Source organism: Candidatus Methylacidiphilales bacterium (assembly GCA_030054035.1).
Classification (GTDB): Bacteria; Pseudomonadota; Gammaproteobacteria; order JASGCS01; family JASGCS01; genus JASGCS01.
This window is the reverse complement of record JASGCS010000006.1, coordinates 1-57,671: the sequence shown is the minus strand read 5'-3', so window position 1 is coordinate 57,671 and position 57,671 is coordinate 1. Positions and strand designations below refer to the sequence as shown.

46 protein-coding genes (1 of these 46 running past the window's edge) are annotated in these 57,671 nt (G+C 38.0%); 37 read left to right on the top strand and 9 right to left on the bottom strand.

Translation table 11 applies throughout. The features are described from left to right. On the bottom strand, positions 1 to 1,348 hold the 5' portion of the coding sequence (gene gyrB, locus QM538_05380) for a DNA topoisomerase (ATP-hydrolyzing) subunit B (protein ID MDI9347917.1). Its footprint begins 1,067 nt before the window's first position; 1,348 of the gene's 2,415 nt are visible here — the first part of the coding sequence; the start codon lies at positions 1,346 to 1,348; the stop codon falls past the left edge of the window. Between the two features lie 221 nt (positions 1,349 to 1,569). Between gyrB and QM538_05375 the strand changes: the two genes are divergently transcribed. The 3 genes from QM538_05375 (at position 1,570) to QM538_05365 (ending at position 4,150) form a co-directional block, all read left to right on the top strand. Next, positions 1,570 to 1,794 (top strand): hypothetical protein, encoded by a 225-nt coding sequence (locus QM538_05375; GenBank protein MDI9347916.1) that lies wholly within the window; start codon positions 1,570 to 1,572, stop codon positions 1,792 to 1,794. A gap of 344 nt (positions 1,795 to 2,138) precedes the next feature. Next, the gene (locus QM538_05370) at positions 2,139 to 3,119 is read left to right on the top strand and encodes a DpnII family type II restriction endonuclease (protein MDI9347915.1); all 981 of its coding nucleotides are present in this window, start codon (positions 2,139 to 2,141) and stop codon (positions 3,117 to 3,119) included. Between the two features lie 11 nt (positions 3,120 to 3,130). Beyond that, the gene (locus QM538_05365; protein MDI9347914.1) at positions 3,131 to 4,150 is read left to right on the top strand and encodes a DNA methyltransferase; all 1,020 of its coding nucleotides are present in this window, start codon (positions 3,131 to 3,133) and stop codon (positions 4,148 to 4,150) included. Between the two features lie 364 nt (positions 4,151 to 4,514). Here the strand turns inward: QM538_05365 and QM538_05360 are convergent, their stop codons facing one another. From QM538_05360 to rsmG, 3 genes are read right to left on the bottom strand one after another with little or no spacing between them, the layout of a single operon-like run. Further along, positions 4,515 to 5,441 carry a ParB/RepB/Spo0J family partition protein gene (locus QM538_05360; GenBank protein MDI9347913.1) on the bottom strand — a complete coding sequence of 309 codons (927 nt, stop codon included), beginning with the start codon at positions 5,439 to 5,441 and terminating at the stop codon, positions 4,515 to 4,517. Continuing rightward, positions 5,438 to 6,235, bottom strand: coding sequence for a ParA family protein (locus QM538_05355; GenBank protein MDI9347912.1), 798 nt, complete (start codon positions 6,233 to 6,235; stop codon positions 5,438 to 5,440). Before QM538_05355 ends, QM538_05360 begins: the two co-directional genes overlap by 4 nt. Position 6,236: 1 nt before the next feature. Then, positions 6,237 to 6,821 carry a 16S rRNA (guanine(527)-N(7))-methyltransferase RsmG gene (gene rsmG, locus QM538_05350; GenBank protein ID MDI9347911.1) on the bottom strand — a complete coding sequence of 195 codons (585 nt, stop codon included), beginning with the start codon at positions 6,819 to 6,821 and terminating at the stop codon, positions 6,237 to 6,239. 22 nt (positions 6,822 to 6,843) lie between these two features. On the opposite strand from rsmG, the gene pyrF reads away from it, so the two are divergent. The 5 genes from pyrF to QM538_05325 all read left to right on the top strand — a co-directional run bounded on the left by pyrF (position 6,844) and on the right by QM538_05325 (position 11,921). After that, complete coding sequence (gene pyrF, locus QM538_05345) at positions 6,844 to 7,509, top strand: orotidine-5'-phosphate decarboxylase (GenBank protein MDI9347910.1); 666 nt, start codon at positions 6,844 to 6,846, stop codon at positions 7,507 to 7,509. Positions 7,510 to 7,519: 10 nt separating this feature from the next. Continuing rightward, positions 7,520 to 8,533, top strand: a complete 1,014-nt coding sequence (locus tag QM538_05340) for a hypothetical protein (GenBank protein ID MDI9347909.1) — start codon at positions 7,520 to 7,522, stop codon at positions 8,531 to 8,533. Positions 8,534 to 8,565: 32 nt separating this feature from the next. Beyond that, a complete protein-coding gene (locus tag QM538_05335; GenBank protein ID MDI9347908.1) occupies positions 8,566 to 9,582 on the top strand; it encodes a hypothetical protein in 1,017 nt (338 codons plus the stop codon). Between the two features lie 45 nt (positions 9,583 to 9,627). Further along, entirely contained in the window at positions 9,628 to 10,857 is a 1,230-nt protein-coding gene (locus tag QM538_05330) for an HTH domain-containing protein (GenBank protein ID MDI9347907.1), read from the top strand. Between the two features lie 71 nt (positions 10,858 to 10,928). Then, positions 10,929 to 11,921, top strand: coding sequence for a hypothetical protein (locus tag QM538_05325; protein ID MDI9347906.1), 993 nt, complete (start codon positions 10,929 to 10,931; stop codon positions 11,919 to 11,921). On the opposite strand, the gene QM538_05320 is transcribed toward QM538_05325, so the two are convergent. Together QM538_05320 and QM538_05315 are read right to left on the bottom strand one after the other, a co-directional pair. Next, positions 11,918 to 12,670, bottom strand: coding sequence for an ABC transporter permease (locus QM538_05320; GenBank protein MDI9347905.1), 753 nt, complete (start codon positions 12,668 to 12,670; stop codon positions 11,918 to 11,920). The genes QM538_05325 and QM538_05320 overlap by 4 nt on opposite strands. After that, positions 12,670 to 13,440, bottom strand: a complete 771-nt coding sequence (locus QM538_05315; GenBank protein ID MDI9347904.1) for an ABC transporter permease — start codon at positions 13,438 to 13,440, stop codon at positions 12,670 to 12,672. The genes QM538_05320 and QM538_05315 overlap by 1 nt, the downstream gene beginning before the upstream one ends. A gap of 229 nt (positions 13,441 to 13,669) precedes the next feature. Here QM538_05315 and QM538_05310 point away from each other — a divergent pair, with 229 nt between their 5' ends. The 17 genes from QM538_05310 to QM538_05230 all read left to right on the top strand — a co-directional run bounded on the left by QM538_05310 (position 13,670) and on the right by QM538_05230 (position 28,626). Further along, a complete protein-coding gene (locus QM538_05310) occupies positions 13,670 to 14,938 on the top strand; it encodes an aminotransferase class III-fold pyridoxal phosphate-dependent enzyme (protein ID MDI9347903.1) in 1,269 nt (422 codons plus the stop codon). Between the two features lies 1 nt (position 14,939). Next, the gene (locus tag QM538_05305) at positions 14,940 to 16,553 is read left to right on the top strand and encodes an aldehyde dehydrogenase family protein (GenBank protein MDI9347902.1); all 1,614 of its coding nucleotides are present in this window, start codon (positions 14,940 to 14,942) and stop codon (positions 16,551 to 16,553) included. Next, the gene (locus tag QM538_05300) at positions 16,550 to 17,170 is read left to right on the top strand and encodes a BMC domain-containing protein (GenBank protein ID MDI9347901.1); all 621 of its coding nucleotides are present in this window, start codon (positions 16,550 to 16,552) and stop codon (positions 17,168 to 17,170) included. Before QM538_05305 ends, QM538_05300 begins: the two co-directional genes overlap by 4 nt. Further along, complete coding sequence (locus QM538_05295; GenBank protein ID MDI9347900.1) at positions 17,170 to 17,595, top strand: hypothetical protein; 426 nt, start codon at positions 17,170 to 17,172, stop codon at positions 17,593 to 17,595. Before QM538_05300 ends, QM538_05295 begins: the two co-directional genes overlap by 1 nt. Positions 17,596 to 17,605: 10 nt before the next feature. Continuing rightward, a complete protein-coding gene (locus QM538_05290) occupies positions 17,606 to 17,863 on the top strand; it encodes a EutN/CcmL family microcompartment protein (GenBank protein ID MDI9347899.1) in 258 nt (85 codons plus the stop codon). A gap of 68 nt (positions 17,864 to 17,931) precedes the next feature. Beyond that, positions 17,932 to 18,216: a BMC domain-containing protein gene (locus tag QM538_05285; GenBank protein MDI9347898.1), complete on the top strand. Its 285-nt coding sequence runs from the start codon at positions 17,932 to 17,934 to the stop codon at positions 18,214 to 18,216. A gap of 11 nt (positions 18,217 to 18,227) precedes the next feature. Further along, positions 18,228 to 18,833 carry a hypothetical protein gene (locus QM538_05280; protein ID MDI9347897.1) on the top strand — a complete coding sequence of 202 codons (606 nt, stop codon included), beginning with the start codon at positions 18,228 to 18,230 and terminating at the stop codon, positions 18,831 to 18,833. Positions 18,834 to 18,866: 33 nt separating this feature from the next. After that, positions 18,867 to 20,024: a PotD/PotF family extracellular solute-binding protein gene (locus tag QM538_05275; GenBank protein ID MDI9347896.1), complete on the top strand. Its 1,158-nt coding sequence runs from the start codon at positions 18,867 to 18,869 to the stop codon at positions 20,022 to 20,024. A 69-nt stretch (positions 20,025 to 20,093) separates the two neighbouring features. Next, positions 20,094 to 21,083, top strand: a complete 990-nt coding sequence (locus tag QM538_05270) for an ABC transporter ATP-binding protein (protein MDI9347895.1) — start codon at positions 20,094 to 20,096, stop codon at positions 21,081 to 21,083. 14 nt (positions 21,084 to 21,097) lie between these two features. Then, positions 21,098 to 21,943 (top strand): ABC transporter permease, encoded by an 846-nt coding sequence (locus QM538_05265; protein MDI9347894.1) that lies wholly within the window; start codon positions 21,098 to 21,100, stop codon positions 21,941 to 21,943. After that, a complete protein-coding gene (locus tag QM538_05260) occupies positions 21,940 to 22,761 on the top strand; it encodes an ABC transporter permease (protein MDI9347893.1) in 822 nt (273 codons plus the stop codon). The genes QM538_05265 and QM538_05260 overlap by 4 nt, the downstream gene beginning before the upstream one ends. Before the next feature lie 28 nt (positions 22,762 to 22,789). After that, complete coding sequence (gene fabG, locus QM538_05255) at positions 22,790 to 23,572, top strand: 3-oxoacyl-ACP reductase FabG (protein MDI9347892.1); 783 nt, start codon at positions 22,790 to 22,792, stop codon at positions 23,570 to 23,572. Further along, the gene (locus QM538_05250) at positions 23,573 to 24,571 is read left to right on the top strand and encodes a phosphotransferase (protein MDI9347891.1); all 999 of its coding nucleotides are present in this window, start codon (positions 23,573 to 23,575) and stop codon (positions 24,569 to 24,571) included. It abuts the gene before it with no gap. Between the two features lie 23 nt (positions 24,572 to 24,594). Next, positions 24,595 to 25,293: a DUF484 family protein gene (locus QM538_05245; GenBank protein ID MDI9347890.1), complete on the top strand. Its 699-nt coding sequence runs from the start codon at positions 24,595 to 24,597 to the stop codon at positions 25,291 to 25,293. A 13-nt stretch (positions 25,294 to 25,306) separates the two neighbouring features. Beyond that, positions 25,307 to 26,203 carry a tyrosine recombinase XerC gene (locus tag QM538_05240; protein MDI9347889.1) on the top strand — a complete coding sequence of 299 codons (897 nt, stop codon included), beginning with the start codon at positions 25,307 to 25,309 and terminating at the stop codon, positions 26,201 to 26,203. A 12-nt stretch (positions 26,204 to 26,215) separates the two neighbouring features. Continuing rightward, positions 26,216 to 26,608 (top strand): Rid family detoxifying hydrolase, encoded by a 393-nt coding sequence (locus QM538_05235; protein ID MDI9347888.1) that lies wholly within the window; start codon positions 26,216 to 26,218, stop codon positions 26,606 to 26,608. Continuing rightward, positions 26,593 to 28,626, top strand: a complete 2,034-nt coding sequence (locus QM538_05230) for an ATP-dependent DNA helicase RecG (protein MDI9347887.1) — start codon at positions 26,593 to 26,595, stop codon at positions 28,624 to 28,626. The genes QM538_05235 and QM538_05230 overlap by 16 nt, the downstream gene beginning before the upstream one ends. 6 nt (positions 28,627 to 28,632) lie before the next feature. Here QM538_05230 and QM538_05225 read toward each other — a convergent pair whose 3' ends face one another. Both QM538_05225 and QM538_05220 read right to left on the bottom strand, forming a co-directional pair. Then, positions 28,633 to 28,911, bottom strand: a complete 279-nt coding sequence (locus QM538_05225) for an oxidative damage protection protein (protein ID MDI9347886.1) — start codon at positions 28,909 to 28,911, stop codon at positions 28,633 to 28,635. Next, on the bottom strand, positions 28,908 to 30,299 hold the full coding sequence (locus QM538_05220) for a trypsin-like peptidase domain-containing protein (GenBank protein MDI9347885.1): 1,392 nt from the start codon (positions 30,297 to 30,299) through the stop codon (positions 28,908 to 28,910). Before QM538_05220 ends, QM538_05225 begins: the two co-directional genes overlap by 4 nt. 23 nt (positions 30,300 to 30,322) lie before the next feature. On the opposite strand from QM538_05220, the gene hemW reads away from it, so the two are divergent. Genes hemW through QM538_05205 form a run of 3 tightly spaced genes read left to right on the top strand, consistent with a single transcriptional unit; the run spans position 30,323 to position 33,476 of the window. Further along, positions 30,323 to 31,483, top strand: a complete 1,161-nt coding sequence (gene hemW / locus QM538_05215) for a radical SAM family heme chaperone HemW (protein ID MDI9347884.1) — start codon at positions 30,323 to 30,325, stop codon at positions 31,481 to 31,483. Then, entirely contained in the window at positions 31,474 to 32,238 is a 765-nt protein-coding gene (locus QM538_05210) for a thermonuclease family protein (protein ID MDI9347883.1), read from the top strand. Before hemW ends, QM538_05210 begins: the two co-directional genes overlap by 10 nt. An 11-nt stretch (positions 32,239 to 32,249) precedes the next feature. After that, positions 32,250 to 33,476 carry a multidrug effflux MFS transporter gene (locus QM538_05205; GenBank protein MDI9347882.1) on the top strand — a complete coding sequence of 409 codons (1,227 nt, stop codon included), beginning with the start codon at positions 32,250 to 32,252 and terminating at the stop codon, positions 33,474 to 33,476. On the opposite strand, the gene QM538_05200 is transcribed toward QM538_05205, so the two are convergent. Further along, positions 33,473 to 33,736: a hypothetical protein gene (locus QM538_05200; GenBank protein ID MDI9347881.1), complete on the bottom strand. Its 264-nt coding sequence runs from the start codon at positions 33,734 to 33,736 to the stop codon at positions 33,473 to 33,475. The two genes, QM538_05205 and QM538_05200, sit on opposite strands and share 4 nt — an antisense overlap. A gap of 174 nt (positions 33,737 to 33,910) precedes the next feature. Between QM538_05200 and QM538_05195 the strand changes: the two genes are divergently transcribed. The 9 genes from QM538_05195 to QM538_05155 all read left to right on the top strand — a co-directional run. Further along, positions 33,911 to 35,944, top strand: a complete 2,034-nt coding sequence (locus tag QM538_05195; GenBank protein MDI9347880.1) for a site-specific DNA-methyltransferase — start codon at positions 33,911 to 33,913, stop codon at positions 35,942 to 35,944. Between the two features lie 3 nt (positions 35,945 to 35,947). Then, on the top strand, positions 35,948 to 36,796 hold the full coding sequence (dinD, locus tag QM538_05190) for a DNA damage-inducible protein D (GenBank protein MDI9347879.1): 849 nt from the start codon (positions 35,948 to 35,950) through the stop codon (positions 36,794 to 36,796). 6 nt (positions 36,797 to 36,802) lie between these two features. After that, positions 36,803 to 39,676: a type III restriction-modification system endonuclease gene (locus QM538_05185; GenBank protein ID MDI9347878.1), complete on the top strand. Its 2,874-nt coding sequence runs from the start codon at positions 36,803 to 36,805 to the stop codon at positions 39,674 to 39,676. A gap of 165 nt (positions 39,677 to 39,841) precedes the next feature. Beyond that, the gene (locus QM538_05180; protein MDI9347877.1) at positions 39,842 to 40,528 is read left to right on the top strand and encodes a prepilin-type N-terminal cleavage/methylation domain-containing protein; all 687 of its coding nucleotides are present in this window, start codon (positions 39,842 to 39,844) and stop codon (positions 40,526 to 40,528) included. Next, entirely contained in the window at positions 40,521 to 40,985 is a 465-nt protein-coding gene (locus QM538_05175; GenBank protein MDI9347876.1) for a prepilin-type N-terminal cleavage/methylation domain-containing protein, read from the top strand. Before QM538_05180 ends, QM538_05175 begins: the two co-directional genes overlap by 8 nt. Beyond that, entirely contained in the window at positions 40,985 to 42,199 is a 1,215-nt protein-coding gene (locus QM538_05170) for a prepilin-type N-terminal cleavage/methylation domain-containing protein (GenBank protein ID MDI9347875.1), read from the top strand. The genes QM538_05175 and QM538_05170 overlap by 1 nt, the downstream gene beginning before the upstream one ends. After that, the gene (locus QM538_05165) at positions 42,199 to 42,876 is read left to right on the top strand and encodes a hypothetical protein (protein MDI9347874.1); all 678 of its coding nucleotides are present in this window, start codon (positions 42,199 to 42,201) and stop codon (positions 42,874 to 42,876) included. Before QM538_05170 ends, QM538_05165 begins: the two co-directional genes overlap by 1 nt. 50 nt (positions 42,877 to 42,926) lie before the next feature. Beyond that, on the top strand, positions 42,927 to 50,234 hold the full coding sequence (locus tag QM538_05160) for a hypothetical protein (protein MDI9347873.1): 7,308 nt from the start codon (positions 42,927 to 42,929) through the stop codon (positions 50,232 to 50,234). Next, a partial coding sequence (locus tag QM538_05155) for a filamentous hemagglutinin N-terminal domain-containing protein (protein MDI9347872.1) occupies positions 50,224 to 57,671 on the top strand: 7,448 nt, incomplete at its 3' end. The genes QM538_05160 and QM538_05155, both read left to right, overlap by 11 nt.

The following is a 57,671-nucleotide window of genomic DNA, read 5'->3' as shown; positions in this document are numbered from 1 at the left end:
TTAGGGGAAGTACCGCTTGGGTTTTTCTATCTCTCCCCTGTTTTGCGCTACCGCCTGCAGAATCTCCCTCAACTAAAAATAACTCAGAGAGTGCGGGGTTTTTTTCCTGACAGTCCGCAAGCTTACCCGGCAATCCAGCAATATCTAATGCGTTCTTGCGTTTAGTTGATTCTTTAAATTTTCTAATCTCTTCTCGAGCTTGAGCGTTAGAGATAATTTTCTTTATGATCAGTTTAGCGTCGTCTTGATGTTCAACCAAGTAGTCATTAAATTGTTCTACGATAACAGACTCAACAAACCCTTTAATATCTAATGACACTAATTTATCTTTTGTTTGTGAGGAAAAACTTGGATTGGGCATCTTTACCGAAAGTACACAGGTCAGACCTTCACGCATATCTTCACCAGTAACTTCTAATTTTTCTTTTTTGAGATTCTCTCTTTCAATAAATTGATTTACACATCTTGTGATTCCAGCTCGGAAGCCGGCAAGGTGGGAACCTCCATCTCGTTGTGGAATATTGTTGGTGAAGCAAAGCATTTCCTCGCCCTCTCCTTCATGCCACTGGATTGCTAGCTCAACGGTTTTTTTATCCTTTTTACGAAGCAGATGAACTGGCTTGTCATGTACTACCGTTCGTTTTTTGTTTAATAATGCAACAAACTCCCTTAACCCACCTTCAGCATGGTAGGCTACTTTTTTGTTTGAGCGTTCATCATTTAGAACGATAGTGATATTAGAGTTTAGATAGGTTAAATCTCTAAATCGTGCAGATAGCGTATCAAAGCTAAAGTTAATATTTTTAAAATACTGATCGGAAGGCGTAAAAGAAATTTGTGTTCCGGTAATGCTACTAGCTCCACTAGCACGGATGGCGGCTACAGGAACACTATCAACATATTCTTGCTCCCAACATTTACCGTCCCTGTTAATAGTCAGCTGTAATTTTTTGCTGAGTGCGTTAACTACCGATACCCCTACCCCATGTAATCCACCAGATACTTCATAGGAATCATTATCAAACTTACCGCCAGAGTGTAGCACAGTCATAATAACCTCAGCCGCAGATCGGCCCTCTTCTTTCATTATGTCAACTGGAATGCCTCTGCCATTATCCTTAACCGTCACCGAATTGCCTTTATGAATGGTTACTTCAATGGTGTCACAGTGCCCCGCAAATGCCTCATCCATGCAGTTATCTACTACTTCATAAACCATATGATGTAGGCCAGTGCCATCTTCTACATCACCGATATACATGCCAGGCCTTAATTTGACAGCCTCAAGTCCCTTAAGGACTTTGATCTTAGATGAGTCGTATTTTTGTTTTTGACTTGGGTTATCCATGGTCTTTTTTTGTGCTTTAGCTCTAATAATTAGGCTATAATAAGAATGTTGAACTTGCGCATCTGAAACTCAGGAGGTTAAGCGTCAGATGCGCCCCTATTATACCACACTCGCCCATAACTTTCAAGAATAGACCAAATGCGTCTTCTGATATTGCGTAAATCAGAATAATCAAAGAGAAAATCAAAACCAACAGAGTATTTTGTTATAAAATTAATTTTATGCATGAAGCTAGTCCCCGAAACTATCTCTGGGTGCCACAAGATGAGCTACTAAGTGAGTTTGATGAGTATATTAAAGATCGCAAAAGAATACTGTTCTCGGGCAGATTTGGAATAGGTAAATCAACATTTGTCCAAGATTATTTTAAGAACGAGAAGTATAAAGCCAACTACTTTGTAGTTTGGATTAATCCCAATATATTTTTATTTTGCATTGATCCATAAATATACCAATCAGAATAATTAATCAAAAGTACTCAATTATTGATCCATAATCCAGGCAAAGGTATAATATAAAATTAAATAATCGCATTAACCCTAGTATATGAATTATATGTATAAATGAATCGTTGTTATTGAAGTGAAATGAAATAGTGCCTTTAAAGTTTTTGTTGTGAGAAATGCTGACTGTGGCTTGAGGTTCGTTTTTGATGGCGTTTTGTATTTTGTTAGAAACATCAGCGAAGATTTGACACTGTTTTAAGAGTAAGGTCTTCTATATACTATAATGCTATAGAATTATGAAAGAAATAATTAGATGTTCAAATTGATGATTTAATTTAATAAATATGGCAAATAAACCCACAACTAATTTAAAATTTAAAACCGTAATTAATAAGAATACTTTTTATTTTTTTAATCAAGATTATGAACAAAAATATGAAGGCTATCTAAACTCATTAAAAGAAATATTATTGATGTTGAAAAACGAAATTGATACAAAAGGATTAAAAAAGAAATATTTTGAAGCTTTGTTAATTGATAAAGAAAATGGGTTGAGGGCGTTACTCGCACTCACAGGTTTTTCAAATGAAACATTAAAAAGATTGACAACTATTATTCGTGTTGTTAATGATCCAGAATTGAGTAAATTAGTTTACAAAGATAAATGGTTTCAAAATGATGATATTGATAATTTAACAGAATGGTCAGATGAAAAGATTACGAAACTTATAAAAGAAAATAAATATTTTAGAAAAGGAATAATCAATATTTTTTTTGAAGGTTCAAGCATTCCATTTCTAACAAAAACAGTTCCTTTGTTTGAATTGAAAAAATTAAGCATTTCAAAATTAAAATTTGAATTGCCTGAAATGATTGATACCTTAATTAGATATAAGGAAAAAGGAAGTTACTCTGGTATGAGAGAAAACAACCCAGAATTATTAATAGAGAAAATACTTATTAACCTTGACATTCCATTCGAGAAAGGCGATTTAAGCAAGTTAAAAAATAGTGCACCAGATAATAAAAGAACAATGGATTTTATTGTCCCCAACCAGAGAAAACCGCTAATTATCGTAGAAAGTTCGTTTCTAGCAACAACAAGTTCCGGACAAGGGGACAAATCAAAAACGGAAATATCCATAGAAAAACTTATTAAGTCGCACTATCCAAAAGCTAGATTTATTGGCTTCGTTGATGGTGTCGGCTGGTATGTTAGAAAAGGAGATCTAAAAAGAATGGTATCAGCTTATGATGATGTTTTTACTTTTCATAAAGATGAATTGAGAAGATTCGAAAAATTACTTATTAAAATATTTCTTTAATTATAGGCCGAATGTCAAATAAATACTTAAATAAAATAATACAGGGTGATTGTCTAAAATTATTAAAAGATATTCCGGGTAACTCTGTGGACATGACATTTGCTGACCCGCCATTCAATCTAAAGAAAAAATATAACGGGTATAAAGATAGTCTAGAGTTTAAAGAATATATTGATTGGTGCGATAAGTGGATTAGTGAGATGGTAAGGGTTACAAAACCCACCGGATCAATTTTTGTTCACAATATACCAAAATGGCTAACTTTTTATGTGAAGTTATTAAACGAGCACGCGAATTTTAAACACTGGATTGCTTGGAATGCCCCTACTTCACCAATGGGAAAAAGCTTGCAACCAGGTCATTATGGAATTTTGTTCTATGTAAAAGAGCCCAAGCAAACAAAGATTAACGAAATCAGAATGCCTCACGAAAGAGAGAGGAAGTCCGCATATTTAAAAAAGGATTATGGTGGGAAAAAGGCAGGACTTCATCCGTTTGGTCCTTTGGTTTCAGATGTTTGGTTTGATATTCACAGAATTAAACATAACAAGTATAGAGACGCACACCCTTGCCAGCTTCCGGTTCATTTACTTGAAAGACTAATTTTAATGACTACCGATGAAGGCGATATTGTTTTGGACCCATTCAGCGGAACTGGCACAACAGCAATAGCTGCAAAAAAACTAGGTAGAAATTATATTGGTTTTGATTTAGACAAAAAATACACTCAGATTAGCGAAGCTAATTTGGAAAAAGTGAAAGCTGATTCTAAAATTGATAAGGTTTGGGTTAGTTTCTATCTCGATGAAATAAGAACCTTGAGAGATAAAGATTGGGATTCATTATCAAAACACTTTGAAATTCCTGAAAATCCGAAAGATATTGATTTTACAAAGATTAAGTTAAAACGAGAAGCAAGGAAGAACAAAGAAGTAATGTGGCGGGACAGTTTTCAAGTGGCACTAAATTCGGAAACAAAAAAGAAAAGATTAAAAAATGCACCCGCATTCCTCCCCAGATCCCTCTTTTGAGCAGGAAACCAACTGAGGCAGGTGACTCCCTTTCCCTCAGACAAATTGTATCGCTCTGACGAGTCCAGATAAGTGTTTTTAATTATTCGTATTTTCTCGAAACAGTTTCAAGCTTTCTCTAACCAAATTCTATAAAATTCACATTTTATGAAGGAAATCGTAAGGAATTTCCCGACCTCGTTTACTACACACCCGCTTGATGGGGGAAGGTCAGTGAGCTAACATTGGAAGATTACCTAAACGACAAAGTTACAATCAAACTATTGAAAGATCGGAGACAATACATTAGTGAATTAGGCGAAATTATTGATTTATTTGAACAGTATAAAAAGCCACTTGATAATCTAGGTATTTAAAGTTTAGATTACAAAAATCGCTTTAGCCCTAGTTTATGCAGTATATGTATAAATGAATCGTTGTTGTTGAAGTGAAAAGAAATAGTGCCCTTAAAGTTTTTGTTGTGAGAGATGCTGACTTTGGCTTGAAGTTCATTGCTGATGGCGTTTTCTAATTTGCTACTGTCGGAAGAGAGTATGAAATTTTTTGTTGTTGGTTTAGTTTTGGCTTCTGTTTGTTTGAGAAGGCCTTGTGCTAACTTCTCAGCTTGGCGAACGCTTAGTTTGTGTTTTATTATCTCTGAGGCAACTTGAAGTTGTTGCTTTTCATTAAGAGGGACTAATGTGCGGGCATGGCCTTGATCAAGTAGTTTTTCAGATAGAAATGTTTTTACTTCTTTGGTGAGGGTGAGTAGTCTAAGACTGTTCGTTACTGCAGATCTGCTTCTTCCAATCATTGATGCGATATCTTCGTGAGTCGCGCCATGTTCTTTGATAAGGCTATTAAGTGCAAACGCCTCTTCAATTGGATTAAGCTCTTCTCGTTGAATATTTTCTATAACCGCATACATTGCAGAGTCACGATCGCTTACCTGGCGCACAATAGCAGGAATGGTGTTTATGCCTGCCAGAGCGGCAGCCCTCCACCTTCTTTCCCCTGCGACGATTTGGAAGCCATCTTTGTTGTTTTTTCTGACAATGATTGGTTGAAGAATGCCCTTTGCTAAGATTGATTCTGAAAGCGCCTTGATTGTATCTGCTGGAAATTGTTTTCTCGGTTGATATGGATTTGGTTCTATTGACGAGATATCTATTTTTAATAATTCAGAATCCCCATAGCGAGTATCTCGCTTTTCTATACTTTTGATAAATGCAGTCATGCCACCTGTTCGGGCAAGTCGATCTCCAGTACCTTTACCTAAACTTCCTTTACCTAAACCTCTTTGTTTGTTCAAGCGAGCGCTCCTTGTTTTGTTTGATTGGCAATGTTCAATATTTCTGAGGCAAGTGCTAAATATGCTAAAGTTCCCCTAGATCCTTTATCATAATACATACAAGGTTTTCCGTGACTTGGGGCTTCTGCCAATCTCACATTTCTTGGGATTAATGTATCAAATACTTTTGTGCCAAATTCTTGTTTTAATCTTTCAGCAACTTCAATGGCTAGTGTCATTCTGGCATCGTACATAGTTCTTAGCACTCCTTCAATAGTTAATTGCGGGTTTAACGATTCTCGTAAAGTAGTTATGGTATCCACAAGTCTGGCAATACCCTCCAGTGAAAAAAATTCACACTGCATCGGTATGAGAACGCTTGTGGATGCGATCAGCGCATTTAAGGTTAATAAATTTATTGCAGGTGGACAGTCAATTAGTATGTAAGCGTAGGTATCTTTGATTTCCTGCAGTGATTTTTTAAGACGGTGTTCGCGCGAATCAATCGAGAGCAGGTCAATTTCAGCTGCAGTTAACATCGCTTGAGATGGGATTAAGTCAAAACCAAAAGCAGGAAGTCGTATTGTGGCTTGAGCGGCACTTAAATGGCCATGGAGAATTTGATACGATCCTGGTAGAGTAGACAGGTCTTGGGTTTCTTCAATGCCTGATACGCAAGATATCGTTGCGTTGGCTTGAGGGTCTAGATCTATCAATAGAACTTTTTGACCAAGGCTAGCAAGACTGGATGCTAGGTTTACTGATGTAGTAGTTTTACCTACCCCACCCTTTTGATTGGCGATTGAAATAATCACATTATTTTGAATTGCTTAGACTAATAAAAAATCTTGTTGATGAGTTTGGGTGCGGAGTGGTTTCTAAATTGACATGTTTATATTTTGAGTTTAATCGTTTGATTTCTCCATCAACCCCTTCGCCTTTAACTGTAACTATTTTGCCATTTTCAGAAAGTTGGTCTTTTAAAAGGTGATACAACTGTCTTAGCTCACCAAATGCACGAGCCACTACAGTAGTAAATCCATTGGGAATTATTTTCTCAGAAGTTGGAGTTACAGTGCTGTTGAGTACGGTGACATTTGTTAATTGTAATGCTTGCACCGTCTCTCTTAAAAACCAAGCCCGCTTTTCTCTACTTTCAATAAGATAAAAATGCACCTCGCTCAATTGAATAGCTAATGGAATACCTGGCAACCCAGCTCCACTTCCTAAGTCTAGCACTGCATTTCCTTGAATATGATCAGTGTACAATAATGACTCTACGATATGCTTCTCCCAGAAATCTACCATACTGTTCCTGCTCACGAGGTTTATTTTTTCATTCCACTCAGACACCAATTGTTGGTAGGATCTGAGTATGGGCTCCTTAAGAACTATTTTCATTATATATATTATAATTAGTTGCATGAAGAATAGTACAAAGACTACCCAATTAATTGTTGCCCTGGATGTTGACACTTGGGAAGAGGCCAGACAAATCATTTTAGAACTCGGAAACTCTTGTAATTTTTATAAAATTGGATACCAGCTATTCTTTAGAGAAGGTATGGGCTGTGTCAATAAAATACTGGAAAGTAATAAAAAAATATTTTTAGACCTTAAATTAGGAGATATTCCTAGGACAATTGCTTCGGCAGTTCAAGCAATCCCAAAAGGAGTCTCAATGATAAGTATTCAAGGCGATCCAACCAGCGTATCAGTTGCTAGACAAGAAAGACCTGATCTAGAGGTGTTTTATTTACGCAGCCTCTCTAGCAGTCGATCCATAGAAGAAATGGATGAATCATTAGTGGCTCAAAGTTGGTATGAAGCTCTGGATGCGGGCGCTCAGGGGCTCATCGTTTCTGGCGATTATCTGCGATTATTTTTACAATTACAGCAAACGGTTAAATCTTTAGCCTCAGTTAAAATAATTTCACCTGGGATACGATTAGAAACTCAAGAAAACAATGACCATCTGGCTACTATCACCCCCCAGCAAGCTAGACAAATGATGATTGATTATATTGTCGTGGGCAGACCAATTGTGCATGCAAGCAATAGATTAAAAGAAATAGAAAAGTTTATTTAACCCGCATTTCATGGCAATACTTTACTTTGTGGCTAGAAATGTTTTCATAAGAGCCATTGAAGTCATTATCATTACGAAGCGCAAGATAGTTGGTAAATCCCGATTACTATTATGTCGACCTACGGGCGGTCTTACTGACTCCCTTGGTGTAATGTATAAGTGTATTCAATACGCAAAGAAGTATAATCGATTATTAATAATTGACACGACATTGTCAGGCCTGCATGACTCGTTGGCTAATTATTTCACATTGCAAAAGCCTATACCTGGTTTGCTGGGGCTGGAGTTGACTCCTGTGCTTACTGAGCAGATCATTGCGATGAGCACCACTCAGCCGTTTCAAAAAAATAGAAATGGAATAGAAATGTTACAGTATCAAACAGAAATTAATGCTCATACTAAAAATTGTATTGAGCCCCTTTCAGGAGAGCCAACTTCATTTGATTTGACTAGGGATTACAATTCAGATTTTCTAATCTACCATTATTTTGGAGGAGGCGCGCATAATGCTATAAAGGTACTACCGTATCTGAAATTGAGACCTGAAGTCTCCCAGAAAATTGTACAGCGCACAAATTCATTTAGCGCTCTAAAATATGACGCAACGCATATTAGATGTACCGATTATAGTATTGACTATCAAGTTTTCCTCCAGAAGCTCCAAAGTAAGTTAAAAACAAAAACATTATTACTATGTTCTGATAATCAAGAGGTTATAGAATACGCAAAAAATAATTTACATTCTATTGAATTACTATTTACCAATTCATTCGCGAGTCTTGACGGTACCCCACTTCATGCTGAGGAAAGTAGCTATTACACATTATCTCAATCGAAGCGATACAATTTAAATATTGACCTATTAACTGATTTATATGGACTTAGTGGATCTGTGCGATTTCACCCAGCCATATTACTGCCTAGTAAAGCCCAAACTGTTAAATATTCAGGATTTACTATCTTAGCAATGCATTTACAAAAACACCAGACAATCAGAAATAAAATCTTTGTTAATAATGATTAATAGTTTGGTAAAAATAATTAGGTAGCACTGTTGTGATTATTCTAAAGATTATATTTACACCTTTATTGTTTTTTATAAAAGAAAAATATTATTATTTTGCTTTTCGAGAAGTGCGAGTTGTTTTCTGTCGTAGTATGGGGGGGTTTACTGATACGATGGCAAGCATACATCGCTGTTTACAATATGCAATAACTAATAACAGAATGTTAGTGATTGACACATCATATTCTGGTCTACATGACGCCTTTGCAAAATATTTTGTCCTACAAAAAAATTTACCAATTCGTGTTGAGCTTGAGTTAACTGAAGCGTTGAAGCAAAAAATATTTGCACTACCTTCAACGCAACCATTTTTATTACATAAGACTACAGAACAAAAAATGAACTATAATTTTGGTTTTGATAATTCAGGTCTTATACTTGGTTATATAAATCCCGATTCAAAGCAACCAACCTTCTTTGATTTGACCAAACCCTACGATTCGCAACTATTGATTTATCAGAATTCCGTTGGGTTTCAAGATCTACAAGAAATAAAATCTTTAGGAGTTTTTACATGGTTTAGAGTAAAACCAACAATTAGCAACCAAATAATTTCTAGATTAGAACACTTCAATGGGAAAATGTATGAATCAATTCATGTGAGATGCACTGATTACTTTTCAGATTATAAAACATTTTTTGAGAAAATAAAACCTGAAATAACCTCCACATATCTCTTAATTTGTTCGGATCGACAGGAAGTGATTGAATATGGTATGCAGTATTTTACTGGCCAGATAGTTTTATCGACTAATTCATTTTCAAGCGAAGATAATGCCCCCTTACATGATAGATGGGCGAGATATAGTAAAATTTCTAAGCAGGAAAGATTTAAGTTAAATATTGATTTATTGGTAGATTTATGTGCGTTAAGCGGGGCGTCAAAATACCATCGTATACCTATAACTAAAACTAAAGGATTCACGCCACAGTATTCTGGATTTTCTAATGCTGCGTTTTATCTCCATCATAATCAACATGAGCGAAAGAATTTTTTTGGAATATAAGATCGACCCATTTCCCTAATGCATTTTAATAAAATAAAAAAGCAATTGTACGGAGCAAAAAATCCTTCATGCTTATTAATTAAAATACAGATCAACCCACTACTCATTGAGCATTACGACTTGATTAGAGATACAGTCGTAGCTATATTAGAGGAGTTGAATTCGGGAACGCTACGCAAAGTTCATATTCCGGTACAAGAAATTCTGCTCTACCAACAAAATAAAATTAATTCTCTTTTTCAAAACCTAGCACCAAAGAGCAATATTATAGATTGTGGCGTCTGCTATGGGAATCCCATAGAGATTTCTACCTTAGAACAATCTCTTGTAACAGTGCTTAACAATCGCAAAGAAGGAATTGGAATTATGGGAGTTATTGGTACGAACGCAACAATGAAAAAACCTTTATACGATATTGAGACTGTTAGTGTGTCAGTACCAGCACTTACATTTTCAGATTATGTACAAATAGTGAGAGGTAAAAAGATTCCTGATCGATTGAGATTGCAAATCTACAATGCGTTAATAGAATCAAATAATCCTCGTGAGGTTTTAACCAAATTACAATTACTAAAACCAAATATTCGCTCCCAGTGGGCAGGTTTACATAACCAAAGCATTGCGAACTACTTTCAATATGTACCGCAAGGAATCAGTTCATTTGAAAAAGCAATATTTCAAATTATCCCGCCACTGGTATCAGTAGAACACGCTTCGGTTTTGATTATTCCAAAACTCGTTGCAATACTTGCCAAGTCCCCAGCACTGAGTGGCTACGAATTAGCCAGTCAATTGCAATGTAATAGAGCTACAATCAGAGAATTACTTCAAGCGCTCTCTAATTCTGGCATTTGTAATTCATTACCACCTGTATCTATTGATCGAGAGCCATTAAGTAGCTCTTCTAAAAAGCCTTATTTGCAACTATTTAGTTTGCCTGGACTTCGGGCAATCATTGCTAAAAGCGCTCATATTTCACAAGAACTGTATCAACAATATGTTCCCCTTGATGCGCTTGGAGCAATGTTACATACCACTATCTCGCAAGAGACTAGCATGTATTCTGAAGGTCTCCATGGCATATTGATTAAGAAAAAAAATAATGAAACAATATTATTTAGTTGTAGTTCTACAGACACGATAAGCGCCTTGGCGGCGAGAATTAAAAAAAGAAATGCACAAATTGGATTTTTTGTAACCGAGAAATCCGAACTCAAAATCCATCCTTTAGATAAAATTATCCAACTACCAATGCAATATTGTTATCTTTTATGATAGCGCTGTGTTCACTCATTAGGATTATATATCGGTGGTATTATGTAATTAAGTATTGTAATTTTACAATTATGATTTCCTTCTGGCGAAGAAAAACCCAAGCGCCATGTTTACTTCATTGGAACCATAAAAATCCTAGCGTTTTACTTTGCAGGCCAATTGGTGGGTTTGCTGATATACTTTTTTTGATTCACACTTGTTTGCAGTATGCTAAAACATACCATAGAACGCTGATCATTGATACTGAGTTATCGGGATTTAAAGATAGTTTCAGTTACTATTTTGAATTACAGCACCCATTACCTACTGCAGTATTGACTAAGTTCCCAAAGGAGTTACTACCAATCTTAGCAACATATCATTCTTTACAACCATCTCTAAAAAATAAAATAGGGTTTGATAAATTTAACTATAACACTGTATATGATGAATCGTCAAAAACTTATTTAGAGGCTGATTCACTTTTGCCCATTCGATTTGATCTGAATCAAGATAATAATTCTGAGCTTCTTATCTACCATCATTCAGATGGCTTTTGTGCTGAAGATATTACTACACTCGGTATGTTTTCTTACTTTAATGTGCTACCAGAAATAAGTAATATTATTTATCATAGAATCAAGCATATAGTCTCAGGCAATGAGTATGAGGCAATTCACATACGATCTACTGACTATAAAACTGATTATAAAGAATTTTATAAAAAAATTAAACCACAAATTAGTAAACCAATAATTCTGATTTGTTCGGATAATCTGAATGCAATTAACGATGCTCGAAAATATTTCAAGGAACATACTGTGCTTACTACTGGCTCTTATGCAAGTTTAGATAACACTAAACTCCATGGAATTAAGACCCTAAAAGTAATAAACTATCATCGCAATGTTGAAATGCTGACAGATCTTTTTGCTTTAAGTGGTGCTTCAAAATTATATGTATCGGAAGTGGTAACTCTAAAATATGAAAAGATTGAACCAAGGTTAACAGGATTTTCAAAGATTGCGTACCACCTACAAAAACACCAAGGTCAGAGAGCGGCTTTTTTTAAAGTAAAAAATTAAAATATTCTTTTACGCAAAAACACAAAAGATACCAGTAAACTTATTCCTACCAATCCTGCTAGTGAGAACAGGCCGATTCCAGAGATTGTTTGTCCACTCGCAATCTCTCTAATCAAACAAAAAAGATAGTACACTGGGTTGTATAACAGTATCCATTGAAAATTCGGATCTATGCTTTGCAACTCATAAAAAACACCTGAACAGTAGATTAAGGGTAGCAGCATTAAACTAAATTTTGCACTAATTGAATCCCAATCTTGTGAATAGCAAGCTGCCACGATTCCCAGCAATGCAAAACTGAATGCTAGGATACTGCAGATCGCAATTACTTCAAGCATGGGCAATATCCCGGGAAGTTTCATGCCAAACAAAAACAACACACCGCCTATGCATATTGAAGATAGCAGAGCGCTAATCGTAGCAGTCATTATCAGAGCCAAATACACCACTTCTTTCCCTAGTGGGGGCATAATAAAATCTACAATATAATTTTCCATTTTTGCATGGACTAGTCCAAAAGCAGTTGAAGCAAAGCTATTGGTTATCACTGAGGTTGTGACCAACCCAAGTCCAATAAAAGTCATGAAATCAAAATTTTGAATGATGAGATCAGATGGTATCGGAGCAGTTTTTATGATAATACCAAAAACCACAATCATACCTAATTCAGGAAGTAAACTAAAATGTTTTGAAGACCATTCGCGAATTAATTCTTTCTTGACTAAGGTAATAAACGAAATACCAAGCATCACTGTTTTAAATTGTATCCACTTTTAGTCAGCCGCATCGCGCCATACCCTAACGATATATTGATTAGCACTAAAACAAAAAATGAAATCATAAAGCTAGATTCATTGATGCCCAATAAACTCCCACGCACCCCATCCATAAAGTAAAACACTGGATTGCCATGTGCCAATTGACGAATAGTCTCTGGTAAGGTGGCCTGTAAATAAAATCCCCCAGATAAAAATGTCAGGGGAGTAATGACAAAGGTCATCATTGCAGACAAATGTTCAAATCGTTTTGCCACGATACCGGCGATATAACCAATCTGAGCAAATAATAACGAACCTAAAAATGAAAATAAAATAAAGTAGAAAAAATTATTAGCATTGAACTGGGTAACCAAGCTTAGACTTAGCCAGACTGCAGCGCCAGTTAACATTCCCCTCGTTGTCGCCGCTAAAACATACGCACTGTAAAATTCAAATGAAGACAAAGGTGCCATAATAATACTTGGCAGGTTTCTTTGTAATTTTGATAATAATAATGAAAATGAAGGGTTAGAAAAAGCAGACATAGCCATCGCCATGGCGCATAATCCAGGCACTAAAAAATGGGTATAGGGGAAATTATTTACCGTCAAGGCTAACTTTGCTACAGTTAAATGCGCAATTCCTAAAAACAAAAACGCACTAATTACTGGAGTTAAAAAGGTTTGAATATAGACGGAGAGAAAGCGAATAATTTCTTTACGATATAACGCATACCATCCAATGTGATTTTCAATTACCATGACTTTTTAAACAACTAACATTAATTCTGTTTGTAAATAATATAGTCATTATACACCTCATTATAACTTGTAATAAATACATATTAAATAAAAATAAATCCCTATATTATTAAGTATAACAATAACTACTAGAGCACTGTAGTAATCTAATAAATTTCAAAATATTAACATTGTAAAATAAATTAAGGTATACGAGTAGTTTTTAAGATTTATCTATTAGAATATTGATATGAAACAGAGCGCTCAAAAAAGAGACTTTATTGAAAGGTCAATTGCTTTTTGGAATCCTGGTAAGACACAGTCTTGGCAGGATATGGGCGTTGACTTAGTTATTGACAGAAGAGAGGGTTACTTCCTATATGATTACGATGGCAAAAGACTGATTGATATACATTTGAATGGCGGCACTTACAATATTGGTCATCGCCATCCTGAAGTGGTAGAAGTAATGAAGGCAGCTACTACGAGGTTTGATATTGGTAATCACCATTTTCCTGCCATTGCGAGAACTGCATTAGCTGAGACATTGTGTGCTTTAACGCCTGGTAATTTGAAATATACATTGTACGCGTCTGCAGGGGGAGAGGCAATTGATTTAGCGCTCAAAACTGCAAGGTCTGCAATGGGCAAGAAAAAAATAGTTTCAATTATCAATGCGTATCATGGGCATACAGGGTTAGCGGTAAAAGCTGGCGCTCCTCGGTTTAGTGAGTTGTTCTTGGCTGAAGATACAGAAGGAGAATTTGTCCAAGTGCTTTTTAATGATCTAAATGCGATGGAAGAAGCATTGCGAAGACGAGATGTGGCCGCAGTTATCATGGAAAGCATTCCTGCTACCTATGGATTTCCTATGCCTGCAAAAGGCTATCTATCGGGAGTAAAAAAATTATGCGAACGCTACGATGCTTTATACATAGCTGACGAAGTACAAACTGGGCTAATGAGATCTGGTTCTTTATGGGCAATTAGCAACTACGATGTTGAGCCAGATATTCTAGTAACTGGGAAGGGAATTTCAGGAGGCATGTATCCAATTGCATGTGTCGTGGTCTCTGAACGATGTGGGGCATGGATGAAAAAAGATGGGTTTGGACATATGGCTACTTTTGGAGGTGCCGAGATAGGCTGTGTGGTGGCAATGAAGGTACTCGAAATTTGCACTCGTCCTGCGGTAGTATCCATGGTGGGTTACATAGCAAGCTACATGAGAGAAGGGTTAGATGCGATACGAGAAAAGTACGGCGATTTTTTTATTGGCATACGACAACATGGAGTAATTTTGGGATTAGAGTTTGATCACCCCATTGGCGCCAAGATTGTCATGAAACATTTATATCAAAATGGAATCTGGGCAATTTTTTCTTCACTAGATCCTACCGTCTTACAGTTTAAGCTTGGCATCTTAAAAAATCTTGAATTATGTCAAGAAATACTCTACCGATTTGAAAAATCACTAGCTTCTGCAAGTGAGGAAGCGCAAGAGGTGCCAAGAAAATAAAATGCCTACGCTAGATAATCAAAATATAGATCCAGTCGCATTTAGATTACTCGTTGACATTAGTCAAAGTGATGCAAGTCTAACATCTCATGCTACGCAAATCCTTGAGCATGCCCAATGGGCAAGCGAAGTATTTAGACGCTATAGTCACAGCAAAGTTCATGAGATAGTTTCTAGTGTTGCAGAAGTAGCTTATCAACATGCAGCAAAATTTGCCCAACTCGCAGTGGATGAAACTGGGTTTGGTGTCGTTGATGATAAAACAATTAAAAATCAATTAACAAGTAGAGAGCTCTATTCACATTATAAAAATCACGATTATATTTCTCCAAGGATTTCTGCAGATGGAACTTGCGTTGAAATTCCAAGACCAGCCGGAGTTATCTTTGCGCTCATCCCTTCTACCAATCCAATCGCAACCATTAACTTTAAAACCATTATTTCTCTGCTTACTAAAAATGCCATTGTGTTATGTCCGCATCCATTGGCAAAGCAATGCAGCGCCCAAGCCGCTGACTTGTTAATTGCCGCCGCTGAAAAAGCTGGCGCTCCATCTGGAATTATTCAAGTGATTCGGGAGCCAAAATTACCATTTATTCAAAAATGTATGCAGTCAAATAAAACTAATTTGATTTTAGCGACCGGCGGTCCTCAAATGGTACGCGCCGCCTATTCTTCTTCAAATCCTGCAATTGGAGTAGGTCCGGGCAACGCACCAGTTTTTATTGATAGTACGGTTAACTTTTCAGAGGCCGTCAAACATTTAGTCTCAAGCAAATCATTTGATAACTCAGTACTATGTACTAATGAATCGGTGCTGATTAGTTTAGAATCAGATTATAAAAAACTTGAAACAGAACTAGGCCGGGCTGGCGCTTATGTTTGTTCAGATGAGGAAGTAAATAAATTACGAAAATTGTTATTTTCTGAAGTCGGTTTTAATGTTGAGGTGATTGGAAAACATGCGAGTTGGATTGCCACACTGGCTGGCATGCGAGTTCCAGCCAACACTAAAGTACTAGTTTGCCCAATCCACACTATAGGAGTAGAAGAGCCACTGAGTAAAGAAAAACTATGTCCAGTGCTGGCTTGGAAAAGAGTTGCTACTCGAGAGCAAGCCTATTACTCTGCGAGACAAGTATTAAATCTCAGTGGAGCTGGGCATTCTGCCGCGGTGCATAGCGATGACGGACAAGTAGTTATGGATTTTGCACTCCATGTTCCGGTCTATAGAGTAGTGGTTAATGCTCCATGTAGCCAGGGTGCAGCAGGGTTTGGTACTGGGCTCTCCCCATCCTTTACCATTGGCACAGGGTTTTTTGGGAGAAGTTCAGTGGGTGATAATATTGGGCCCCAACACCTCGTGCATTGGGTCCATGTTGCCCCACATAAAAGTAATACTAAATCACTACAAGAATATTTAGATGCTCAAATTGATTTTCCCGGTGAATTGATTAAGATTCCACAAGATGGTGTGGGGATAGAACAAAAAGTTTTTCAAACCCTCGCTACCCAAGTTACCCAAGGTCTAAAAACAAAAAATATTGACGCGCAACTTAAAGCTGAAATTAGAAAATTAATTCAGGAAGAAATGACTAGAGCTAAAAAGCGATGAGCGAATTACGATCATTTATTTGTATTGACAAGTTACAACCGCAAACTATGTCATATATGGCAACTTGGATTAGCGGAAGTCTGCCGAGGATGAATGTCGCAGCCCAAATCATTGAAATCGCTCCAGGGCAAGATATAGAATATATTACTGATATTGCTTTGAAGTATGGAAGGGTGCAGGCTGGAATTCTTATTGTTGAGCGGCAGTTTGGTTATCTAGAGTTTCATTCTGAATCTATAGCTGAAGTGAGAGCCGCAGCTCAAGCAGTGCTTGATACTCTAAATTTGGATATTAACTCTGTCATTAAGCCGCAGATTTTTGGCTCTAAGATTATCACCAATATTGACGAACAGCATGCCTACCTTATAAACAGAAATAGAAAGGGTTCGTTATTGTTAAAAGGTGAATCGGTATTCTTAATGGAAGTGCAGCCAGCATCGTATGCTATTCTGGCTTGCAATGAAGCAGAAAAACAGGCGCAGGTTAAAGTCATTGATTACCGCATGATTGGAGCAAATGGCAGAGTCTATTTAGCTGGCACTGAAGCCGAGATGCAAAACGCACGGCAGGCTGCAGAAAATGCCCTAGCTCAAATTGCTAAAGGAATTAATTCATAATGGATGTAAATTTAAAACAAACCATTCAGTCTGTGATCCGAGAAGTGCTTCAAGAAGAGTTTAGACAGCAGCCTGACCATAACCGTGCTTTTGCTGGGCAAACTCAATTGGTTAGTATTGCTAGTGACGCAGACCTAAATAAATTCGCCATCACCATTGCTAAGCTATGCAACAGCCAAGAGATTGTCTCACAACTTGAACGCGGTGCCGTGCAATTTACTTTATCTAAAAATAATCAAACTACTCCGAGTTTTGCTCGTGGGAACACCGTGCATCTCGTCGAGGGTCTAATCACTGAAAAGAAGATCAGAAGCCTACCTAGCACTACTGATAAAATAGTGGTAAGTGCTGGTTGTATTATTAGTCCAATGGCATTAGATATAATTCGTTCTAGAAAAATTAAAATTGAACGATCTAAACAATGAGGCGTTAAAAATGGTAAGAGGAAAAGTAACAGGTTCAATATGGTCAACGCGAAGAATTGATACTTTGCCAAAAGGGGCATTGTTGGAAGTCATGCTTGCTAATGGTACTATGGTAGTTGCCTATGACCCAATCGGTTGCGCAACCAATCAAGAAGTGCTTATCACACAAGGTTCCGTGGCAGCAAGTTTTTTTCCTTCAAGTAAAAACCCAATTGACGCAATCATTGTAGGTATTATTGATAGCCAACCAGAAATCAAAAATAAATAAAATATATGACAAACGAAAAAAAACAAAAAGTAGCAAATAAACCAACAACTGAAGTAGGAGATACAAATATGAGTACACAACAAGCAATAGGTATGATAGAAACAAAAGGGTATGTGGCAGCACTTGCCGCAGCCGACGCAATGGTAAAAGCAGCAAATGTGACTACGGTTGCCCGAGTAGAAGTGGGTGATGGGTTAGTGGCAGTGATTATTAGAGGAGATGTTGGCGCAGTCAAAGCAGCTACTGAAGCGGGTTCAGAAGTGGCCGCCCAAGTTGGCCAACTCGTCTCCGTTCATGTTATCCCTCGACCTCATCAAGATTTGGAAAAACATTTTGATATTGGTGAAAAATAAACTAAGCGTACATGTATAAATTACGGGTGTACATGACCGTGCCATATTTGCAACCTCAATTTGTTGCATGGCTCAGTTCGCCGACACGGGCCAGAGGGTATCCACCTTCAGAAGGTGATCATAGTCTTTTTATTGAAATTGAGCCGGCATTGGCAATTCATAAAATTGCAGACATTGCGATTAAGTCTAGCCCAACCTTAGAATTTGGCATGTTATATACCGAACGGCAGTTTGGACTCCTAGAACTACATGCCAAAGACAAGCAGTTGCTCGAGGTGGCTGGCGACAATATTCTTACTTATTTAAATGTTGAGAAGGGGCAATTAACCCCTCCGAAAGTCCTTTATTCCGATATTGTTGAGAATATTAATGATCAGCACGCCATCATACTTAATAGAACTAGAGAGGCTTCCATGATAATTCCAGGGGAATCGCTCTTAGTCTATGAGCTAACCCCAGCACTCTATGCAGGATTAGCGGCAAATGAAGCGCTAAAATTCGCTGAAGTTAAACTGATTCATGTAGATCTAATCGGTGCAAGTGGTAGAATATTTATGTCTGGTAGTTTCCAGCAATTAAAAAAGGCGCAAATTCAAATGGATAATGTGTTACAATAAAAAACAGTATTACACTCAAAGGAGACCTATATTATGAATAATACAAGAAGAAAATTTTTACAATCAACTGGACTAGTTGCAACTTTAGCAAGTATGGGAGTTGGATCTAGCATTCTATCAGCTTGCAGCGGAACTAAATCTAGAAATGATCACCTTAATATTTTATGTTGGGAAGGTTATAACTCAGAACGCGTACTCGGACCGTTTAGAGCCAAAAATCTTGGAGCAAAAGTTCGTGCCGAGAGTGGAACAAATGATCCTGATATGATCAATAAATTAAGAGCCGGCGAGACAAATGTTTGGGATTTAATTAATGTAAACCAACCATGGGCCAGAGCACAATTGTTTCCAAGCAATTTAATTAAAACATTAGATAAAGATAGGTTTCTTAAATATTATGATTTAATGATGGATGAATTTAAAGGCCCCTATCCTTATGCGTTTGATCAATCAGGAAAAGAATTAATCGGGATGGTGCAAAGATTTGGACCTTTTAGCTTCGTGGTTAATACTGATAAAGTTTCTAGAAAAACTGCAGAAGACCAAGGCTTTAAATTATTTTTAGATCCAAAAATGAAAGGAAAATATGCAATTTTAACTTATGATGATTGGAATATTATCCACCTTGCCTTAGCAGCTGATCTAGATCCTTCTAAAGAATTTAGCGAAGATGACTTTAAGAAATTTAAGTTGGTTAGCGATCAAATATTCAAGAACGCAAAACTTCTTAGTGATGATATGACTAAACTAAATCAAGCGCTAGTCAATAATGAAATTTCTGCATACTTTACTGGTGGCACCTATACCGCATCGCCTGCTCGTATTGAGGGCCATAAACAAATTAGAGCTATTACTCCAGCCAAAGGCCCAGTAGATGGAAAAGGCGGAGTGGTTTGGGTAGAAGTAACTTCTTTAGTTAATAATCCAAACCCATCAACCTTGGCTGCTGATTTCTTAGAGTATGTTCAGCAACCAGAAATTAGCAAAGTTGTCGCGTTTGCAGAAGGTACGCATAACCCAGTCGCACAGATGGGAAATCCTGAAGTACTCAAGCAATTTTTACCTGATGAACTAGACGCACTGCAATGGGATTCGTTAAAAGAAGAAATGGCTCGGTCAATTGATTATCCGATTGTGCCTTCACATGATAAATTGATAGAAATTATCACCGCTGCGAAAAGAACTGGGTAGTGAAAAATAAACAAATTATCAATACAAAATTTATCTAAATATTTTTCTGACCAAGCGGTACTTAAAAATATAGATCTTGAAATTGAAAAAGGTGAATTTTTTTCTATCGTCGGGCCTTCAGGTTCAGGTAAAACAACCTTATTGAGAATTTTAGCTGGCCTTGAGACATCATCTCAAGGCCAGGTTTTGTATAATAATATTTCCTTAGAGACGATTAGCCCAGAGAAAAGGCCAACTTGTCTGGTATTTCAATCACTCGCTTTATTTCCACATCTAAGTGTGGGTGCAAATATAGAGTTTCCCTTAAAGATCCGCGGCGAAACAGCAGAATCAAGAAAGAAGACTGCCTTAGAGCTACTGAGCTTTTTTAGACTACCTGCTCATTTTTATAGCAAAAAAATCCATGAATGTTCAGGAGGAGAAAAACAAAGAATTGCTCTTGCTCGAGCATTAGCATACAATGCTGAAATTATTCTTTTTGATGAGCCGTTGAGTGCGCTTGATTATCGACTTAAAAAAACTTTAGGAAAAGAAATCAAGGAACTTCATAAACGCACAGGAAAAACATTTGTCTATATTACGCATTCTCTTGAAGAAGCTATGGTGATGAGTGATAGACTGGCAATTTTAGATAAGGGTAGCATCGTCCAAGTTGGCACCCCTTCGCTTATCTATACCAACCCAATCAACTCGTTTGTTGCTGATTTTATGGGGGAAGTTAATTTTATTTCTCCTGCTCAAGCGCTCAAATGGGCAACTTCTGACGCAGCAAAGCAAAATATAAAAAAAATCACTAACAGCAGTACTTCAGGAAAAATTCTGATTCGTCCCGAGCATTTTTATGAAACCACAGACTCGAACGATGCAATAATAGCTTGCAACGGTGTTATTAATGAAGTGTATCATTTCGGTTCTAAAGTACAATATTTAGTAGATACGCATAGCGATGCTATGTTGACTTACGAATCACAAGATTCAAATTCTGAAGTGCAAGAGCGAGTCGGAAAAAAAATCTCTCTAGCAGTACACGCTGAGCACCTAAAATACTTACCATCATAACGGCTGGGCATGAGATGCTATTTACGCTAAGAAAAAAAATCTCTATAGGCTTTGTCTTAAGCATTCCAATGGTAACGCTATTGCTGGTTGCGTTTGTCGGACCACTAATCATCGTGGCACTTTACTCGGTCATGCCTTCTGGAAGTTTTGATTTGTTTCATATTCCCACTATTGAAAATTATAGAAAGTTTTTTGCCAATCAATATTACCACTCATTGTTTATTTCAATCTATGTAGCCTTTATCTCAACGGTGGTATTGCTGATCTTGTGTTATCCCATGGCATATGCGATGGCAAAAATCTTTAAGAAATTTAGTCTTTTTATAACGGTTGCCATAGTTTCACTTTTATTTATTTCCGAAGGGGTACGGTTGTATGGTTGGGTCATAATACTTATGAAAGGAGGGCTCTTAGATGGATATTTGCAGTCATGGTTTGGCGCCAGTGCGTATAGTGACTTGCTCTACAATACCTCGGCAACGATATTTGGATTAATTTATAACTACTTCCCTTTTATGTTATTTCCCCTAGTGCAGAGTATTTCTGGCATTCCAGAGGACCTTCGTGATGCGGCTAGAGATTTAGGCGCGTCATCAAAACAACTATTCTTTCAAATTGATTTACCCCTCGCCATGCCAGGAATTATTGTAGGCTCACTGTTAACATTTGTTTTTTCAATTGGGTCAATGGCAGAAGCTGAGATTCTCGGTGGCAAAAAAGTAATTATGATTAATTATGAAGTGCAAAATGCATTTAGTTATGCGCAAAATTGGCCACTCGGCTCTGCGGTATCCATGATGATGATTGCGTGCATTGTTTGTTTGCTTATCCCAATAATGAAAATGATCAAAGCGACATGAAACGAATAACCATTCAACTTCCTGCAAATTGGTATTGGTATGCCTACGCACTCGTAATAGTTTTTATATTATATTTGCCGCTTTTAGGAGTAGGGCTGGCATCATTTTCAGCCGACCGCTACATACATTTTCCAATTACAGACTATTCGGTTAAGTGGTATGGCGTTGTACTTCAATCTGAGGAAATCGCAAATCTCACCGCGTATTCATTAGCAATATCTGCTATTGTATCTGTAGCATCTATGGTGTTTGCGTTTTTTGGCGCACTGGCATTTACTCGCTATCAATGGTGGGGCAGGTCCTGGTATCAAAAATTTATATTAATTCCAATATTTTTCCCTCAATATGTGCTCGGGCTCTCTATGCTTCTGTATTTTAACGCTATTGGTATAACACCATCTTGGCAAACCACTATTATTGCTCATTTGGTTTGGATCGCGCCGATTGCGACACTCATCGTTGTGGTGTTGACGCATAAACTAGACCCTGCTTTGGAAGAAGCCGCTAAAGTGCTTGGCGCCTCACACCCAGTAGTCTTACGAGAGATTACCTTTCCGCTCTTGCTTCCTGCAATAGTCACTGCAGGCATCTTTGCGTTTTTATTATCTTGGGGCAACTTAGCGCTCACTTTATTTACTTCTGGTGTTGATAATACCTTATCCAAGTGGATGTTTACTAAAATTAAAAGTGCCTATGATCAAAAAATACCCACACTTGGGATTTTGTCTATGGTATTTTCTGCTTTGGCGATGGCACTTTTTTTTATTTTCATTAAAATATGGGGAAATATAAACAAAAAATATAGTAACATAATTTAATGGCAAGGCAACCTGAGGAGACATAAATATGTTTACATCATTTGAAAATAAAAGCGTAGTTGTGACTGGATCAAGTAAAGGCATTGGCAAAGGCATTGCCAAAGTTTTTGCTAAAAGTAAAGCCAAAGTTATGATCGTAGGTCGGAACAAAGAAGATTCAATAAAAACAGTGCAAGAACTAAAAGTTCATGGTGGAACTGTGGATTATTTTATTGCAGATGTTACTAATCAAGACCAAGTTGAACAATTAATGCGAACAGCTTCTGATAAACATGGTGGCATAGATATCCTTTGTGCCAATGCCGGAATTTTTCCACAAAAACCATTATTAGAAATGACGACCGATGATTGGGATTTTGTTTTAACTACTAATTTACGCAGTTGTTTTCAAACGGTTAAGGCCGTGGTGCCCTACATGCAAAAAAAAGGCATGGGTAGAATTATAGTTACCTCCAGTATTACTGGACCGGTAACTGGGTATCCAGGCTGGTCACATTACGCTGCCAGTAAAGCCGGTCAATTAGGTTTTGTCAGAACTGCATCACTTGAATTAGCAAAATACAATATCACCGTTAACGCAGTATTACCTGGAAATATTTTGACCGAAGGGCTGATTGCGCTCGGCGAAGATTATCAGAAAAGCATGGCCGCCACAATACCAATGAATAAATTAGGCAGCATAGAAGATATCGGCTATGCCGCTTTATTTTTCGCCAGCAAAGAAGCTGGGTACATTACTGGTCAGACAATAATTGTAGATGGTGGGCAAATTTTACCTGAATCCATTGATGCGCTTAACGCGACAAAATAATTGAACAGTAACACTGAACACCAAAAGTATCTTGCCGAGCTTAAGCTAATGGCAGAACAAGCTATTGCTAGCTGGGGATTTACTAAAGAATCAAGCGTCTCGCTACTCAATCTTTCAGAAAACGCTACATATTTAGTCAAAGCCCCGAATGGCGAGAAGTCGATATTGCGATTACACAGGCCTAATTACCACAGCAAACTATCAATAGCCAGTGAGTTACAGTGGTTAGAAGCGTTGCGCAAGCAAACCAATATAGAAACTCCAGTAGCGACTCGCGGTGTTAGTGGCGAACTAATCTACTTAGTCCATAGTAATGTCATTGAACCTAGGCATGCGGTAATGTTTGAATTTTTACCCGGCAAAGAACCTGACGCCGATCGTGAGCTGAGCAAATCATTTATCCAGTTAGGTGAGATAACTGCCTTGATGCACCAGCATAGTAAGACTTGGAAAATTCCTCAAGGTTTTGAACGACTGGAATGGAATCTTGAAACTATTTTTGGTCGCAATGCGCATTGGGGTGATTGGCGAGACGCTCCTTTGGTCTCAAAACAACATAGTGAAATTATAGAACGAGCTGTGGAAATTATTAAATTTAGAATCTCTCAATTTAATCAACATGGCGATAAGTATGGCTTAATTCATGCGGACCTTCGGCTGGCCAATTTATTAGTTCATGAAGGCAAAGCTTCAGTGATAGATTTTGATGACTGCGGTTTTGGTTTCTATCTGTATGATTTTGCTACCGCAATTTCTTTTATTGAAACTGATCCTCTCGTGCCCGAATGGCTTGAGGCTTGGAAAGCTGGCTATCGAAAAAAAGCCGAACTATCAACTAGCGATGAACAAGAAATACCAACCTTTATTATGCTTCGGCGACTGGCATTGCTGGCTTGGGTCGGCTCACATAGTGAAACTGACCTAGCGCTTAGTATGCTACCACATTTTGCTGCTGATACTGCAAAACTTGCTAAAGAATATATAATTTCTTACGCATAAATTGCATTAAGATATTACCTCATATGAATGATAACACAAAGTCAGTGCTTACAGACTCAGAACTAACTGAAGAAGTTGTCGCATCATATCTAACTAGTCACAAAGATTTTTTAGACAAACACCCTGATATTTTTAAGGCAATAAATATTCCGCACATGGAAAGCACCGGTCTATCTCTATTAGAACGGCAAATTGAATTGTGGAAAAAAGAAGCTAAGGCAAGCCAAAACTTTCTTGAAGATATTATTAATAATGTTAGAGCTAACCAAGTTTTAGTGGAAGGGATTATTCGTTTTTCTGCAGAGTTGCAAAAAGCCACCTCTTTTGAACAGCTAGTTAGTCTGATTCAATTTCAAATTAAATCCTATTTTCCCATCCACCATGTATCCATACTTTTTATTTCATTTGATGGGTTTCATCAATCACTCGAGCTGCTTCCGGAATCCATGCATCAATTATTTACTCCACTATTGCTTAGTGGAAAACCTCGCCTGGGTAACTATAATGCCCATCAAGTCACATTGTTATTTCCACAGGATGCCAGAGCTATTAACTCTATGGCCATGATCCCAATCAACTCACTTAAAGCAAAAGCAGTTATTGCACTTGGTAGCCCAGATCAAGATAGCTTTTCTGAAGATAAAGGCATTGAGTTTCTAGAATATCTCCAGTTAACCATTTCTAGTGCTTTTGATCGTTACTTAGGTAGTAACATAGAGTAACCAATTTATTAAAATGCCAATACTTATTTCAAAGGCAATTAAAAATTACTTGCAACATCTAGAATTTGACAGATGTTATTCTAAACACACAGTGTTAAATTACGGATATGACCTTGCACAGTTCCTTGAGTATGCTGGGAGTCAAAAGGTAAGTGAAATGAGTGAAATTACCGAAGCGTTAGTTGAAATGTGGTTGGCAAGTAGATTTGAATTGGGGGCGCAGCCTCGCACGGTAAAGCGTTCACTTGCTTCAATGAGGGGGTTAGTCAATTACCATAGCGCTTTACAAAATGGCAAGCCGGTGAGGTGGGATATTAGAGGACCAAAAGTAAGACAAACGCTACCAAATACCCTTTCAATTGAAGAAGTAAGTGCGGTGATTGAGGCATCTAAATCCCTCTCGCTCAGAGAACACGCCATCATTGAGCTCATGTATGGAAGTGGGTTACGAGTATCCGAAGTAGTATCATTAAAAATACAAGATCTAGATTTTGAGCAATCGTTAGTGCGCGTGCATGGTAAAAGAAATAAAGAGCGTTTAGTCCCAATAGGTAAATTGTCAAAAGAAGTTCTCTGCAGGTATTTAGCCATGCGACCAGAGTCAAAACGAATTGGTAGCTCACCAGTTTTTTTAAGTAAATTTGAAAAAGCGTTAACAACTCGTGCAGTGCAGTATCATATTAAATCACTCACAGCACTGACCGGCATTCCTAGACTTCACCCACATTTATTCAGGCATTGTTGTGCTTCTCATTTACTAGAGTCATCTGGAGAGTTGCGTATGGTGCAAGAATTATTAGGGCATGAAAGTATTGTAACCACACAAATTTATACCCACTTGGATTATCAACATTTGGCTAAAGTCTACGATAAAACCCACCCCAGATCAAATATTAAACTTAACAATTAGGAGGCTAAATAAATGATACAAGAAGTTAAAACTAGTAACGCTCCAAGAGCGATTGGCTCATATTCCCAAGCAATTAGATCAGGAGATCTGTTGTTCATATCTGGGCAAATTCCACTGACGCCTAATGGCGAATTAAAAACTGGCTCTATTCAAGATGAAATTAAGCAGTGTTTTGATAATATCAAAGCAATAGCTGAATCATGTGGTGCTAACCTTAATCAAACTGTTAAGTACACGGTCTACTTAACTAACTTAGGATTTTTTGCCGATGTTAATCAAGTTAGTCTTTCATATTTTAATGAGCCATTTCCAGCCAGAGCTACGGTTCAGATATCTGCACTACCCAGAGACGCTAGAGTTGAGATTGATGCTATAGTGAGGATAAATCAATCAGGGACTTTGTAAGCAAATTAACTACGGTACAAAAAAAATCACTTGCCAGTCTGGGTATCAGAGATGCGATTGGTTTGCTCCTCCATGTCCCGAGGGCCTATGAAGATAAAACAAAAATAGTTACAGTAACAGAAGCCAATCCGCTCACTAATAATTTATTTGAACTAGAAATCACTGGAGCGCGGCCAGTTTATTTTGGTCGGAAACATCTTGCCATCACTGCTCGGGATGCTACCGGAGTGGTGCACATTCGTATGTACTACATTACTAAAGACTTGATGCAAAAATGTATGCCCGGCGTTCGTGTTCGTTGCTATGGCAAATTAACTAACTATGGAAATAAACATCAAATCTTTCATCCCGAGCTCACATTTTTGAAAAGTGACACACCTGATTTAGCTACCTCGCTTACCCCGCTCTATCCACTGACTAGTGGAGTCTCACAAACCCAGTTACGAAGATGGATTGATAAAGAACTACAAGCGCTGGAAAATAATCCGATAGAAGATTTACTACCACCTGAGTTGCTCTCATATTTTAATCTTGACTCACTAGAAAATACCCTTCGCAGTATCCATCATCCAAGCCAAGATTCAACCCAAGATTCAAAGCATTACTTTCGCATCAAAGTCGAAGAGCTATTTGCTTGGAGTATCGGACTACAATACCTGCAGGTAGATAGAATGTTATGCAAAGCACCGGCAATTCCTCATCATGCAAATTTGCTCTCTGATTGGATAGCTAGGCTGCCTTTTACCCTTACTGAAGCACAACAGAAAGCGATTGCAGAAATCGCAAGTGACACTGCTAGGCCCACGCCGATGATGAGGATTTTACAAGGCGATGTCGGTTGTGGAAAAACTGCAGTGGCAACGGCCTGCATGATACTTTGCGCAAAAGCAAAATTACAGGCTGTGCTACTCGCCCCAACCGAAATCTTAGCAGAGCAGCATGCCTTGACGCTTTTTGAGCAATGCCATGCATTGGGAATTTCAATTGTGCATCTCAGTGGTTCGCTCCCTCCGAAAGTAAGAAGTGAGAGGCTCTCCCAAATCCAAAGTGGCAATGCTGATATTATCGTTGGTACCCATGCTGTTTTTTCAGAAGCGGTGCGTTACCACTCGCTTGGACTCATTATCATTGATGAGCAACAAAGATTTGGTGTTGAGCAGAGAGCGCGGTTACAAGAAAAACAAGAAGCTCAGGAACTTGTTCCCCATCAGTTGATCATGAGCGCAACGCCTATTCCTCGTACCTTAGCCTTAGTGGTGTTTGGCGATTTACCCATTACCTTAGTGGATCAACACCCTAAAGGTAGAATGCCGATAACTACGGTGGCGGTTTCTCAAGATCGACGGGGGGAAGTTATAGAACGAGTACGCAAGAAAATACAGGAAGGCGCACAGGTGTATTGGGTATGCCCACTGATAGATGCTACTTCCGAAATGGAAGGAGCCGCCGTTGAAGAAATTGAAGCAGAGCTCTCTAAAGCTCTAACCGGAATAACTATTGGAATTATTCATGGAAGGGTGACTGAAAATGAAAGAGTAGCTACCATGCAGAAATTTAGGAACAACACTATTTCGCTTCTTGTCGCAACCACCATAATTGAAGTTGGTGTTGATGTCCCCAATGCATGCATCATGGTCATTGAAAATAGCGAACGACTCGGACTGTCTCAACTCCATCAGTTACGAGGCAGAATTGGAAGGGGCAGTGCTCAGTCCTATTGCATTTTGCTTTATCAAAAACCTCTCAACGAAATTGCCAGCCACCGAATTGAAACCATGCGCAATGAAACCAATGGATTTACTATTGCTTTAAAAGATTTAGAATTACGGGGCACTGGAGAATTGCTTGGGGTAAAACAATCTGGATTTCATGAATTTCGCGTGGCAAAATTTCCACAGGACCTAGAGCTATTTAAAACCCTAAAACCTTTTGCACAAAAAATGATTAAAGAAAATTCAGAAAAAGCCCTCACGCTCTACCGAAGGTGGAATGACGACACCATGGTAGTGCAAGGTTAGCATCGGCTAGGTTGGTGTAAATCCACCAGGCTTGCTACTGCCTTCTTCGGTAAAGAAGAATTTATGCATTTCTTCTTGTAAATAATCCCGCGCGGTTTTGTCCATGAGGGATAAATGATATTCATTAATTAGCATGGTCTGATGGCCTAGCCACATTTGCCAAGCTTCTTTACTTACCGATGTTAGAATTTTTTTTCCAAGTTCTCCAGCCACCGGCACTCGCTCTAACGCCGGAAGATCTTTTTTTAATTTGGCACAAAAAACAGTTTTAATTGACTCGCTCATTGTTGTACTCTTAGTGTTAGGTACGTTGACCCGCGTAATAAAATAATTTCTAAAAATTTAGATCGCTTAAATGCTTTTTCAAATTCTGATAGCGAACTAATATTGTCACCGTTTACTTTTATCACCGTATCTGAAGCCATTAACCCCACCTGTGCGGCCAGAGAATTATCTTCTACTCGAATAACCGATATAACAGAACTGCTAATGGTAGATTGGTCTTTGGTTATATCAAGTTTGTCAATCACCCCAAAAAACGCACCTTGCAATCTTGGGTGGAGTTTTTTCCCATCTAAGGTGATCGCGATAGATTTATCAGAGACGGTAACTCGCACCTGAATTATTTTATTATTGCGAATTGCTGTTAAAGTTGCCAGAGTGTTGATGGCAAGCTGGCCAAATTCAGAAATAAGCTGTGGGGCTGATATAATCGTAATCGTCCCGTTTAACATTGTAACCACATCACCAGACTGCAGTCCGCCTCGTTCTGCTACAGAGCCTTTTTGAACTTCAGTGATTAATGCACCTTTGATATTATTGCTTAGAGAAAATGCGCTTGCTAACTCTGGAGTCAAGGTTTGAGCATTGACACCTAAGTTACCTCTTTTGACCAAACCATATTTCCTCAATTGGGTAACTACTTGTGAGACTAAATTGCTGGGTACCGCAAATCCTATTCCAACATTGCCTCCACTTTGGCTAATAATCGCACTGTTAATTCCTGCTAATTCTCCATCTAAGGTTATTAATGCGCCACCAGAGTTACCAGGATTTATTGATGCATCAGTCTGAATAAATGTTTTATATGGACCTGAAAAACCAGCTTCACTTCCGGATCGTCCCAATGCTGAAATTATTCCAGAGGTTACCGTATGATCTAGCCCAAATGGATTGCCAATCGCAATAACAAAGTCGCCTACTTCTAAAACTTTAGAATCAGAAAACTCAATTTCTACTAAATTGTTCGCATTGATTTTAATTAATGCGAGGTCTGTTGCCGTGTCTTCTCCTATCAGCGTTGCCTCAAACTCTCTCCCATCCATAAGCCTTACTTGAATTTTGTTGGAATTGGCAATGACATGTTGGTTAGTAATAATTAAACCATTTTTTGCATCTATGATTACACCAGATCCAATGCTACTCGCCTCTTGTTGCGTCGGAGGGAAGAAATTCTTAAAAAAAGGGTCGTTAAACCAAGGGTGTGTTATTTTTTGTATTGAAGTAGTTTTGATATTAACTACTGCAGGCATAGTCTTTTTAAGAATTGGGGCAAGGGTAGATTGTTTAGAATAAGGTAAGGCAGCCAGTACCAAAGAGATTGGGGCAATAGTTGTTAACAATATCAGAAGAATTACTTGCGGTACTTTGTATAGAATAGTCACTGTTTTCATCTACATATTATAATTTATATTTCATGGCCCTTAGTCTTTATATACATATCCCTTGGTGCGTAAAAAAATGTTACTATTGCGACTTTAATTCACATCAAGCCAGTCGCGATCAGGTACTCCGCCATGAGCAAAACTACATCCAAGCCCTCCAGCAAGACTGGAGACAAGAATTAAATCGCTTTCCACATGGCCCACCTCAAATAACCTCTATATTTATTGGAGGGGGGACTCCCAGTCTCTTCAGCGCTTCTGCTATTGACCAACTCATGCGCTCACTCTTAGATGAATGGGGAGTGAAAAAAGACTCAATTGAAATAACCATTGAAGCCAACCCAGCTACTACCGACAATGAAAAACTTATTGGGTTTAGAGAATCTGGGATTAACCGAATTAGTTTTGGTGCACAAAGTTTTGAACCACTCCAACTACAACAACTTGGACGGATTCATTCAGTTGAAGAGATTTACACAGCCATGACTCAGGCTAGACAAGCCGGGTTTACCAGAATCAATATAGATCTTATGTATGGTTTAATTAATCAAACACCGTGGCAGTGCTTGAATGATTTGCAAAAAGCAACAGAGTTAGAGCCAGACCATATTTCTTGGTACCAGCTTACCATTGAGCCACTTACTGCATTTGGTAAGCGCCCACCCCCATTGCCCGAAGATGAAGCACTTTGGGCAATGACTTGCGACGGGCTAGATTTTTTAGGACAGCATGGTTTTGAGAGATATGAGATCTCCGCTTGGTCTAAAGTGCAAGATACTATTGATCAGCGCTGTGTCCATAATATAAATTATTGGGAGTATGGAGATTTTGTGGGTATTGGGGCAGGTGCGCATAGCAAAATAACCCAAGATGAAAATATTATTCGTTATGCAAAAATTGCCTCACCATCGCAATACATTCAACATGCCGGTAATCAATCAAGAGTAGCTTCGTGTGAAACAGTACAAGCTTCTTCTCTTCCACTTGACGCCTTGATGAATTTCATGAGACTCTGCGAAGGTTTTGCCATTGAGAAATTTAAAGCCCGTACCAATATTCCCGACCCAACTGTTGATGAAATCTTACAGCACTTACTATCCAATCATTGGATTGAGATACATGGCAACAATATAATTCCGAGCCAAAAAGCACTCAGATTCCAAACTACCATGCTCCTTGAGATATGCGCTTAGCGGCTTTTCTATTTCTTAGCCTAGCTGTTGCTATTACCTCAAGTGGTCGCACCGAGCAAAGCTCATGTGCTTTACCCAAACAGGCTCTGTCAGCTAAAGTGCAACGGGTACTTGACGGTGATACCATTAAACTAGAAGGCGGTGACGAAGTGCGCATCATCGGAATCAATGCTCCAGAACTTCAAAACCGTTATCGACCAGAAGATCCCGGCGCCCGAGAAGCAAGTTTGGAGCTTACCAGACTGTTAGAACAATCGCATAATTCTATCAATGTAATTTTTGAAACAAAAAAAGTAGATCGCTTTGGTAGACTTTTAGCTCATGTGCAAAATAATAAAGGAGAAAATATCGCTAGTAAGCTTATATCCCAAGGCCTTGTTGCTGTTGCCATCATTCCTCCCAATAGTAGTATGGCAGATTGTTATCTAGCCTTGGAGCAAATTCCTAGAATTGCAAGAAAAGCTAATTGGGCTAAAGTCACACAGTGGCATATCACTGATAGTGAACTTGAAGAATTTCAAGGTGGATTTGCCATTATGTATAGTAAGGTAAAATCAATACAGGTGGTAAGCGATCAAACTATTTATTTTTCTCTACATAATGGGTATACCTTACGATTAAAACAATATGACACTGGATATAACCCTGAAGTGTTTCTCCATAAAAAAATCATTGCACGAGGCTGGATTAATTCCAAAAAAACTATGCGCAAACAATTAGATATCCTCGATCAGAGATTGATTCAATTACAATGATACCTTACTAAATGGTAATTATTACTCGTATGCGTAGAGGTGAGTTTATTTTGCTCATCGCATCACTGATGTCAATCACAGCATTTGCCATTGATATAATTCTTCCAGCCTTTAATGAGATCAGTGTTTATTATGGATTAGACCATGATAATCAAAGACAAGGCATCATTAGTTATTATCTGATGGGGTTAGGAATAGCGCAACTGTTGTTTGGGCCATTATCGGATCGTTATGGCAGGAAACCAGTTTTGTTATTTTCGTTAGGGTTATATTTTGCCTTAGCGATATATTCAGCGCTCACTACCAGCTTTAGTTCATTTTTGTTAGCCAGGTTTTTACAAGGGTTGGCATCTGGGGGTCCTTCAGTCATTGCCGTAGCGTTGATCCGCGATCGCTATCGTGGTAAGTTTATGGCTCGAGTTACTTCAATTGCAGTTTCAATTTTTATTACTGTGCCAATATTTGCGCCACTACTCGGACAGCTATTACTTTTCATCATGCCGTGGCGGTATTTATTTTATTTACTTGCTCTGTATTCACTAGGGATTATCATTTGGGTTTCATATCGAATGTCTGAGAGTGCTCCTTTGCAAGTTGAAGTAAAAGGATTGCTCATGTCTTCACTGATACGGTATGGTCAAGTCTTATCACACGCAAGTTCAGTTATGTTACTTTGCGCATCGGGCATATTAGTTGGGTTGATGTTTTCTTACCTTAGTGCTGCTCAGCAGGTTTTTGTTAATACCTATCAGACCGGTAACTTGTTTCCATTATATTTTGCTGTCATTGCTTTTTCAATCGTACTTTCATCATTAATTAATGCTCGAATAGTCATTCGTTTTGGTACGGTGCGCATAATAGAAAATGCCATCCTAGTTATGCTGGTAGTCACTTGCTGCGATTATTTTTTTTCACTGTGGCATGAACCGAATCTGTATGAATATTTATTTTTTCAGTTTCTGATAATTTTTACCTTAGGATTTCTGCGTCCGAATCTCCTCGCCCGAGCAATGGAAAAACTTGGTGCAATTGCTGGCACTGCAAGCGCCTTTGGTGGTTTTGTGGTTAACTTTGGTGGGGCGACTATCGGTTATATTGTCGCTCAACAGTATGACGGAACCAATCTATCACTTGCCTCAGGAAATGTTATCGTGGTATTAGCTTCCCTAGCGCTACTCTACATCCATAGACTAAAAAGCAAACGCGATGAACGATTGCTTGGCATCAAGCGTCACTAAAAATCGTTTTCCTCTAAATCGCCTTCGCCAAAACCAAGTTGCTTAGCATCAAGCTCTTCAATTTCTTCATTTTCATCAACTTCATCATCAAAGCCTTGCTCCTCTTGATATTCCTCAATCATCCCAACCATACGATTGCAACCATTTTTAATTGCAGTAAGATTGGATTCAAAGTTAGAGTTTCCTTGATTTTCTCCTTCAAGTAGCTCAATACGAGCATTAATAAATTCCTGGCATTTTTTTAACTGATCTATCAACATCCTAATAGTTTACTATAATTTGCATTATTATCTTAAGCATTTGAGATAATTGCATATTGCTCAAAATAGCTTCTTAGGAAATGATTTGATGTAGTACTAATTAATAATTATGGGTAAGATATACTTGTATTATTTGTATGAAAATATGCTGTATTACAGGTAGCAACATAAAATATGAAAATAGAAAACACAACAAACAATATACAAGCCTTAAATAAAAATCTGGAAGTATTGAAGATTAATTATCCGCATTGCTTTAACAAGAACGGTGATTTTGATTTTGAGAAATTTAAGAATGAACTTTCAAACCATGACATTAATTTCTCCAAAGAAAGTTATGGAATGGACTGGCTCGGTAAAAGCTACGCCAGACTTCTCGCCACTGATCCTGCAAAAACACTGATCAAAGAAGACAAAGACTGGAACAGCAAAGAAGCAAACATAAAATCGAATAATTTGCTTATCAAAGGTGATAATTTGGAAGTACTTAAACACCTCTCCAATGCGTATCATGAAAAAATAAAACTGATCTATATTGACCCTCCATATAATACTGGAAGTGATGGCTTTGTCTATAAAGATGATCGCAAGTTTACAATAGAGCAATTTTCTGAACTTGCAGGAATTGATGAAGAGCAAGCTAAAAAAGTTTTGAGTTTTGTGAATAGCAAAAGCAACTCTCACTCTGCATGGCTCACTTTTATGTATCCAAGACTTTATATCGCCAAGCAACTTCTCAAAGATGATGGAGTGATATTTGTGAGTATTGATGACAATGAAGTGGCACAGTTAAGAATTCTAATGGATGAGATATTTGGTGAGGAGAATTATGTGGGGCATATCGTTTGGCAAGGATTAGACACTATAAAAAATGATGCAGATTATTTTTCCAAAAATAATGAATTTATATTGTGTTATTCAAAATATAAAGATAAATTAATAATAAATGGATTTGCTAGGACAGAAAATCATAATAAAGTTTACAAGAATAATGACAATGATCCAAATGGTGATTATTTGCTCACCCCATTAAATGCCAAAAGTGGAACTGATGGTGCAAATTATAAATATTATTTTAAAAATGGTGTTGTGTATGAACCTCCAAAAGGAACTTTTCCTAGATACTCGAAAGAATCATTGAAAGAGCTAGAAGACAAAAATCAAATTTATTTTGGTAAAGATAATAATTCAATTCCTCAGAAGAAAACTTATTTAAAAGATGTATCTGAATATATAAAATTGACAACTTTTTGGAATTATAAATTTGCAGGAAGCACAAGACAATCAAATCAAGAAATATCAATTTTATTATCAAAAGGAGTCTTTCAGAATCCTAAACCAACTAAATTGCTTAATATTATTATAAATTCTGTTACTGATGTGAACGACCTAATTCTCGACTTTTTTGCAGGAAGTGGTACGACTGGCGATGCGGTGATGCAGCTTAATGCCGAAGATTGTGCAAATGGAAAAGAGGGAAATAGAAAATATATCCTAGTGCAGCTTCCAGAATTGATAGATCCTAATAAAAATAAAACTGCTTTTGATTTTGTGAAAAATGAACTTGGGATTGCTGAACCGACAATTTTTGATATTACGAAAGAAAGATTGATTAGGGCTGGTAAAAAAATATTGGATGAGAATGTTGACCAATCTGCAAAGTCAGAAAAAATTAAATGTGAAGGATGTGATGGTTTTGAAGGAGAGCACTGTCCTGCTTGTAAAGGAGAGTTTACCATCAAAATTGATGCTAAAAAAGCAGTAGATTTATCAGGTATAGATTTTGGCTTTAAGATTTACGAGACTATGCCAATTTGGGAAGATTACGAATTTGTGGCAAAAGAATTTGATCCGCAAACTAAACTCTTTGATGAAAGCAAATTGTCTAGTGAAGATTTGCAAATACTTCTTACCACTTGGAAAACATATGATAATATTCTGCTTACGGAAAGTCTGGAGAGTGTTGTTCTTGATGGGTATACAGGATATTATGGCAATGGCAGATTATATCTGATGAACAAGGGATTTGAGACGAAACACTTAAAATCACTTCTCAATAAGATTGATGAAGACTCTGTATTTAATCCAGTCAGTATAATTGTTTTTGGTTATAATTTTGAAAGTAAAGTTTTGAGAGAAATTGCAGAAAATGTGTCCAATTATGCAAACAAGAAAAAACTAGATATTGATTTTATAACTAGATACTAAACTATGGAAAAACAAATTGTTTATAAACTCACAGCTACATTTGAGGACTCATCTCAAAAAACAAGTAATGGGGTAGAATTTTGGTTGGCAAGAGATTTGCAACATCTTTTGGGTTACGATACTTGGAGAAGCTTTTTTAATGTCATTGGCAAAGCAAAAGCTGCGTGTGAACTTTCTGGACATAAAATAACCGATCATTTTGCTGATGTCGGCAAAACGATAGAAATGCCTAAAAATGCAGAAAAAGAAATTGATGATTTGATGCTAACTCGTTACGCTTGCTATCTAATCGCTCAAAACGGAGACTCAAGAAAACAAGAAATCGCTTTTGCTCAAACCTATTTTGCCGTCCAGACAAGGAAAGCCGAGATCATTGAGCAAACGATATTAAAACACGAAAGAATTCAAGCTAGACATAAGCTTGCAAAAACTGAAAAAGAACTTTCAAAAATAATTTTTGAACAAACTGAAAGCGATAAAGATTTTGCGCTTATTAGAAGCAAAGGAGATCAAGCGCTTTTCAATAAAACGACACAACAGATGAAAGATAAATGGGGAATCAAAAATAAACCACTTGCTGATTTTATGCAGACTATCTTACTCAAAGCCAAGGACTTTGCGACAGAGATCACTATATTCAATGCTAAAAGTAAAAATATGCAAACAGAAAATTTAATATCAGATGAGCATGTTACTAATAATAAATCCGTTAGAGATACTCTTATTTCTCGTGGTATCACCCCAGAAGAATTACCTCCAGAAGAAGATGTCAAGAAAGTTGAAAGAAAACTCAAAAGTACAGAGAAAAAAATTCTCATAAATGAAGATACTTTTACCAAACCTGAAAATTAAACTTTGATGAGGTTTAATTTTGAAAAGAACCTAGTACATCAAAGCAATGCAGTGTCCGCTACGGTGTCTGTTTTTGATGATTTGCCAATCGCAAAACCGAAAGAATTTGACAAACAGTTTATCAATCCTCTCATAGATAAATCAGGGGCAAAATATGCGAGAAATATCCGTCTTGCTCGATCTGAGTATGGAGTACATGATGGGAGAATTAAATATGACAGTAATATCATTGATATTATGATGGAAACAGGGACAGGAAAAACCTACACCTACACCAAGTCGATTTATGAACTCAATAAACTCTATGGAATATTTAAGTTTGTCATCGTCGTTCCGACACTTTCTATTAAAGCTGGAACAGTAGATTTTCTCAAATCAGAAAGTAGTCGCGAGCATTTCAAAGAGCAATATGGAAAAACACTCAGACTCCATATAGTGGAAAGTCAAAAGGGAGGAAAAAGCAAGAAATCGCACCTCCCCCCTGCGGTGAATAGTTTCGTAAATGCTGGTGCGTTTGAGAAAAATCATATTCAAGTACTGATTATTAATGCAGGTATGATCAATTCTGAAACTATGCAAAAAAGTTTTGATACAAGTATTTTTGATAAATACTCCGTACCGTTCGATGCAATTTCTGCTACTCGCTCATTTGTGATTATTGATGAGCCACACAAATTTCCTCAAGCCAACATAACTTGGGAAAATATTAAAAAAATGAAACCACAATTTATTATTCGTTATGGCGCTACTTTCCTAGAACATGAGAATCTAATTTATACACTTACGGCAGTAGATTCGTTTAATAGAAATCTTGTCAAAGGGGTGATTACTCATATTAAAGGATTTGCTAGCGGTGAAAATGCAATAGTGAGATTTATTAATTCCGATGGAACAGAGGCGACTTTCGAGCTCACTGAAAACAATAAAAAACACACCGTAAAACTTACCAAAAAAGAAAGTTTTGAAAAAATACATAGCGCGATGAAAGATCTTTTTATTGAAGCTCTTAAAATAAATAAGGTTAATTTATCAAACGGTTTAGAACTCAAAAAAGGCAACGCAATCAATCCATACAGCTATTCAGAAACTTTACAAGAAACAATGATCGCAGATGCAATCGCTAAACATTTTGAACTAGAAAAACAATTACTAAATAGAGAAGTGAAAATAAAACCATTGACTTTATTTTTTATTGACAATATTGAAGAGTATAGAAATGCCGATGGATTTTTGAAAAAGACAGTTGAACTGTACATCAAGGCTCAGGCAGAAAAATTACTAAAAACTGAGACAGATTCTTTTTATAAAAACTATTTAGAGAAGACACTGGTTGATATTAGTAAAACTCATGGGGGGTATTTTAGTAGAGATAATAACGAAAAAGATGAAGCCATAGAGCAGGAAGTCATTGAGATTCTGCATGACAAACAAACCATGCTTTCATTGGATAATCCCAGAAGATTTATTTTCTCCAAATGGACACTCCGTGAGGGTTGGGACAACCCTAATGTATTTCAAATTTGCAAACTCAGAAGTAGTGGAAGTGATGTATCAAAACTCCAGGAAGTAGGTCGTGGACTTCGTTTGCCAGTTAATCAATATGGTAATCGTGTCAAAGACGAAGAATTTTATCTCAATTATTTTGTAGATATTACGGAGATTGATTTTGCAAAGAAGCTTGTCGATGAAGTCAATGCAAAGTCTGGGGCAATCTCAAGTGAGCAGGTCGTTACCAAACTCGATGAGAATATGATAAAACAAATCCTCGAAAAATATCCAAATCTCTATCGTGATGAAGAAGAATTGTTAAAAAAACTTGAAGATGCTGGGGTTATCAGTAGAACTAATGATTTCAAAGAAGGTGGTTTTGACTATATCAAATTAAGTTATCCGCTCATATTTAAAGGTGTTGGATCAAACAAAATAAGAAACGCAACTGACGAAAAGAAAAAAATTAGTATAAGAACAGAAAAATATAGTGAGCTCAAAGACTTATGGGAAAAGCTCAATCAAAAAGTTGTTTTGGAATACAAGTTTGAAAATGAAGCGTGTTTTCAAAATTTAATTGTAGGATTCTTTAAAAATAATGTATCACTATTCACTCAAGATGGGCTGGTATATAGTCAGAGAAGGCTTGCTATAGAAGATGGTCAGGCAGTAGTATCTGAGGAAATATCAATACAAGAGAATGTCTTGATAAAAATATCAACGATGAAGTATTATGACTTTATCAAGCACCTGTCACAAGACCTTAATATAAATATCAAAACATTACACAAGGCATTTATTGAAGCAGAAGTAAAAATCAATGATTACCTCAATATTTCAACAATTAGAAGATTGAAGCAAGAGTTTGATATGTATCTTTTAAATAATGCCATTGGTGCCTTTGGTATTGAATATCAAAAAGTAACAAATACTTTTCATCCTACTAAAATCACTGACACAAGTGGAGAAATAAAAAATGAAATCAGTGCTTCTGAAGTTGGGATACTGTATTCTGATGAAGCAGTCGCGTCAAATTATTTATTTGATAAACTTTTTTATGACAGCGATTTAGAGAAAGATAACATTAGAACAACCATTGCCGAGGTGGTAGTATTTACTAAAATTCCAAAAAATTCTATCAAGATACCAGTGGCAGGAGGTAAAAGTTATTCTCCTGATTTTGCCTATGTTTTAAAAAATGAGAATGGAGGGAGTAAATTATTATTCATTGTTGAAACGAAAAATGCCAATGAAAGCAGTTTAAGAGATGAAGAAAAGCAAAAAATAAGACATGCTGAAGTATTTTTTGGTGATGCAGTAAAAATAAAATTTAAAAAACAATTTATAAACAAAAATATAAGCGATTTGATAAAAGAGATAACTAGATTATAGTACACAGAATCTGTGACCACACTGCGCACCCAAGTATCGATCATCGGTGCAATACTCTAGTAGGAAAGGTTGCGTGTCCTACCATTCAGCCTTAAAAATCTACCGTTTATCAATTTAGGTGTCTAAAAATAGCTTAAATCAAGCCTGCCAGATTAGAATAATCACATGATGTCGTATCAGCAGAATGGTTTTTCTTTAATTGAGTTAATGGTAACTGTTGCCATAGTAGGAGTGTTGGCCACCATGGCAAACATTGGATTTGCCTCATTTCAAACTTCTAACCAACTTACTAATCTCACTTCTAGAATTGCAGGCGTGTTTAGACAGGCTAGCAATAAAGCCGCTATAAATAAAGTTCCAATATCCGTAGAAGTTAGAGCGATACTTGCTAACCTTACTACCCCACCACCAGCCACAGTAGTTGCTGAGCATATCTGGTTTGACACCATTGTAAATGAGATTGATGCAAATGGCGCCATCGCTCGTAGCATTAATTCAGGCTTACCAAATGTAGCTGTGGGCTCATCAGACGCCATTACCGTACAGTCAGGAGTTGATGATGTTACCCCCGAAGTTGAGTTTGCCAATGTTAGAGCAATTGTATCAGGAATTGCAGGTTGTGGAGTTGCAGCAACACTTACCCCATTAGTGGAATATCCTTTACTTCCATGCGGAGTGGTTACTTTTAATAATAGAGGCGAGCTTGCCAACGGAGTTCCCTTTAGTATTTTTATTTGTTCTGACGCTCAAGAAAACGAAGCCAGGGAAGTGTTCGTAAATGCCAGAGGAGTTGTTACGACAAGAAGTGCAACTGCTGCTACCGTTGAATTACTCGGAGGCATTTGTGCGTAATAAAGTTTGTGTAAAACTATCTAAAGGGTTCACTATCGTAGAAGTGCTGGTTGCATTATTGATTATATCTACGGTTACCTTAGCATTGGTGCAGTTACAAGGAGTTTCATTTGCACAAACTGGCAATGCCAGAGATCAGTTGGTTGCATCACAAATTGTCTTTGAAGTTGTTGATACCATTAATTATTTAGAACGCAGTAACACCACAGGCAATATTGTCAGTACATATAATTATCCATCCATCTTGACTGGAACTTCTGGGTCATCTTGCGATCTCACACAGCCTCTTACCAACATTAATAATTTTGGGGAGTGCGTCCGTTTAAGGTCTGCCACGCTGCTCAAGGATTCAACCCTAACGGTTACGGCTGTTGGTGCTACTGCTACGATTAGATTAACTTGGCAAGATAAAACATTTGGTCGCACAAGAGAGTTTGTTGCAACGGTGAGTATATAATGAAAAAACAAGCCGGGTTTACCTTAATCGAAACGATGGTGGCAGTGGGGATGAGTGCGATTTTGCTATTGGGTATAGCTGAGCTCATGAATTCTAATCAGCAAACCAGTGTTGCGAGCAGAGTTGTTGTTTCAATGAGCAATGACACAAGGTATATTTTTGATACATTAGGTAGAGATATCCGATTATCAGGTTTTAGATACATCACATCTTTTCCTGGATTTGCAGGTGTATCAATAAATGGCGCTACCGTGGTTTCAACAGATCAATTTTTAGCAAGCGCAGCACCTATCTCAGTGTTTCCAGGCTCTTCTCCTCCAACCACTAACCGAACATTGGCAGGGTTGGTTGCGTCTGAAGATATTCTCATTACCAGAGGAATTTCAACTGGCTATTTAGCCTTAGCTACTAACATAACATCAGGATTTAGCGGCCCTATTCCATTTGGCGCAATTACTTCTAACACAACTGATTCTGTTGTGGTGAATGGTGTCATTGCACAGGGTCATGCCATTCCAGCTACTCCAGTCATTGCTAGTGTGTTACAACTTGGAGGAGGGGCAGATAGCCAAAGACTTCTCAATCAAAATAGTCTGGGGGTTTTAATTAATTCAACAGATGCAGAGCCTTTTTCGGTAGGCGCTGGAACAGTTACTGCTTTTACTTCTGGCGTGTGTAACCCAACCCCAGTAACTATTGCTACTGGCGAAGTAGTTAAATCAACTTGTTTTCAAATACCCTCAATTAATAGAGTAGCGTCATCGGTGCCTTTTTCTGCAGGCAGTAGAATACATACTTCAAGCTATCGCCTCTATTATATTTGTAGCTACGATGCGACAATTACTTGTGGCGGAACACCAGCAATTGCTAATGGTTTGGCAGTATATACCGGTAATCCCGCTCTCCCCCCACAAGTGATTGTACAAAATGTTGAAGTTTTTAGATTGCTGGTGGGAGTAGGGGCAAGTGGTGCAATTGATACTTTTCAATCTTCTTCAGTGGCAATTCCATCAAGCCAGCAAGTACAGGCGGTACGGGTATTATTTATTTTAAGAGGCGAAAGATTTTTTAGAGTCGGAGTAAATCCAAGTATTCACAATCCAAACTTAGGAGCTAACTTTGGCACTATCACAATCGATAATGCATTGATAACGACACCTACCGTAGATCTACTCAGACGATTTGAATTTACCATGCAGAGAAGACAACTATAATGCTACCCATTAATTATAAAAATAGTAAATCGCAGAAGGGGGTTGCGCTTCCTGGTGCGTTACTCACTCTTATAATACTTACCGCTTTGATATTATCTACCTACCAACTTAACACCAATGAATACCTAAACGCAATCTCGTATCAAAATTCTACGAGAAGTTTCTTATTAACTGATTCTAGTTTATCCATTGCTACAAGAAGCGCGCTTCAAGTAGGTGCCGCATTTACCATTGCAAATGTACTGGCAAGAGAAACCGTACTTCCGTCATTGCTAAATGACATTAATCAAATTGCAACATTGACTGCGCCTACCAATAATTTTTTTTATCAAGTAGCATGTACTACTACTGCTGGAGCTTGCACTACTCCTGTAATAACGATATACAATGGCGCTGCTGCTAGTATTGTTACTGAACTAAACACACTAGGAAATAATATTAACAATATAATTCAAGACACTACTTTAAATTTTACCAATATTCGATCTTACAACTTACAGATTTATTATTTAGAGAAAGTTAATGCAAGTAGTACATTAATCGGATCAGGAGTAGGCTCTGGGCCACTTGCTGGAATTGTTGTTGGAAGTACTTACCGGGTTAATGTTAGGTTTCAACTCCGATTAAATAATGGAGTGGTGTCAACGATAAATCAGGGGGTAAATGTAACATTATGATTTTTCCAAAGCTACAGCGAAGTATTACTAGACTTATCCTGTTGGGAATCATGAGTGTAAGTGTAACACTAACACTTCTCGCTAGTGCATTATCTAACGCAGAAGACACAGATATCTTTTTCATTACTCCAAGCGCTACTTCGCTTACTGGGCCATTGGTTTTAATTATGCTAGACACTGGGGCGCTTATGACACAGGGAGATAGAGCAACCATTGCTGACGCGCTCACACCAATATTAGATCAGCTCAGTAGATACAATGGTAAAGTTGGGCTTTTAACCAGTTCACATGGCGCCAAAGTTGCTATCCCAGCCGTTGATCTAAACCTTAATGCGACTGCAGCAAATCCAACCGCACAAAATGCTTTTAAGAATCCAACCGCAAATAATTTTAACCAACAATTGAATAACTACGAAGCCGAACAATACAGCACTACCAATCCTATAACTGCTAATAAGATTTCTGGAAATAAAATCTCTACCATTTCTGCGCATTACTATACTGCTCAAGGAGTAACTTCATTTGTCCCAAATAATTTTAATTACTCTTGTCCAAGTACTACCCCAACTGGCGAAGATGCTTATCTCTTGCCTTATCCAAACCCCACTTCTGCTTTAGTGCCTTACTATGTATTTAATCTTGCTGATACTGGTCGAGGAACATCTTCCCTTACTTCAACTATCACTTTTCCGCCCGCTGCGTCTGGTTTACCAACTGGATTGCCTAGTTCTGTTACAGTTAGAGTAGGTCAGTATAATAGTAATCTTACCATTCAAAGAAGGGGTGATATAGTATTAACAGCACAAACTGATTTTAGAAATAATACAACTATAGGCGCTAATTGGGATGTATTTTCTAATAGCGGGCCTAATCCTCTTACTTACGGTAGTTTTCCTTACCTATTACAGCCATATACCATAGTATTTGTTAAAAAAGTTCCAGGATACTTAGATACTACTATTCCTACCGTAAATAATTCCTATATAACTGCTAACAACCCTGGTAGTTTTATACCTACTACGAGCCAAGTTGGATATTGGCTGATCCCTTTTATTTGTAGCACGAGTGAACAAGTAACTGGCACGAGTCCTGAATTATTCTATCGCTTTACTAATTTACCATTAAATAGAGCGGCAACGGTTGCTAATTCAAATTTGGAAATTTCTCTTGGTTGTTTAGGTATCAATACTGTAAAAGATAATGACGATGTTACAAACCCAGTCGTTAATTCTGGGAGCTTATCAGCTCTGCAGAAAATTTACGCGGGCTCTGTAGATAATATATATTGTAGCCAAGACCTATCTACTTCTACCCCATCATCACGGGGCACAAATTATCCGAGTGTTTTTACTACTGTGCAGTCTAGTTCTGCTATAAGAAGAGCTCCAATTGTAACTAGACTACCTATCTATAATTATAATTTTCAAGTTACTATTGAGTATATTGATGATTCGTTGCCATTTAGCGCCTCAAAACCAAATTCAAGATCAACTTTTAATGGCGCTTCTTTAGTGATCTGCGCTTCTAGACCTACTGGAATTCCAGCAGCAACAACTAATCTTGGGAGTGGAGTTTGCGACGCCTACTATACATATAATCATAATAGCTCTGTCATTTCTTTACCAATAGGTCAGTTATTGCAAAGTTTGATTAATAGATCATCTTATTGTGGGGCGTATGATAAAGGCATAACTGTTAGAGTCCGACCTGAGCTAAGTTCAAGTAATTACTATTACAGTGCCTCAACTAATGCTAATACAGCTGGTTTGCCAAGTTTTAAAAGCGGCGACCCAAATAGTAGTACGAATTTTGATTCAGTGAATTCCACGCAACAACCCATTGATAGATTTCAATTTTCAAATACTTCCTCCATTGGTCCTAGCTTTAGACCAATAATGTATATGAGACCAATGTTAACTTCTAAAGCATCTTTAAGTGTCTCTTTAAGTCAGCTGTATCCTGCTTCTGGAGTTAATAATGGTTGCCTAGAGAGAAAAACTGTGCTGTATGCTAATGGGACAAAATCATGGAGTTGGGGACAAGTTAATCCAAATTGGGTAAATAAAGTTACTGTTCCTTCTAGTAGATATAAGAATAGGAATTTTTATCAGCCAGGGTATATCTCCTGTGAGGCCCAACCTTCAGCGCAAACATCGGATTCAGTAGAAAACAACACTAGAAATTATTCTTTTGACATGTATGTAGGTAAGCGGGGCGCCATGGTATTGAATTTTGATCAAGTACCTCTTGATAGCACGAGTAACATTACCCGAGCCTTTCTAACTTTAAGCACGCCTATTATAAGCAGATACACAACAGACACAAGCGCAAGTCAGATTACTAAAGTTAATGGAGTTACTGTGCCTGCAGGGTCATTTAATCCTAGTGCCAATACATCTCCCTATGACTATGAGTACACCACTACTAGGAATTATTCTAGTACTCAAGTATCGTCGTTAGATATATATTTGAACTCACCAAAAAATAAAAATGCAAAAATTGATAGTGAATGGCTATACCCTAATGGACTAACGCAAGCAAGCTCTTTTAATTACCCAATTGAAGGAGACAGCTCTCCTGCCATGGTGTATAAATTTGAAAATAATAGTGGTGTCGGATACACGCCAACATCAAAAGAAATTGCAGAAATATGTGGCGCTAAACATTTGTCACCATCAGGTTCGGTGGGAACTGTAACTAATTGGAGTTTGGGTACTTGGAGCTATCAATATTCAAAACTCCCAGGCAACACCCCCATATCTACAAACCCCAATGACTTTAATGCAACACTTCCAGCTACCTATGTGCAGTATGATTCACCAAATCTTGCTAATCAAATTACCGCCTTGACTAGCATGACGGCTACTTCTGGTGGTAGTACGATACGGTGGCAACCAGGGAGTACATTAAGTTTTACTTTGCAGAATAGTACAGGAATTACAAATGATTCAGATTACAATCGCTACAAATGTAACCCTAATTGCTCGTCTAGCCCTCCTAGGTTGATTGGGTTTGGTGCGGCTGGTGATTCGCCAACTTTTGGTACATTGCCTCAGCCTAGGTTAACAATTTATTATCGTTGCGTAATTTCTGCAGTTGAATCTTGTCAAACAGTTAAGGAATATATTCCTAATTTTATTCGCTCGGAAGTAAAACCATTCGGTAAATGGTCGCTTCAGGCACAATTTCAAGAACTGATCCGATATATAAAAGGGGATTCAGTCTTTTATGGTCTTAGAAGGGGCGCTCATATCGCAAGCCCAAATGACACCACCTATGCAAATCGTTTGCGAATTAACAATCAATCGGACAGCGTAACAGAAGGTGTTATCCAAACAAATGACACAATCTCTAATCCTAATGCTATACAGTCTCCAGTGTTGGTTGCAGGATTGCCCTCAGCATGTTCTGCTTGGAATATTTCTGATCCTTCTTGTTTTTCTTCTACAGCTATCCAAAGATATTCTGGGGCACCAATTAGATATCGCTCACCATTTGATACATTTACCTTTTCAGACTGTGATAAGTTTTATATTTTAGTGATAGGAAATGCTAATGATTGGCCAGAACTCTCTTTAAAAGTTACTTCCAATATTAGAGCAATCTCTGGTGGTAGTGTGAGTGCTAACAATCCATATGTGCTTGCATTTTGTGACCCTTACCTTGCTACCAATAGTGGGTATTTTGCATCAAATACTGGCGCACAACCTAGTGCAACTTTGCCCTTATCTGAAGTAGAAAAAGCCAAAAGTTGTTTAAACCCTAGTGTAGCCCAAACCACAAATCCTAGCGATACATTTTTAAACTACATAGCAAGCTCTGGTGTAAGTAGCTCAGGCACTTGTATTTCACCGATTTCAGTATTTGCTCCAATTGGTATAAATCCTGTTTACTATACAACAACTGTTGATCTGAGTAGCAATGCAAATTTTAGTGGCACGATTCCGCCTACTTGGGATACAACAGGAACTGGTACTTTTCAGTCTTTAGCGACAGTTTTAGGAACGACATCTGCAATTGCAAATCATATTGCATCATCCAATGCTCGAGCGTATGAACATACTGCGAATTGCATTTACGAAATGGTTTCATGGTTAGCCAATAAGACCAAGTCAGTTACGGCTACTGGCGGTGGCTCTATAAAACCGTTTATAGTAAATTCATTCTTACTCGGCTCCGTCCCTGTAGCAGGGTTAACCCAAACTAGTATTTGGGAGCCTAATGCTATTAATGCATCTGCTACTCGTCCAAGTTTTTTAACCTCAGGGGGTGCTTCAAATGCAGTTATCAATGGTATAAGTAGAATCAGTAGTGGCACGGTTAGACTGAATGCTTCTTCATATGATCTTTCAGGATGGCTAAATGATTCATTAATATCAATATTAACTTCTGGCACTTCATTTGCATCACCTGCTGTAACGATTGATCAGTTTAGAAGTGATCGGGCGAGCGGTTTCATTTATTTTTCTTTATATATTCCATCTCAGAGACATTATTGGGAAGGAAATCTTAAGAAATATAGACTATGTTTATCTTCTGATACAGACACTGCTTGTAGTGGTAAAGCAGGATACATAGTTGGGAGCGATGGGAAAATATTTGTAGATGACAACGGTTCAACAGGTCTGTTGTTAAATTCATACTGGTCGTCAGCAGATAGCACCGATGTATTAAAGGGAGGGGCAAGGCAACAGTTGTATAATCAGATGAATTTTAATACAACATCCAACACTAGTTTTAATTTTTATCGTCCAAGTGTTGGCTCTCCAATAGCAACTGGTGTGGATATTACTATAGACGCGAGAAGAGTTTTATTTTCTTCAATATTCCCACACCAAGATATTACCTACCCGTTTCCAAATACCGCTTCGTACTATCCAACATCGTCAGTTGCTCCGCATGATAATTTAGTTGATTGGTCAAATCTTAAGTCGTCTGTAAGTATTAAAAGATATGGGCAAAGACAGTTTAATATAATTAATCAAGACACTATTCCATGGTTAACCTCATTCGCGCAAAGTGAAAACAACCAATCTAAATACTATGGATCATATAACTGTTGGTATTTAAGATCTTTTGTTCAATATAGTAATCCAACTTCCCCATTACCAAATTGCAGACTGAGATCGCTAAATGAAAATTCACTTGTGTATTACACACAAGATGGCACCAGTGGTATTTCAAGCGTTCTTTCGTGGCTCTATGGAGTAAATGAAGGTGGCGGATCATTGCCGCTTACGACTAATAGTGTTCGTTATAATTTTCCTTCTGCCGTGCATGTCACCCCTCGAGTTCTGTCATTCAATGGTGAGTCCCCGAATGATGTAGTTAAAATTTTAATCGGCACTAATGATGGTCAGATTCGGTTAATCAATGATGATACAGGAAGAGAAGAATGGGCGTACCAATTAGTTGATATTTTTCCAAAAGTTTATAAATTGTTTAATCCTAACGATCCAAATACTTTAAACTACGACTATAGCACTGAATATCGTACGGTTGGTATGGATGGAGAGATTTCTATCAAGAGAATTAGTTGCTTAACTTCGTATGCTACTGGTGATTTAGATAATCCAAGCACTTCAAGTGCTAATTGCTCCCAAGCTGATCGTTCAATTCAACGATCCAATGGCGAAGTAGTATCCCTCGATGGGTATAATACATATTTTGGACTTCGAAGAGGTGGGGTTGGATTATATTCATTAAGCCTAAACCTAATTAATAATCTCAATTTTGGTAATAAAGATAAATTAATCATCGGTGAAAATTCCAGCCATAATAATCATGTTATCCCAAGTTTAAACTATCGAATTACCGCAAATAATATTATTAACCCGCCTGCTCCCCCAAACATAAGCTCACCCCTTACTGCACTTCCGCAATGTTCTGCTTCGTACACGGATTCTGGTAGCGATTTTACTAACTGCTATCCAAATTACCCTACCCAGAGTGCATTACCAGCTACATGGGTTTTAGATAATCGTATTGGTCAGATTTGGTTTGAGCCATCAACTGTATTAGTGCGTGATTCGTTATCAACTTCTTCAACGAGTGTATATGTTGGAATTGGTGATAGTGATAAAAAAACTAATTATAATTTTCTAAATACTCCGAATAATTACAGAGATGTTGTGGTGTTTGGAGGGGGTTTTCACGATACTTTTGACAGCACTGATTATGTCGCACTTACTCCAGCGGCTGTACCAGTAAATTATGGAAATGCAATTTATTTTGTTAATGCTTTTGGTAAGGAGCAAGCTTCTGAAATTGCTGAAAAATTGAGAAATGGCGGCTCTAGAGTAACAAGTATTTATGAATCTTCCGATAATCCCATCGTACTAAGAGTTTCTAACGATGGTGCAAATATTTCTGGGACAAATGTAAGCGGGGCAGTCGTTGGGGATTATGCGGACATGCTCTACCCTATCGTGGCGCCGGTAGTAGCGACAAAAAACACTACCTCAAATTGTCCTGCTACAGCTATTAATTGTATAGACCGAGTTTACGCTGTTGATATCGTTGGCAATGTCTGGAGAGTTGATGTGCTAGATCTTGGTGCCTCTAGTTCTCCTAGAGTCATCGTAAAAAAAATTGCATCTTTGAGCACCTTAGGTAACAACACTACGAGAAGGTTTTTCTTTAATCGCCCAGAAGTTGTCCAAGTGAGAGATTATAATTTTGGAGCATTTCGTGCGAGTTTTGATCTGATATTAATTACCAGTGGAAACAGAGAAAAGCTTACTACGAGCGATCTTAAACAAGATGGTGCATTTGCTATCATTGAAAACTTTGCATTAAACGGAATGAGTAGTAATAGCGCTGCAGCTAATTACTATAATAATCATCCATCTGTAAAAACAGTTTCAGATCTTACCAATCTTTCTAATACTACCTTAACCAGTGCGCAAATATTAACTATGGTGTATAACCCTAGTACTGGAACTGGTGGATGGTATTTCAATTTTGATAATGCTAATAGTGAAAGAGCTACGAGTGGTGGTTTTGTTCTCTACGGCATTTGGAATTTTCCTTCATTTACTAGAGCTGGGACTAATTTTGTCAGCTCGGGCAATACTTGTGCAGTAAGTAATGGATCAGGGTTTACTTATCATATTGATGTGCTAACTGCACTTCCGCTTGATGATCTTAATAATGATGGAATTGTAGATATTTCAGATAGAAAATTGTACAGAGGTGGGACTATCCCTAATTTATCTATCGCACAACTAGGAAACCAAACCAGGTTAATTGCTCAAGCTGGTGGTGCAATTGCCCCTAATAATCAAAAATTACAGAAAGTTATAGATGACCGAAGTATTACTAATGGATTAATAAAAAGCTATTGGTATGAAGAATAATATACAAACATTGAGTTTGTTGTTATTCTGGAGTACCTTGCTCTTGGTTTCAGATTTATTTGCAGAGCAACCAGTTTTTCATTCAGGTGATGGGGGGGCTCAAGTTGAACAGAGTGGTAACCAAACCATAATTACTCAATTTACTGATTCCACAATCATACAATGGGAATCATTTTCAATTGGCCAAGGCTCTGTAGTTGAATTTAGACAGCCATCAACTACATCAATTGCAATTAATGCAATACTGGGACAACAACCAAGCCAGATACTAGGCTCACTGGTAGCAAATGGACGGGTGGTATTACTTAATCCAAACGGATTTTATTTTGGTGCACACTCTTCAGTTTCTGCAAATACTTTTATTGCAGCTACTGTTACTGCTCGGCAAATAGCATATAACGCCGATCAAAATTTAATTTCCATTGAAAACGGACTCCCCACTAATTCCATTGAGCTTCAAGGTGTTATCCAGGCAAAAAAAATACAATTGCTAGCAGAAACTGTTAGCATCCATCAAAACTCAGTCACTCATTCAGGTCAAGCATATGGGAAGGTGTTAATAAGAGCGTACCAGGATATCTTGTTGCAGGGGCGTGTTAGTGCAGTTGAAGGGGAAGTAGACTTGTTTGCTTCGGCTTCATTGATAGGTAGCGGGGAAGTGCAAGCAAACGTTGCGGAATTAAATGCTGGATATATTTCACTCAGTGGCAACTATCGCGCTGATACCATTTCCATTCGTGGTGGTGCAGTAGCGCTTAACACCGAGTCGCGCCTCAATGCTCAAACAGTATCCGTGTCAGCAGTCAGTAGTGATATTATTTTGTCGTCAACAATTAACGCCACCTCGGTTATGCTACAGGCAAAAAACTCACTTTCATTATTTGGCGCGCAAGTGTTTGCCCACACCATTGTTCTTGGTACGCCACAGACATACCCTGCTATCATTGCTATAGATACCTCTTCGTTGCTGTCAGTAAGTGCGACCAATACTACATCAGCAGGATATCTCTTTATTAAGGGCAATCTTGTTGAGCAATATGGTACTTTGTTGGCTAATGCACAATATGGTAATGGAGGTTTTATAGAAATATCAGCCCATACCCAATTAAAATTAGGCAATGGAATAGTACAAGCATTCTCGCAATTTGCTAGTGCAGGTACTATTGTGATAGATCCAGATTATATTTTGATTTCAGATCTTCCTACTTCAGTAGATTTTTTTCAAACAATTATTTCTAGATTTGTCTCAACATTTAATCCAACGCGAGATTTAGTCAATGACTCTAACTTTGGCTCATCGGTAGCCTTAAGCGATCTATATTTAGCTATTGGAGCTTCAAATTTTACAAATAGCAATGGTGATAAAACTGGCAATGTGTATATTCTTAATCTAAATACTAGTTCTTGGACTGACTTATATAACACTACAAATAGCCCTGTTTCCTTACTAATTGATAACACAGTGGTAGGCTTAAATCCTAGTTTTGGTAGCTCAATTTCTCTTTATGGTGACTATCTTGTCATTGGAGCGCCAGGGGCAATTACAAATAATGCTGGAGTTAAATTGGTAACCGGAAAAGCATTTATTTATAAATTAGATGGCGGAAATGGTTTTACAGCTACTTGTGCTACGACTGGTCTTCTTATTAGCGCTTGGTGTGATCTTTCTAGTATTCCTGCATCCCCTGTACCCTCACTTGCAGCCAATAGTGGCTTTGGCTCAGCGGTTGCCGTGCGAAATAACAATATTGCGATTGGTGCGATAGGTGTAGCTCCAGCAGGACTTGCTACAAAAAAACATGGGAATGTATATTTATACAATATCACTTCACAAGTCTGGACAAATATTGGCACTACCTATCCAACTACGGTATCTCGTGCTAATGCTCAATTTGGATGGTCAGTTGCATTAAACTCAGATTTTTTAGCAGTTGGAGCTCGAGAATATACATTGGATTCTTCCTGCACAGGCAATAGCTGTATTTTAAATGGTGAAGTATTTCTCTTTAGAATCAATGGAACCAATGCCTTTACATCTGCTTGTGAGACCGTTGGAACGCTTACTTCTCCCTACTGTGCATTATCAACCATTGATGTGGATACTGCTACTGTTGGAGTCCAAAACCCATTCACATTAGTTGCGTGCAAGGATAATCTGTATTGCTATTTTGGCAATGCGCTTACAATTAATGATTCATTTATTTTCCTAAGCGCTAATTATGCTGGCGAATATGCTATTGGAAAAATTTACGCGTACCGTATTGATGGAACTAAATATTTCCAATCATCATCTACTAACTGTGGCACAACGGGATTGATCAGAGCAGCATCACCATTTTGTGATTTTTCATTATTACCAAGTTCACCTTTTGTGCGACTTGCAGATACCAGTAGAGATGAAATTAACCTAGGAAGCTCACTTGCGTCCAATAATTCATTTCTAGTTGTTGGCGCAACAAATTATTATATTACACCAAGCACTGGAGATATTAAATTTTATACGGGCAATGTGTACACTGTTGCGCTCTGTGTCCTTAATTCAACCCCATGTGCTAATCCATGGACTTCATTAATAGATATTGATGAAAATATCACTCAAGCAGGTATTCAAAATCCATTTACGGCATTTCCGATTGGTACAGAGTATCAATTAGGAAACGCAGTTACGCTCAATGTTAATTTTATAGCAGCTGGGGCCTGGAAATATTTAGTTAACAGAGGCAATGTGTATCTGTATGCCTTAAGAGACAGATCATTCACTGACATTTATAATACTAATTATAATGCTTCTGATACATTTAGTAGTGGAAGCGCATTGGGCACTTCTGTAGCAACCTACATTGATACTGCGACACCAGCTAATTCTTATGTGTTACTTGGTGCGCCAGGTTCCGTAAATGATCGGGGTAGTGCGTATCTGCTTAAATTTAAAGTAAACTCACACTTAGATTTTTGGTGGGAGGATCTTTCCGCCGCATTACTTAGTAATCAGCAGGTAAGTAATAATTTAAGAAGCTGCACAACTTCATCAACACCAGGGAGTCTTTGTACTGGAGGTAGCAAGTTTGGTACTTCAGTGGCTATCAATAGCACCTATGCAGTGATAGGCGCGCCAGGTGAAAATGCTGGACAAGGTGGAGCATATATCTTTAGGCTTGACCATAATAATAATGTCCCTAATCCTGGCAACACTTGCCCTACTCCAACTTCAACTACTATGCAACCTTGGCTTTGGTGTAACTTATCTAATTATGACACAGACACTACAGGAGGAAATCAAGTACCGCAAAATCCAATTTTATTATTAGCAGCCAATGCAAATTTTGGTTACTCTGTTTCTATATCTAGTAATGACCATATTATAATTGGTGCACCTAAGGCTACAACTGGTGCAACTAACACCGCTACTGGAAATGCTTTTTTACTATCTCTTAATCCAGCAACTAACTACGACAGCAATTGTCATACCGGTGCTGGGCCAACCTTCAACACCTTTTGGTGTGATTTATCAACTACTACTACTAATCCTAATCCAATTACAACCTTAACGAGTGGTGCGAGATTTGGTGAATCAGTTGTTATAAATTCAACCTATGCAGTTATTGGTGCCTCAAATGCTAACTCTGGAATTGGTAATGGCTATATCTATAGAATTAATGGTAATACCAATTCTTTTAATGCAAGCTGTGGCACTTCAACACCTAACTCATTGTGGTGTACGATTTCTAATGCTAATGGTTATTCTGCCCTTGCTTTACCAACCGGAAGCAAATTAGGTTCGTCTGTGTCTATAACCAGCGATAGTAGATTAGTCGCTATTGGAGCCCCAGGTACTAGTACTATGAAGGGTGAAGTGATAATTTATAAAACCGATAACGCCAATGTGTTTTCCAGTAATTGTGCAATTTCTGGAACTTTAAACACTCCATTTTGTAAATTATCAACGCACTCATATTATAGTAGCCTACCTCTGGTAGCAGGTTCGTCATTCGGCGCTTCAGTTTCAATTCAAACTATTCCCATCACGGTTTTGAGCGTCACACAAAATATTGATTTTGTGTTAATTGGCGCACCAAAAGATAGTGCTGGCCAAGGTCGTGCGTATCTCTATAATATAAATTCTACAAATACTACTACCCATAAACTGGGTTGCGTGTCTACTACTACTTCTAATTCTTGGTGTATGTTTCAACTCAGCTCAAGCCAATCACAACCTTTCGGTAGTTATGCAAACTATGCCTTTGGCACTTCAGTATCATTAAATAGTTACTACTCATTAGTGGGGGCACCAGGGGTGTCTTACAATTTGGGTGAGGCATACATCTTCTACAACGATCAGGTAAATCGCTTTACTACTGAATGTGCTCTACCAGTTGGAGGAGCTACTCCAAGTGTGTCAACATGCTCACTTGCTCGTTTTTTAACTAGTTCTAATTTATTAAGTGGAGCCTCACCTTCCTCCTCTTTGAGTGGAGCTTCAGTATTTGGAGTCTCTCTTGCGTTAACTGACACAACGGTTATTATTGGCGCACCAGGATTATTTTCTGGTCGTGGTGATGCTTTTATACTTTCCATAAAAGATTTAACTTGGCTAGATCTAGCTACTACAATTCGGCAACCAATTTTGGCGTTACCAGTTGGATCTAATTTTGGGGCTTCGGTGGCTGTTGCTAATTCAAATCATTTGATTGGGGGTAAAAATTCATCTGTATTTTTAATTGGCGCACCTGGCAAATCTAATGGCAGAGGAAGCGCATACCTGTACAGCCAACCTGAAATCAATAGTCTAACCTTCTCAACTAATTGTCAAGTTAATGCTGCAAGTATATCAAGTCAGTGGTGTAACCTTGAGGATGCTACTATGAGCACCGTTGGTGTTTTAGCAGAAGGCAGTTTATTTGGTACTTCAGTTGCGCTTTACTCAGACGCTACAAGACTCATGGCTATTGTTGGCGCGCCTGGTGCAATTACTGGCATAAGTCCTACTCAGATAAAAACAGGCGATGTTTATCTTTATAATGTGTCTGGTCTTGATTCTTTTAATGCTACCTGTGGAGTAGCAGGTCCTACCACACCGTGGTGTAAACTATCAAACTCAGGTGATTTTGCAAGTCAAGCGATAACACAAGGCAGCAACTTTGGATTTTCAGTAGCATTAAATGCACAGTATGCGCTTATTGGAGCACCAGGGGCATCATCACTACGAGGTGATGCGTTCCTGTATCGCATTTCAGGGGAGCCAACCTTCAATGCAACTTGTGGCATTGCTACTGCTACTTCAGCTTGGTGCAAATTGTCGACCGCAACAGGATTTTCAACTTTATCTTTAGCTTCAGGGCATTGGTTCGGTTATTCGGTTGCGCTAAATAATAATGTGCTATTGGTTGGCTCACCAAATGCATCAGTCGGAGGGAATGCGTTTTTATACCGCATCAATGGGACAAATTATTTTGATAGTTCCTGTGTTACTACTGCAGGAACATTAACTACGCCATGGTGCAGGCTCTCTTCACTTGCTGCGTATCCTGCTGTAGCTGGCGATAAGTTTGGGTGGTCGGTATCAATAAATGATTCCTTTGTAGCGGTGAGCTCTCCTTATTTTCATGCTAATGAAGAAGGGACTGCGTACCTGTATGAAATAGCAACCACTACATTTAATAATGTAAGATCTGGCGGCGCTTCAAATCCTGCAAATACATTAGCCATTAATTCTTATTTTGGCTATGATATTGCTTTAAGTAATAGTTATATTTTAGTCGGGGCACCAGGTCAGAACAATGCCAATGGCAATGCTTTCTTGTATTTAATCGCCAATTACGGTACGCTAGCCTCTAACACCACAATTATTTCAACCGCTTCGTTAACTTCTATGCTAAGTGCAAATGTTAGTTTGATCGCGACGAAGGACATTAGCTTTGCTTCCTCATTTACTTATCTCGGTGCAAACACGCTCACCTTAACTGCTCCAACCATTAATGCATATTATCTATTTCCAAAATCGGATATCGTTACTGTTACTAATCTAACTATTAATGCAACAGGTGATATTGGTACAGAATTACATCCACTAATTTTTGATGGGCAGTTAGCCAATCTAACCGCGGCTTCCAGTGGTGGTAATTTGTATCTTGCCCATGTCTCCAATGTTCAGTATCTCATCAGCGCTTCTCAACGAAGTTGTTCTGGTGTTTCTTGCCTTTCGGTGGCTTCTGCTAATGAGCTTTCCTTGTCCCAGTTACATGGTGGAATTAATTTGACTTCAAATATTTTGTTCGCCAACTCTATTGGCACGCTAACCTTACGCACGCTCGCTCAAAATTCTGCAATAAATACCAATTCTTTTTCTATCACCACATCAAGTTCTACAGCACTTCAACTCATTTCAGCTACAGGTATTATTGGTTCGGGAACATTTTCTGCTTCGCGAGTTACTTTGCGAGCGTACTATGGTGATATTGGACAATCAGGTACCAGCCTAGGGTATATCATTTCTCCCGCTCTTCCAATTAGTGCGAACAGTATAGTATTGTACGCGCCTTTTGGATCAGTGTATTTAAGAAGTAGCAATACCGTGAATGTCAGTAGCTACCTGTTAGGATCATTAAATACTAATTTCGCTTTTCTTGAACAAACTACTGGTAATGTGGTTTTCACAAGTTCTTTTATAAAACCTACTTCACAACGACCTCTAACCTTGCAAATCTCTGCATTACAGTCGGGGAGTTCTATCAATGTAGGTAGCTTTTCAATTTCATCGGACTCAATTTTATTATCAGCGCCTCTAAATATTTCTGGCTCTGGTACCCTAAGTACCGATGCTAATGGAAGGTTACAATTGGTGGCAACTAATGGCTCAATAGGAACTTCTCTCGCGTCGCTGATTTTAAATACTACTTCAAGTAATTGGACTACCTCTAACCTCACCCTCTCTGCACCTGCAGGCTCAATATACATCAAAACACCAATACCAGATATTCTAACTGTGCTTACCATTCCTTCCTCTACTATTGCCTTTAGTCCAAGTGCTACTTTTGATTATGAGTATACCGCAGGAAATATTAGTCTTCCAAGCTCACTGATATATCCAAATGCAACTATTAAACTTACCGCATCAGCTACCTCTGCAACCATAGATCTCTCTAGCTTCAATATTACCGCTACCACAATCTCCCTTACCGCTGATACAAACCTCACCACTACAACGGGCATCCTAACATCAGGAGCATCTGGAACTATCTCCCTCACCTCCACCAATGGAGATATCGGTTCCTCAACGAACCCCATTTTGATTACTCAAAACGCAATTACAGGAGACCTTAGTGCATCTGCAGCTGCAGGAAATATCTACCTCTCATCAACTTCTTCATCACTTACCCTTGGTGCAATTACCAGCGCAACTGCTGCCACCAATATAATTTTAATTTCCGCCTCCGCAAC

Coding starts and splice junctions, on each gene's coding strand:
- pyrF (MDI9347910.1), top strand. CDS start 6,844: ATGAAGAATAGTACAAAGACTACCCAATTAATTGTTGCCCTGGATGTT.
- rsmG (MDI9347911.1), bottom strand. CDS start 6,821: ATGAAAATAGTTCTTAAGGAGCCCATACTCAGATCCTACCAACAATTG.
- QM538_05245 (MDI9347890.1), top strand. CDS start 24,595: ATGAATGATAACACAAAGTCAGTGCTTACAGACTCAGAACTAACTGAA.
- QM538_05185 (MDI9347878.1), top strand. CDS start 36,803: ATGAGGTTTAATTTTGAAAAGAACCTAGTACATCAAAGCAATGCAGTG.
- QM538_05265 (MDI9347894.1), top strand. CDS start 21,098: ATGCTATTTACGCTAAGAAAAAAAATCTCTATAGGCTTTGTCTTAAGC.
- QM538_05370 (MDI9347915.1), top strand. CDS start 2,139: ATGGCAAATAAACCCACAACTAATTTAAAATTTAAAACCGTAATTAAT.
- QM538_05205 (MDI9347882.1), top strand. CDS start 32,250: ATGGTAATTATTACTCGTATGCGTAGAGGTGAGTTTATTTTGCTCATC.
- QM538_05280 (MDI9347897.1), top strand. CDS start 18,228: ATGTATAAATTACGGGTGTACATGACCGTGCCATATTTGCAACCTCAA.
- QM538_05170 (MDI9347875.1), top strand. CDS start 40,985: ATGAAAAAACAAGCCGGGTTTACCTTAATCGAAACGATGGTGGCAGTG.
- QM538_05275 (MDI9347896.1), top strand. CDS start 18,867: ATGAATAATACAAGAAGAAAATTTTTACAATCAACTGGACTAGTTGCA.
- QM538_05295 (MDI9347900.1), top strand. CDS start 17,170: ATGGATGTAAATTTAAAACAAACCATTCAGTCTGTGATCCGAGAAGTG.
- QM538_05240 (MDI9347889.1), top strand. CDS start 25,307: ATGCCAATACTTATTTCAAAGGCAATTAAAAATTACTTGCAACATCTA.
- QM538_05340 (MDI9347909.1), top strand. CDS start 7,520: ATGGCAATACTTTACTTTGTGGCTAGAAATGTTTTCATAAGAGCCATT.
- QM538_05290 (MDI9347899.1), top strand. CDS start 17,606: ATGGTAAGAGGAAAAGTAACAGGTTCAATATGGTCAACGCGAAGAATT.
- fabG (MDI9347892.1), top strand. CDS start 22,790: ATGTTTACATCATTTGAAAATAAAAGCGTAGTTGTGACTGGATCAAGT.
- QM538_05315 (MDI9347904.1), bottom strand. CDS start 13,440: ATGGTAATTGAAAATCACATTGGATGGTATGCGTTATATCGTAAAGAA.
- QM538_05285 (MDI9347898.1), top strand. CDS start 17,932: ATGAGTACACAACAAGCAATAGGTATGATAGAAACAAAAGGGTATGTG.
- QM538_05210 (MDI9347883.1), top strand. CDS start 31,474: ATGCGCTTAGCGGCTTTTCTATTTCTTAGCCTAGCTGTTGCTATTACC.
- QM538_05375 (MDI9347916.1), top strand. CDS start 1,570: ATGCATGAAGCTAGTCCCCGAAACTATCTCTGGGTGCCACAAGATGAG.
- QM538_05180 (MDI9347877.1), top strand. CDS start 39,842: ATGATGTCGTATCAGCAGAATGGTTTTTCTTTAATTGAGTTAATGGTA.
- hemW (MDI9347884.1), top strand. CDS start 30,323: ATGGCCCTTAGTCTTTATATACATATCCCTTGGTGCGTAAAAAAATGT.
- QM538_05325 (MDI9347906.1), top strand. CDS start 10,929: ATGATTTCCTTCTGGCGAAGAAAAACCCAAGCGCCATGTTTACTTCAT.
- QM538_05365 (MDI9347914.1), top strand. CDS start 3,131: ATGTCAAATAAATACTTAAATAAAATAATACAGGGTGATTGTCTAAAA.
- dinD (MDI9347879.1), top strand. CDS start 35,948: ATGGAAAAACAAATTGTTTATAAACTCACAGCTACATTTGAGGACTCA.
- QM538_05225 (MDI9347886.1), bottom strand. CDS start 28,911: ATGAGCGAGTCAATTAAAACTGTTTTTTGTGCCAAATTAAAAAAAGAT.
- QM538_05160 (MDI9347873.1), top strand. CDS start 42,927: ATGAGTGTAAGTGTAACACTAACACTTCTCGCTAGTGCATTATCTAAC.
- QM538_05305 (MDI9347902.1), top strand. CDS start 14,940: ATGCCTACGCTAGATAATCAAAATATAGATCCAGTCGCATTTAGATTA.
- QM538_05320 (MDI9347905.1), bottom strand. CDS start 12,670: ATGCTTGGTATTTCGTTTATTACCTTAGTCAAGAAAGAATTAATTCGC.
- QM538_05310 (MDI9347903.1), top strand. CDS start 13,670: ATGAAACAGAGCGCTCAAAAAAGAGACTTTATTGAAAGGTCAATTGCT.
- QM538_05195 (MDI9347880.1), top strand. CDS start 33,911: ATGAAAATAGAAAACACAACAAACAATATACAAGCCTTAAATAAAAAT.
- QM538_05300 (MDI9347901.1), top strand. CDS start 16,550: ATGAGCGAATTACGATCATTTATTTGTATTGACAAGTTACAACCGCAA.
- QM538_05260 (MDI9347893.1), top strand. CDS start 21,940: ATGAAACGAATAACCATTCAACTTCCTGCAAATTGGTATTGGTATGCC.
- QM538_05165 (MDI9347874.1), top strand. CDS start 42,199: ATGCTACCCATTAATTATAAAAATAGTAAATCGCAGAAGGGGGTTGCG.
- QM538_05220 (MDI9347885.1), bottom strand. CDS start 30,299: ATGAAAACAGTGACTATTCTATACAAAGTACCGCAAGTAATTCTTCTG.
- QM538_05200 (MDI9347881.1), bottom strand. CDS start 33,736: ATGTTGATAGATCAGTTAAAAAAATGCCAGGAATTTATTAATGCTCGT.
- QM538_05235 (MDI9347888.1), top strand. CDS start 26,216: ATGATACAAGAAGTTAAAACTAGTAACGCTCCAAGAGCGATTGGCTCA.